Here is a 55,681-nt window from a genome sequence, read left to right as displayed (position 1 = left end):
GCCTGGATGCGCTGCTGCCATTTCAGGAACGCGTCCTCGAGTCCATCAGGGACTTTGAATGAGATGACGGCCGAGACCGCGCTGTCGCGCGGGACGCCGGTGTCGGGCAGGATATGGACGTCCTCCGAACCGACGAAGAAGCGCTGCACTTCCGCGATCAACTTCGCCCGCACCTCGCTCTGCAGCCAGGCACGTGCCGCAGCCGGGCTCGCGAAACGCAGGATCGTCACCCAGTCCACATGCGCCGGCGGTTGCGGCGGCACCACCTCAAGGCTGAGAAAGCCGGGCCAGGCCTTGAGCACCTCGCCGACCTCGCCGTTCCACCGGGCGAACGCAGCAAAACCGTCGTCGGCGATGCGGCGCTGGATGACGAGAGCGACCGGCTGGCCGGCTGTATCAGGAGATGCGCTCATTGGCAGCGGTCCGCCTCAGCCTTTCTTGTAGAGACGCTTGCCCATCACCCAGGTCTCGTCGACGCAGCGATCGTCGCCGACCATCATGATGGCGAACAGCATGCTCGCGGCCTCGTCCATCGTGCGCGGGCCGGCACCGTCGGCGATCAGCGATTGATGCCACGCTTGCGCGACCTGCCCGCCGTTCGGATCGAGCGCGACGAAATCGGCCTCCTTGCTGGGCTCGAAATTGCCGAGCTTGTCGTCGATGTAGAGGCCTTCGGCGCCGCCGAGCGTGATCGACCAGAAACCGCGATAGGGCGAGAGCTTGTTGCGCTCGGCTTCCGCGAGGTCCTTGCGCGCGGGATCGATGCTGCCGTCGAGCAGCGTGTTGTTGCACATGCCGACCTTGTAGGCGTCGTCGAGCACGGAGATCATCGAGAAGCGGTTGCCGCCGCCGACATCGGTGCCGAACGACATCTTGACGCGATGCTCGGGATCGGTGGCGCGGCCGAGGCGGAACAGGCCACTGCCGAGGAACAGATTCGAGCACGGGCAGAACACCACCGCCGCGCCCTTCTTCGACATGCGGCGGAACTCGTTGTTGGAGAGATAGACGCCGTGGCCGCCGGAGAATTTCGGACCGACCAGGTCGAACTTCTCGTAGACACCGAGATAATCCTGGCAGTCCGGATGCTCGACCAGCACGCCGCTGCATTCGGCCGGATTCTCGGAGATATGGGTGTTGACCCAGCAGTCCGGATGCTCGTGCTTGAGACGCTGACACGCTCTCAGCAATTCCGGCGAGGCACCAAAGGCGAAGCGCGGCGTGATGGCGTAGAGATTGCGGCCCTTGTTGTGGTACTGCGCGATCAGCCGCTTGCTGTCGCGATAGAAATTTTCCGGCGTATCGATGAAATCGGCCGGCGCGTTGCGATCGATCCCGGTGAGGCCCGCGATGACGCGCATGTTGCGCCTGCTCGCTTCCTCGAACAACTCCTCGGTCGAAACAGGCGAGGAGCTCGTGAAGGCCTGGCAGGTGGTGGTGCCTGAGGCGAGCAGCGCATCGAGGAAACGCTTCACGCCCTCGCGCGCGTAGTCGCGATCCCGGTATTTGAGCTCTTCCGGGTAGACCCATTTCTGCAGCCACGGCAGGAGCTGCTCACCATAGGCCCCTAACACGCGCGTCTGCGGCAGATGGATGTGGCCGTCGATGAAGCCGGGAACGATGATGCGGTCCTTGATGTGGGTGACCTCGACGCCCGGATGGGCGGCGGCAATCTTGTCATAAGGACCGAACGCCTTGATCACGCCGTCAGTGACGACCATGAGACCATCCTGGTGAAAGCGCGCGGCGGCCGGCTCGTTGCCGACGTGCTTCCAGGGATCGTCGACGAAATCGAAGAACGTGCCGCGAATTCCGACCGTGGCCATGATTTGGTTCCTTATTTAACTGTGTGTCGCTTGCCGCGCCGACGGCAGCGAGATCGCGAGCAGCGTCCCCGCAATGGCGCAGAGCCCGAGATAAAGCCATCCGATCGGCGCCTGTGTCGCTTCGGGCAACACCGCCGTGATCGCCATGGCACCGCTCACGGCGAGATAGCAGAGCGCGCTGATGAGGCCGCCAACCAGGCCATGGTCGCGTTCGAACAGGCCAAGCGCCATGCCGTACATCATCGGGCACAGCACGCCGCAGCCGCCGAGCACCAGCGCGCCGCCGATCGTGATCGACGTAAAATCCAGACCTAGGGTCATGCCCGTTACGCTCAGGACCGCAGAGCCGGCGAGGAACAGCGCGAAGGCGCCGAAGCCCAGCATGCGCGCCGGCATGAAGCGTGCGAAATGCGCGCAGCCGAGCTCGCCGGCGAGATTGACCCCGCCAAGCCCGAGTGCGACGAGGCCGTAGATGGCCGCCGAATAGCCGAGACCGGTCTGGTAGAAGAACGGCGCGACGACGCCGAACGCCAGCTGCGCGCTGGCCGCCGCGGCAAACACCAGCACGAAGGCGAGGAAGCCCGGGCGGACCAGCGCATCGCGCAAGATACCGGCAGTGCGGCGCGGATCGAACGGCGCGCGCCGCTCTGCCGGCAATGTTTCGGGCAGAAGAAATGCGACGATCGTGGCGACGATCGCCGCGGCGACGGCAATGACGACGAAGACGCCGCGCCACGAGGTCAGCTCGACGATGAAGCCACCGGCTGCCGGCGCCAGCACCGGCGCAAGGCCCCAGGCGGCACCCAACAAGCCGGAGATCGCGGTGAGCTCGCGGCCGCGGAAACAATCGGCTGCGACCGCATAGGCGACGACGAGACAAGTGCAGCCGCCGATGCCTTGCAGGAAGCGCAAGCCGAGCAGCAGCGAGGCGCTGGTGGCCATCGCACAGGCGATGCTCATCGCGATCAGGACCGACAGGCCTGCGAGCAGCACGTTGCGGCGGCCGAGAGTGTCCGAGGCGATACCGACCGGCACCAGCGCCAGAGACATGCCGAGCATGTAAGCGGTGACGGTGTTCTGCATCGACGCCGCGTCAGCTGCGAGATCCACCACCATCTGCGGCAGGCCCGGCGTATAGGCATCGAGCGGAATCTGGCTGAACGGCACGACGCACAACAGGATCGGCACGATCCCACTCCTGGCGCGACCGGCGTCCGAAGCAAGTGCAGTCATGGCTTACGCCCCCTCGATGCCCGCAGGCCCCATCTTTTCGTGCGCGCAATGAGACACGATGCAGGTTGCGGATATTCACGCACGGAACGTGCCAGAACTGTATGTAAAAACTCTTAGGGGTTCCCGTATCGATACGGTTTGCGGCGCTGGATGATCAGGCTCCGGGCACGCTCAAACAAAAATGCGAAAACAACCCCATGCACAGTACGAATCATTGAAGAATTTCGCGCCGCATGGTGCGGGTCCTGCCGGCGAAGGCCGTTTGACACGTCGGGCAGAACAGGCGCAAAGTTGCATGATCGCCGATCGTGAATCCGCAACTCGCGCCGACGCCGTTAACCGGTCGGAAGCCATGGCTGCTATGAAACGTGAGCCGGCCTCGACATCGGCACCACTGTCGATGGCGCGAGGCTGAACTCTATGCACGCGCCCGATCGCAGTTTGCACGAGGCCATGCTTGTCCGGCAGATGGATCGAGCCACGGCAGGCATCGGCAATCGAGGTTGGAAATGACTCTCCTCAGAAGTGACGGCGTGTGGTTGAACGAACCGAAACGATGGACGGCAGAGGACGATCGCCTCCAGGTCGTGACGGACAAAGGCACCGATTTCTGGCGCGAAACCTACTACGGCTTTAATCGTGACAGCGGGCATTTCCTGGGCTTTCCAACCCGCGAGGCATTCACCGCCAGCTTACGTGTACAGGGCGACTTCCAGACGCTCTACGATCAGGCGGGCATCATGGTGCGCATCGACGCGCGACATTGGGTCAAGGCCGGCATCGAACTGTCGGACGGCCGCGCCATGCTTGCAAGCGTGCTAACCGACGGGCGATCGGACTGGGCAACGGCACCCTATGAGCATGATGCCGGAGACTTCTGGGTCCGCGCAAGCGTCGCCGACGGCGTCCTTCGTCTACAAGTCTCGGCCGATGGCAAGACCTGGCCTCTCATGCGGCTAGCGCCGTTTCCGGCAGCAAGCTCCTATCTTGTGGGCCCGATGGCCTGCACGCCCGAGCGGGCGGGACTGGAAGTCGTGTTCTCGAACTTTCGTCTGACACCGCCGCTTGGAAAGGACCTTCACGACCTGAGCTAAGCGGCCTTGCGATCTATCGCGCTCCCGAGCGGGCAGATCGTCGTTCAGCGCAGCGCCCTGCCACTCGTCTCTATCGCCTCCGCCGACTGCGCCTCGACCGCCTGCACGGCGACATCAGCGACCTGCCGCAGCGCTTCACGATCGGCGCCTGAAGACGCCATCACGCCCATGCCGACCGCCACCGCCGAGACATAGCGCGCGAGCGCGGCCGGATCGGCGCTCTCCTTGAGATCGCCCTCCGCCTTGGCCCGGACGAAACGGTCGCGGAGCTGGTCCTCGTTCTGGGCGCGGCGGGCGGCGAGCTCGAAGGGGACGTTTTCTGAGCCGGTGCCGCAGGCGATGCCGCCCTGCACGAGCAGGCAGCCGGGCGGATTGGCGGGATCGGTCTGCTTGTCGGCGATGCCCATCAGCATTCGCTCGGCGACGGCTCGGGCGGTGGGCGCTGCGACCACCTCGTCCATCCAGATGTTGCGCAGCGTGGTGTAGCGGTCGAGCGCAGCCTTCAGCAGGCCTTCCTTGTTGCCGAAGCAGGCGTAGAGACTGGGCGGATTGATGCCCATGGCCTCCGTGAGCTGGGCTATGGTCGCGCCCTCATAGCCATGGCGCCAAAACACTTCCATCGCCTGGTCCAACGCCGTTTCGGCGTCGAATTCGCGGGGGCGTCCCATGCCCATGTGCCTGTCTCCTCGGATTCGGCGTGCTGTCTCAGCCTAACGCCGGATCCTATCTATTTGTTCTAGCTTTCTTTTTCTTGTATCTTCCAATCGTCGCGGTATCGGCGTACAATTTTCTTAGTGATTGGTACATAAGTATCTTGCACTGCGGTATCCAGCTCCACATCTGTAGTGAACACTACATATCTGGAGCGCGCAAATGCATCCCTCCCAAAATACCTCCCGCACTGGCCATTTCCGCCGCCTTCTGGGCGGCGTCGCCATCGTGGGCGCCCTCGCCGCGGCCGGCTCGATCGTGACCGGCCGCTATTTTCATGCGGCGCAAGCGACCGCACCGGCGGCCGCAGCTGAACAAGCCGTTTCCGTCACCGTCGCGATGATCGAGCCGCGGCAGACCGTGCTGTGGGACGATTTCTCCGGCCGGCTCGAGGCGATCAACCGTGTCGAGCTCCGCCCCCGCGTTGCGGGTGCGATCATGTCGGCGAACTTCACCGAGGGCGCGCTGGTGAAGGCCGGCGACGTGCTGTTCAAGATTGATCCCGCCCCCTATGCGGCCGAGGTCGACAAAGCTGCCGCCCAGCTCGAGGCCGCCAAAGCGCGCGTCGTCTTCACCCAAAGCGAGCTCGAGCGTGGCGCACAGCTCGTCGGCAACGCCGTGGTCACCCGGCGGGACTACGACCAGCGCGACAACGCCAATCGCGAAGCAATCGCCAACGTCAAGGCGGCCGAGGCGACGCTGCAGACCGCAAAGCTCAATCTCGACTACACCGAAGTGCGCGCCCCCGTGGATGGCCGCGTCGGCAAGATCGAGGTCACCGTCGGCAATCTCGTCGCCGCCGGCACCGCCTCGCCGGTGTTGACCTCGCTGGTCTCGGTCAATCCGATCTACGCCTCGTTCGATGCGGACGAAGAGGTGGTGCTGCGCGCGCTGAACTCGATCGCCGATGCTTCCGGCCAACGCGGCAAGCTCGACCAGATCCCGGTCGAGATGACGACCTCGGGCGGCTTGTCCGCGAAGGGCAACATCCAGCTGATCGACAACCAGGTCAACGGCCAGAGCGGCACCATCCGTGTCCGCGCGGTGTTCCGCAACGACGATGGGCGTCTCATCCCCGGCCAGTTCGCGCGCGTGCGCATGGGCCAGCCGAAGCAACAGGCGCTGGTGATGATCGACGAGCGCGCGATCGGCACCGACCAGGACAAGAAGTTCGTGATGGCAGTCGGCGACGACAGCCGCGCCGTCTACCGGCCGGTCACGCTCGGCGGCGCGGTCGATGGGCTTCGCATCGTCACCTCGGGCCTGAAGTCCGGCGACCGCATCGTCGTCAATGGTCTGCAACGCGTGCGTCCGGGAGCCCTCCTCAAGACGGAGGTGGCGGCGATGGGCGCACGGGGGCCGCAGCAGGCGTCGAACCACAGCAACCAGGACGTGGTGCAGCGTTAATGCACCCCGTCATCCCGGGGCGCGCATCGCGCGAACTACGGTGCGCAATTGCGCACCTGAGAATCTCGAGCGTACGAAACTCCGAACACATCACCTCTGGATTCCGGGTTCGCGCTTCGCGCACCCCGGAATGACGAGTGGAGGTCTCGGAGAACATCAGGATATTGCCCAGGGGCAAGGCCATGAATCTGTCAAAGTTCTTCATCGATCGTCCGATTTTCGCCGGCGTGCTGTCGGTCCTGATCTTCCTTGCCGGCCTGATCTCGCTGTTCGCGATGCCGATCTCGGAATATCCGGACGTCGTGCCGCCCTCCGTCGTGGTGCGCGCGACCTATCCCGGCGCCAACCCCAAGGTTATCGCGGAGACAGTGGCGACCCCGATCGAGGAGCAGATCAACGGCGTCGAGAACATGCTCTACATGTCGAGCCAGGCGACCACCGACGGCGCGATGACGCTGACGGTGACGTTCCGGCTCGGCACCGATCCCGACAAGGCGACGCAGCTGGTGCAGAACCGCGTGCAGCAGGCCGAGCCGCGTCTGCCGGCCGTCGTGCGCCAGCTCGGCATCATCACCAAGAAGTCCTCGCCCGACCTCACCATGGTGGTGCATCTGTTGTCGCCGAACGGCCGCTACGACATGACGTATTTGCGCAACTATGCCGTGCTCAACGTCAAGGACCGGCTGGCGCGGATCGACGGCGTCGGCGACGTCCAGCTCTATGGCGCCGGCGACTATTCGATGCGGGTCTGGGTCGATCCGCAGAAGGCGGCCGAGCACGGCCTGACCGCAAGCGACATCGTGCGCGCCATCCAGGCGCAGAACGTCGAGGCTGCCGCCGGCGTGGTCGGCTCCTCTCCGAACGTCAAAGGCATCGATCTCCAGCTCTCGGTCAATGCCGAAGGCCGGCTCGCCAACGAGGAGCAGTTCGGCGACATCGTGGTCAAGACCGGCACGCGCGGCGAGGTCGTTCGTCTGCGCGATGTCGCGCGCATCGAGCTCGGCGCGTCCGAATACGGCCTGCGCTCGCTGCTCGACAACAAGCATGCGGTGGCAATCCCGATCTCCCAGGCGCCCGGCTCCAACGCGCTGCAGATCTCCGACAACGTCCGCGCCACCATGGCGGAGATCAAGAAGAACATGCCGGAGGGCGTGTCCTACCAGATCGTCTACGACCCGACTCAGTTCGTTCGCTCCTCGATCGAAGCCGTCATCCACACGCTGTTGGAAGCCATCGCTCTCGTGGTGCTGGTGGTGATCCTGTTCCTCCAGACCTGGCGGGCTTCGATCATCCCCCTGCTGGCCGTGCCGGTGTCGATCGTCGGCACCTTCGCCGTGATGCACGTGTTCGGCTTCTCGATCAACGCGCTCACCTTGTTCGGCCTGGTGCTCGCTATCGGCATCGTTGTCGACGACGCCATCGTCGTGGTCGAGAACGTCGAGCGCAACATCGAGTCCGGGCTGTCGCCGCGCGATGCCACCTATCAGGCCATGCGCGAGGTCTCGGGCCCGATCATCGCGATCGCGCTGGTGCTGATCGCGGTGTTCGTGCCGCTCGCCTTCATCTCCGGCCTCACGGGACAGTTCTACAAGCAGTTCGCGCTAACGATCGCGATCTCGACGGTGATCTCGGCCATCAATTCCCTGACGCTATCTCCGGCGTTGTCGGCGCTGCTGCTCAAGGGCCACAACGAGCCGAAGGACTGGCTGACGCTGATCATGGAGAAGAGCCTCGGCTGGTTCTTCCGCGGGTTCAACAAGGCGTTCACGCGGTCCTCGGAGAACTACAGCGGCAGCGTCGGCAAGGTGATCTCGCGTAAGTCCGCGATGATGGGCCTTTATGTGGTCCTCGTCGGACTCACCGCATTTCTGTTCCAGCAGGTGCCGAGCGGCTTCGTGCCGGGCCAGGACAAGCAATATCTGGTCGGCTTCGCCCGCCTGCCCGACGGCGCCACGCTCGACCGCAGCGAAGAGGTGATCCGCAGGATGAGCGACATCGCGCTGACCCAGCCCGGTGTCGAGAGCTCGGTGGCCTTCCCGGGCCTGTCGATCTCCGGCTTCACCAACTCATCCAATGCCGGCATCGTATTCTCGACGCTGAAGCCGTTCGACGAGCGCAAGGATCCCTCGCTCAGCGGCCCTGCGATCGCGGCCGAGCTGAACAAGAAATATGCCGGCATCCAGGAAGCCTTCATCGCCATGTTCCCGCCGCCGCCGGTCAACGGCCTCGGCACCATCGGCGGCTTCAAGCTGCAGATCGAGGACCGCGCCGGTCTCGGCTATGACGCCCTGAACGAGGCAACCACCGCCTTCATGGCGGCGATGCAGAAGGCGCCGGAGATCGCGGGCGTGTTCTCCAGCTTCCAGGTCAACGTGCCCCAGCTGTTCGCCGACATCGACCGCACCAAAGCGCTGCAGCTGGGCGTGCCCGTTACCGAGGTGTTCAACACGCTGCAGATCTACCTCGGCTCCTACTACGTCAACGACTTCAACAAGTTCGGCCGCACCTATTCGGTCCGCGTCCAGGCCGATGCGCCGTTCCGCGCCCGCGCCGACGACATCAGGCAGTTGAAGGTGCGCTCGTCGTCCGGCGACATGGTGCCATTGTCGGCGCTGCTCAATATCCGCCAGAGCGCGGGGCCGGAGCGCGCGATACGCTACAACGGCTTCCTCTCGTCCGATATCAACGCGGCGGCTGCGCCGGGCTTTTCATCGGGCCAGGCGCAGGAAGCGGCGACGCGGATCGCGGCGGAGGTGCTGCCGCCGGGCTTTGCCTTCGAATGGACCGACCTGACCTATCAGGAGTTCATCGCCGGCAATTCCGGCATCTGGGTGTTTCCGCTGGCGATCCTGCTGGTGTTCCTGGTGCTGGCCGCGCTCTATGAGAGCCTGACCCTGCCGCTGTCGATCATCATGATCGTGCCGATGGGCTTGCTCGCCGCGATGTTCGGCGTCTGGATCTCCAAGGGCGACAACAACGTCTTCACCCAGATCGGCCTCATCGTGCTGGTCGGCCTCTCCGCCAAGAACGCGATCCTGATCGTCGAATTCGCGCGCGAGCTCGAATTCGCTGGGCGCACGCCGATCCGGGCTGCGATCGAAGCTAGCCGCTTGCGGCTACGCCCGATCCTGATGACGTCGATGGCGTTCATCATGGGCGTGCTGCCGCTGGTGCTCTCGACCGGCGCCGGCTCGGAGATGCGGCGCGCCATGGGCGTTGCCGTGTTCTCGGGCATGATCGGCGTCACCGTGTTCGGCCTGTTCCTGACGCCGGTGTTCTATGTGCTGCTCAGAACCGTCACGGGCATGAAGCCGCTGGTTCATCACGGCAGTGACATCAGCGCAGCGCCGGTCCAGGGGCCTGCCGAGTGAACAGCGTCCCGCCGCGGCACGCCCCCGGCGGGACCATCATTTCCGGTTCTCCTCGCAGAATTTCAGCGCCGCCAGCGCCTCGCCGGCCCGCGGGATCTGCATCTCGATGCTGTCATCGTCGTCGTCCTCGAAGTCCAGCGTGAGGCGCTTGGCCTTCGCGAGGCGGTCCATGATCGACTGGTCGTATGCGAAGATGCCGCGCACCGTCGTCTTGTCCATGACCTCCCACTTGGCCTTCTTCATGATGTCGGCATCGTCGGTGCCGACATCGGCCCGGAGGATCTCACCGGCCTTGTCCCATTCCCAACCGTCGTAGATCATCACGATCACGATCGCCTGCTCGGAATAGGTGATCACGATGACGTAGTCGCGGTTCTCGTCATCCTTGTCCTTGTAGCCGCGGCTGGCATTGCAATGGGTGTCCTGCGCCCGCTTCTCGATGGTCCAGTCGCCGACTTTGGATTGTTGCGCAAGCGCGGGCCTCGAGCTCGAGGCGGTTGCGCTCAAGACGCAAGCGAGAATTCCGGCGGCAAGAAGAGATCGTTTCATGTCGGCCTCCAGCGCGTTCCCCGCGCCGAGATGACCACCTCTCCCGGCGGCTCGCAAGAGGGCGAGGCGAACGGCCGGCGGCCGTCCTATCCCCGCCGCGGCACGATCGCGATCGGAGTGAAGGTGTAAACCTCCTCGCCGTTCTGGTTGAACATGGTCCATTTCACCAGCGCGATGCCTTGCGGCTTCGATTTCGACGGCGTCAGGCTCATGACCTCGCCGACCAGATGCAGGCGGTCGTTGGGCCGCACCGGCATGGTCCAGCGCAGGCCGTCCACACCGGCGCCGATCAGCGGATGCGGGCCGAACGGACGGGTCTGGATCGCAAGGTTCATGGCGATCGCGGCGGTGTGCCATCCCGAGGCGGCAAGCCCCTTGAACAGGGTCTGCTTCGCCGCCTCGTGGTCGAGATGCATCGGCTGCGGATCGAACTCGGCGGCAAAGCGCTTGATGTCGGCCTCGGTGACCACGACTTCGGGGGATTTGAACTGCATTCCGATGGTGAGATCGTCGAACCACTCGACCTGCGCCATGATTTTGCCTCGCAAAATGACGTGCCGCTCCCGAAGAGACGGCTCAAAATCGACTGAGCCATGAGGGATATAGCGGGCCCGCAGCGCACAAACCAGCGCAAGGTTCCTGACGAAACCCCTTTCCCGATGCGACGAAACACGCCTGAAACAGATGGCCGCTTAAGTAGTTGTCAAAATAAATACAGGGACGGCCACCATGCAGTTCATCCTCGACCTGATCTACGAATATTCGTGCTGCCAGAATCTCGTTGCCCAGCCGCTGCGGGAGGACGAGCTATGATCGAGCTGATCTCAGCCCTGCTCGCGCTGTGCAGCATCGGCGTCTTCGCGGCGCATGCGTTCGACGCTTACCGCACTACGCATTCCTGACCGTTCTGACGCTAAAGCGCGATGCGATTAGGATGAATCGTCATCGCGCTTTAGGTTGTTGTTTGAGCATGATCTTTTTGGAAAACCGCTCCGCACTTTTCCTCCGGATCATGCTCTAGAAAGGTCGCCGGTAGAAGTGCTCGGAATGCGTCGCCGGCGGAAACCGGTTGGCGAGCGCAAGCGCCCCCCTCTCGTCCGTCTCGAGCGCGATCTTCTGCGCCAACATCACATCGCCCGGTACCAGGAAGCCTGACGGGACGAAGCACCACCCCATCGTCGCGCGCCCCTCACTATCGACCTCGTGGACGTTGGCGGCTGTGCCGTAGTGGATGCGATAGGTCCGGCCGGTGTCGCAACCGACGACGTCGAAATACCGAAACTGCTCGAATTGAGCGCGCTGCGCCGGTGACAGCCATTCGGCCAGAAGCCGGCGGCCACGCGCATCCGGCGTGTTCTCGCCGAAGAAGCGGCGATAGAGTTCACGCAGCGCATGCAAGCGCGCACGCGCCGGCGCGCGGAGCCAAACTGCCGCGATCATGAGCAGCTCAGATCAACCGCCGACCAGGCGGGGATAGAACAGCGTTTCCTGCGCGGTCGGATCGAACGATCGGATCCGGGTCACTTCGCCGGGTCCGGTTCGAAGCGCGGCGGTGAAGCCCGCTCCGGTCAGCTCACGAAAGCGCCGTTCGGCTCGCGCCAGCGCCTCGGCGTTGCCAGGATCAAACTCGTGGCGCGTATCGCCAGTTTGGTCCATCACGATCTGGGTAGCCATGTTGAGTCTCCTCATGCCCAGCCCTGAACTTGATCAAAGCAAACCTCGTGCCGTCGGTTCCAGAAGGCAACAACTTTCTCTCGCCGTCGCATCACACGTCGCTGAGCAAGAGCTCAGCGTGAGGCCGCAGCACTCCCGCCCTCGTCGATCTGCCGGCCCATCAGCGCGATCGCCTTCTGATAGACACCAGCGGCATTCCAAGCCTCGATGGCAGCGAAATTGGGCTCGCCCGGCTGGTATCCGGCTCCCGCACGCCAACCATGGGCTTTGAGGAAATTCGCGGTCGAGTTCAGCGCATTGGCCGCAACTTCGAGATTGCCGGTGCCGTAGGCCAGAATGCTCTTGGGCATGAACTGGGTCTGGCCGACCTCGCCATGCATGGAGCCGCGGGTCGATCCCGACAGCGTACCGCGGTCGATCAGCTTCAGGGCGGCATAGAGCTGGTCGGTGAAGAATTCGGGACGGCGGCAGTCATAGGCGAGGGTCGCAATCGACGACAGCATGTTCTGGTTGCCGCGCTGGCTGCCGAAGCCGGTCTCCATGCCCCAGATCGCGATCAGCGGCCCGGGCGGGACGCCATAGCGCTGCTCGATCGAGGCGAACAAGGCGGCCTGCGACTGCTTGAGCTGCCGGCCCTTGGCGACGATGGTGGTGGCGCCGCGCTTGGCCAGGAACTGGTCCAGCGTCAGCGAGAAGCTGCGCTGGCCGCGGTCGGCCGCGATCGTGGCGCTGGCATAGTTCGTTTGCATCAGCGCCGACAGTGCGGTGGGGCCGATGCCCTTGCCCTGAGCCTCCGCGCTGAACTCGCGCTTCCAGGCCTCGAAGCCGGCCGGCGAGCTGCCGCATTGCGCGGCCTCGGCGGAGGATGCCAGGCAACCGAGCAGCGTCATTGCGCCAAGAACCGCTCCCGCAACAGCCCTGCCCCTGATCATGCCCGACCTCTCCTGTCCTGTACCGCTCGGCGGCGCAATCTTACCCGCTGGAATGCGCCGACTCCATGGCCCGATCATAGGACAATTCGAGGCCTTCCAGGTTGCCCTCTTTGCGCCATTTGTCGAGCAGCCGCAGGAATGCCACCGGCCCGCGCCAATATTGGCTGTTTCTTGCCGCGATCGGATCGAACACGCCTTCGTTATTGTAGTAGCCCGGCGTGCATTCGGCGAGATAGGTCTGCCGACCGAGCGCGGCCTTGACGACCTCCTCGACCCAGGCGTTCTCGGCCGCAAGCGTCGGCTCCAGGGTGCGTGCGTTGCGCTCGCGCGCCTGCTTGATGACATAGGCGATGTGCTGCGACTGCTCGTCGATGATGTGCGGAAAATTGGCGCTCTGGCCGGCCTGCACGGTGACGATCAGGAAGCAGTTCGGAAAGCCGCGGCTGTAGAAGCCGTGCAGCGTCTTGACGCCGTCCTGCCAGCGCTCGGACAGGCTCATGCCGTCGCGGCCATAGACCTCGAAGCCCATTCGGCGCGCGTAATCGGTGCCGACCTCGAAGCCGCTGGCATAGATCAGGCAGTCGAGCTCGTAGGCCTTGCCGCCGGCGACGACGGCATTCTCGGTGATGCGTTCGACGCCCTTTCCCCCGGTATCGACGAGATGCACGTTGGGACGGTTGAAGGTGTCCAGATATTCGTCGTGGAAGCAGGGCCGCTTGCAGAACGCCTTGTACCAGGGCTTGAGCGCAGCCGCGGTCGCCTCGTCCTTGACCACGGTGTCGACGCGCGCGCGGATCTCCTCCATCTTGCGGTAGTCGGCCTGCTCGATGACCTTCAGCGCTTCCTCAATCGAAGTCACCGGCTGCTTTTGCCGGCGCGGTGCCAGCAGGATTTCGCCGAGCAGGCCGGTCCAGCCGTCCTGCACCAGGTCCTGCTCGAACGGCTCGCCTGAAATCACGGCCGTAAAATTGTCCATGCGCTCGCGCTGCCAGCCTGGCTTGAGGCTCTGCGCCCAGGCCGGGTCCGTCGGACGATCGTCGCGAACGCCGATTGCGGACGGCGTGCGCTGGAACACATAGAGCTCCTTGGCGGAGCGGCCGAGATGCGGCACGCATTGCACGGCGGTGGCGCCGGTGCCGATGATGCCGACGCGCTTGCCGGCAAGACCGGTCAGGCCACCATCCGCGTTGCCGCCGGTGTAGCCGTAATCCCAGCGGCTGGTATGAAAGCTGTGACCTCTGAACGTCTCGATGCCGGCAATCCCCGGCAGCTTCGGACGGCTCAGCGGACCGCCGGCGAGGATGACGAAGCGCGCGCGGATCTGGTCGCCCCTGTTGGTCTCGACCAGCCACCGCGCCTCATGCTCCTGCCAGGTCATCCGCGAGATGACGGTCTGAAACAGCGCGCGCTCGTACAGGTCGAAATGACGGCCGATGCGGCGCGAGTGCTCGTAGATCTCCGGCGCCCGGGCATATTTGCGCACGGGCATGTAACCGGTCTCTTCCAGCAACGGCAGGTAGATATAGCTCTCGGTATCGCAGGCGGCGCCGGGATAACGATTCCAGTACCAGGTGCCGCCGAAGTCGGCGGCCTTTTCCACGATACGAAAATCCGCGATGCCGGCCTCGCGCAATCGCGCGCCACACAGCAGGCCGCCGAAGCCACCGCCGACGATGAGCACTTCGGTCGCTTCGTTGATGGCCGCGCGCGCAAATCCGGGATCGGCCCAGGGGTCGTCGAGATAACGGCCGAACTCGCCCGCAACCTCGACATACTGCGCCTTGCCCTCGGCGCGCAGACGGCGGTCGCGCTCGTCGCGATAACGGGCACGGAGGGCGGAAATATCGACCGTAGAAGCGCCGCTTGCATCGGTCTTGTGTCTTTCCGCTGACATTCGATTCCTCCCGCGCATGCTGCTTCGCCGGCAGCTCACCGCACGTTAGCGCCGAAAAAGCGCGGCATGCAATCACGCTGATTGTTTTTTGCGTGAACGCTGCGTGACGTTCCGCTAACCTCGAGCGCAAATCACGAGCCACGCAACGACGTGACCATCCGGAGGGAGACCATGCAGGGATTGATGATGGACATGCCGCTGCTGATCAGCGGCCTGATCCAGTATGCGGCCGATTATCATGGCGAAGCCGAGATCGTCGCACGCGAGATCGAGGGCGACATTCATCGCTACACCTACGCCGACGCCCATCCGCGCATCAAGCGCATGGCGCTGGCGCTGAAGCGGCTAGGCATGAAGCAAGGCGACCGCGTCGGAACGCTGGCCTGGAATACACACCGGCATTTCGAGATGTTCTACGCCGCGCCGGGCATGGGCTACGTGCTTCACACGGTCAATCCCAGGCTGTTTCCCGAGCAGCTCGTCTACATCATCAACCATGCCGAGGACCGCCTGCTCTACATCGACCGCGCCACGCTGCCGATCGTGGAGGCGATTGCGCCGCAGCTGAAGACGGTCGAGGCCTATGTCGTGATGTCCTCGCGCGAGCGGATGCCGGAGACGAAGCTCGCGAACGTGCATTGTTACGAAGAGCTTCTGGAACGCGAGAACGACGCCGGCTTCGCCTGGCCGGAGTTCGACGAGAAGGCCGCCTCGACGATCTGCTACACCTCGGGCACGACGGGCAATCCAAAGGGCGTAATCTACTCGCACCGCGCCGCGATCCTGCAGACCATGACCTGCTGCAATTTCGACTTCCTGCCGGGACATGTCGAAGGTGTGCGCGAGGTGATGATGCCGATGGCGCCGCTGTTCCACGGCAATGGCTGGAACATGCCGTTCACAGCGCCCTATACGGGATCGAAGCTCGTGCTGCCCGGCCGCAACTACGAGCCGGACAAGCTCTATGAATTGCTGGAAGGCGAGAAGGTAACGCTGTCGGCGGGCGTGCCGAGCTTTTGGCTGATCCTGCTCGATTGGCTCGGGCGGACCGGCAACAGATTCTCGACCTTGCGCGCGACGTTGTCGTCGGGCTCGGCCCCGCCGCGCGCGATGGTGGAGAAGCTCAAGCGCGAGTACAATGTCGATTACATCCAGGCCTGGGGCATGACCGAGGCGCTGGGCTGCTCGATGCCAGGGCTGCGGCCGGGCTCGGAGCATCTCAGCGAGAAGGAGAAATTCGACCGTCGCCAGGTCTCCGGCCGCGCCTGCTTCGGCACGCATTTGCGCATCGTCGACGACGCCGGCATTGAGCTGCCGCGCGACGGCAAGACGGTCGGCCATTTGCGCGCCCGCGGGCCCTGGGTTGCCTCCGGCTACATGAAGCTGGACGAAGGCCTCGACCGCGACGGCTGGCTGATCACCGGCGACATGGCCGTGATCGACCCACAAGGCCACGTCACGCTGACCGACCGTTCCAAGGACGTGATCAAGTCCGGCGGCGAGTGGATCTCCTCGATCCAGCTCGAGGACATCGCCCTGTCCCACCCCGACGTGCTGCAAGCGGCCGTCGTCGCGATCAGCCACGAGAAATGGCAGGAGCGCCCCCTGCTCCTCGTCGTCCGCAAGAAGGGCGCGACCGTCGACGGCAAGGCGCTGCTCGAGCACATGCGTCCGAAGATCGCGAGCTGGTGGCTGCCGGACGCCGTCGAATTCCTCGACGAATTCCCGATGACCGGCACCGGCAAGGTGCTGAAATCCGCTCTGCGCGATAGGTTCAAAGAGTACCGGGTCGCGTGACCCGCTCGCCGTCGATCAAGGAGACCAGAAAATGCTCTATCCGATGTCGCCGAAAGTCGTCGAGCTCAAGCGCAGGCTCGAAAGCTTCATGGACCGGCACATCTATCCAAACGAGGAGCGCTTCTACCGCGAGGCTGAAGAGCTCGGGCCGTGGAAGGTCTATCCGGTCGTCGAGGAGCTTAAGCCGCTGGCGCGCGCGGAGGGGCTGTGGAATCTGTTTCTGCCCGAGAGCGATCACGGCGCGGGCCTCTCCAATCTCGAATACGCGCCACTGTGCGAGGTGATGGGCCGTTCGCACCTTGCTCCTGAAGTCTTCAACTGCTCGGCGCCCGACACCGGCAACATGGAGGTGCTGGAGCGTTACGGCAGCGAGCAGGACAAGGAGCGCTGGCTGAAGCCGCTGCTCGCGGGCGAAATCCGCTCCTGCTTCGCCATGACCGAGCCGGCGGTCGCATCATCCGATGCGACCAACATCGAGAGCTCGATCGTACGCGACGGGGACCATTACGTCATCAACGGGCGCAAATGGTACACCACCAACGCGACCGACCCGCGCTGCAAGATCTGCATCTTCATGGGCAAGACCGACCCCGACAATCCCGACCGTCACAAGCAGCAATCCATGATCCTGGTGCCGATGGACACGCCGGGCATCGAGGTCAAGCGTCCCCTGCCCGTGTTCGGCTTCTACGGAGTGCCCGACCGCGCCTCCGAAGTGGTGTTCACCAATGTGCGCGTGCCCAAGGAGAACATGCTGCTCGGCGAGGGCCGCGGCTTCGAGATTGCGCAGGGCCGTCTCGGGCCCGGCCGCATCCATCATTGCATGCGGCTGATCGGCCTTTCCGAACGCACGCTGGAGAAGATGTGCCGCCGCGTGCGGAGCCGGGTCGCCTTCGGCAAGCCGGTCTCGGAGCAGACGGTGACGCAGGAGCGCATTGCGGAGGCGCGCATCATGATCGAGCAGGCGCGGCTACTGACGCTGAACGCGGCCCATGCGATGGACACGGTCGGCAACAAGGTGGCGAAGGCAGAGATCGCAATGATCAAGGTCGCCGTGCCCAACATGGCCTGTCAGATCATCGACTGGGCCATCCAGGCCCATGGCGGCGGCGGCACCTCGAACGATTTCGGCCTGACGCAGGCCTACGCCACCGCGCGCTTGCTGCGACTTGCCGATGGACCCGATGAGGTCCATCGCAACCAGATCGCGCGGCTCGAGCTGAAGAAATACTCGAACGCGTAAGAAAGGCGCTCTTCCTTCGCTTCAGTTCACCACATAGACGTCAGGATCGGCGCTCGAGCTCGGTTTCTTGAAGGCGTTGCGCAAGGCCGATGACATTGGGACGTTGTAGTTGAGGCCGTTCGGCGGCGTCGGCGATTGCAGCCACTTCTTGTAGAGCACCTCGATCTCGGGGCTGGCATAAAGCTCCGCGGTGGCGCGATCGACGAGCGCCTTGAACGGCGCATCCTGCCGCCGCAGCATGATGCCGTAGGGCTCAGGCTTGGAGACCGCTTCTTCGCTGATCATGTAAGCTTGCGGCTCCTTCGACCGCGCGATCGCGACCGCGAGCTGGACGTCGTCGAGCGCATAGGCCTGGGCGCGGTCGGTCTCCAGCAGCAGGAACGCCTCGGCCTGGTCCTTGGCCGGCATGATGTTGATGCCGAGATTGCGCTCGGTGTTGACCTTGGCGAGCTGCGTCAGGTTCACAGATCCCGCGACCGCCGTGACCGCCTTGCCCTTGAGATCGTCGATGGTCTTGATGCTCGCCGCCTTCCTGGCCGCGAACCGCGTCGCGCTGAGGAAGTGAGTGTTGGTGAAGGCGACCTGCTTCTGGCGGTCGGCATTGTTGGTGGTCGCCGAGCAATGCAGGTCGAGCGTGCCGTTGACCATCAAAGGAATCCGGTTCGAGGACGTCACCGCGACAGTCTCGACCGAAATGTCTGATATGCCGAGCTGCTTCTTCACGGCTTCGACGATACGGAGGCAGATGTCCATGGCAAAGCCGACCGGCTTCTGGTTGCCGTCGAGATAGCTGAATGGGACGGAGGCCTCCTGATAGCCCAGCGTGATCTTCTTGGTCTCCTTGATCTTCTGGAGCGTGCCCGCGAGGTCTTCGGCTGACGCCGCGCCGGCAAGACATGTCAGGGCCAGGAGAATGGTCGGTAGGCGCATCAGGGGCTCCTCGAAGGGGATGGGTGTCGAGCTATCGAGGAGCTGATAGCCGACGGGCCGGTCAAGCGCCAGACGAGGCTGCGTCTACCTGCTATCGCTCTTTGATATGCGTTCCGTCGCGGCGCCCACCGGCACGTCACTCGCAGGTCAGCTGCTGCTCGAACCAGCCGCTCAACCGATCCGACAGGGACGGCCACATCCGCCGGAAGCTGTCGAGCTTGCCGACATTGGCGCGGTACATCGCCCGCAATTCCCGCTCGACGGCCGCCAGGTCGACGCTCGTGCAGCCCCCTTCCCTCACGATGGTCTTGCCGGCGACGACGACCTCCTTCACCAGCGACGCATTGCCGCGCGCGAACAGCAGCGCCATGGGATCGACCGGCATGATCTGGTCTCGATCGAGCCGGTCAAGATCGATCACGACGTAGTCGGCGGGATTGCCCGCCGCGAGCTCACCATTCCCGGGCGCCCCGGTCGCATGGCGTCCGTTGCGGATGGCGAGCGCAAACATCTCGGCGGGCGTCCATGTCGCCTTGAAGCCGAGCCCGCCGTGAACCATCTGCACCAGCCGCATCTCGCGCAGGATGTCGTCATCCTCGTCCAGCGCCAGACCGTCGACGCCCACAGTGATGGCGCAGCCGCATCTGTGCGCAGCGGCGATCGCGGCGAGGCCCGAGCGCAAATGCATGTTCGAGCTGAAATTGGTGACGATGCGCGCGCCGGAGGCGGCGATCATCTCCAGCTCATCCGGACGGGCGTGAATGCAATGCGCCAGCGTCAGCCGCCCGGAGAGAAAGCCGACATCGCGAAGCCAGCGCACCATTTCCGGAAAGTGCTGGTCGGCCCAGGCACGCTGGTACACAGTTTCCAGCAGATGCATGTGAATGCGGCGACCGGAGCGCGCGGAGTTCTCCGCGACGGCCTCCAGCAGCGGCTTCGAGCACCATTGCACACCGGCCGGCCCGAGCTGCACGTCGACCATCGGTCCGGCGATGGCTGCGGCAATTGCGTCGGTCAGCTCGATATAGGCCTTCGGCGACATCGGCGCGCGAACGAAGAGATCCTCGATGGTCTTGCGATCGTCCCCGGCAAGCCCCGACAGCAACGGCTCGGCATCACCGTAGACGATGGGATTCTGGTCGCGCACCGCCATTGCAAACGCCATGCGAATCCCGACGTCGGATGCGGCTTTCGCGATGGCCTTGGCCTCGTCCAGCAGCGGCATCGTCCCGCTCGGACGCGTGTAATGGACCATCATCGCCGCGCAGCCTGCCTTGGCGGAACGGGCCAATGCCGAGGCGGCGGTCAGATAGGGATCGACCGGCGAGCCCAGTGCGGTGCGCAGAATCCAGCTTTCCAGGGGCATGCCGACCGCACCGAAGGACGACGGCGTGGCACGGGCATGATCATGGGCGTTGACGAAGGCTGGGATGACGAAGGAGCGAGGCGCCGGCCCCGCTCCTTCCGAGATTTCGGTGATGACGCCGTCGTCGTGCCGCAGCACGACGTTCTCGCTTACGCCACGGTCAGGGCCACGGAACAGGCTGGTTGCCGAGACCTCCGTGGCCATGGCTGTTCCTCCAAGTTCAGTTGGCAGTGTACACCAGCTCCCGCTCCGCGCGCGGCGGCAGGAATTCGCGCGAGAACACCTCCGCCGGCGTCGGCGCACGGGCGAGCTGATAGCCCTCGACCACGATGCCGATCGCGCGCGTCATCCGGTCGTCCTTGATGTCGCCGATGCCGATCTCCTTCATCTCGGACGAGACGATCAGCTTCTCGAAGGAATATTGCAGCCGGCGCTTCTCCACCTCGGCGTTGATGAGGTTGTCGTAGTTCAGTGCCGCCTTCATGCCGGCATTCTGGTCCTTGGCGATCGCGATCGCACCCTTGTTGATGGCGCGCACCAGGCCCGCCACGGCCTTCGGATTCGAGGTGATCAGCTTGCGGGAGACCATCACGCCGTTGGAGTAGAGATCGAGGCCATATTCACCGAAGGAGAACCATTTAAAGTCCTTGTCCGGATCCTGGCGGTTGAGCACCAGATTGAAATAGCTGGTGATGTTGAAGACGAGGGCCGCATCGATGTCGCCCTTGATCAGCATCGGCTCCTGCAGGTTCGGCGCCATGTTGGAGATCTTGATCTTCTCGCCGTCGAGCCCGTTCTTGCGGGTGAACACCGGCAACAAGCGCGTGGTTGGCGTGCCCTGCGCACCGCCGAGCGTGCGGCCTTCGAAATCCTTGATAGTGTTGATGCCGCTGCTCTTCTTGGCGACGATGGCGAACGGCGGCTGATTCCACATCATGTAGACCATGACGGGCGCCTCCTGCGGCTTGGTCGAGGCGTTCTGGATGATGGCGTTGACGTCGCCGAAGCCGGCGTCATAGGCGCCCGACATCACGCGCGTGACGGTGGCGCCGGAGCCCTCGCCCTGATCGATGACGACGTTGAGGCCTTCCTCTTTGAAGAAGCCGTTGTCCTTGGCATAGAAGAAGGCAGCGTCGCTGCCCTGGGTTTTCCAGCCTAGCGTGAACTTGATCGTGGTCTCCTGCGCGGTGGCGGCGCCTGCGGACAGCGCCAATCCAAGCAGCGCGGCGGTTAACTTCCTCAACATCGAGACCTCCTCAGCTTCGTTGCGTGACGGTTCAAGAAATCAGGTGGCGATCACGTCGTTCTTGCGCGTGGCCCAGCCGGTGACCTGTCCTTCGATCAGCGAGAACACGACGTAGAGCGCGACACCGAGCCCGGCGAGCACGAACAAGCCCGCGAACACCAGCGGCACGTTGAAATTGGAGGACGCGGTCATCATGACGTTGCCGATGCCGCGGTTGGAGGCGACCGTCTCCGACAGCACCGCGCCGACGAAGGCGTAGGAGATCGCGACCTTCAGCGAAGCAAAGAAGAACGGCATGGTGCGCGGCAGACCGACATTCCAGAGGATATCGAGCTTGCTGGCGCCGAGCGCCTTCAAGACGTCCTCGAGCTCGGGCTCCGTGGTGGCAAGTCCCGTCGCGATATTGACCACGATCGGGAAGAAGCAGATCGACAGCGCAGTCAGCACCGCCGGCACCGTGCCAGAGCCGAACCACAGCACAAAGATCGGCACCACCGCGACCTTGGGGATGGAGGAGAAGCCGATCAGCAGCGGATAGCAGGTGTCGTAGGCCGTCTTCGACACGCCGATGATCGCGCCGAGGGCGACGCCGAGCGCGACGCCAAGCACGAAGCCGAGCATGGTGGTGGCGAGCGTCTGCACGATGTGCGGCCACAGCACCGGGAAGCGCTGGACCAGCGTCACGAAGACCTGCGAGGGCCGCGGCAGCACCAGGTCGGACATGCCGGTCATCAGGCAGAACAGCTCCCAGGCGACGAAGAACAGCACGATCAGCCCCGCCGACCACGCTTTCTGCCTGACATCGATCCCGAACATCAGCCTGCCCCCTGCTCAGCGGCGCTGCGCGCATCCTCGATGAAGGCGCGCAGCTTCTGGTTCAGCGCGACGAAATCCGGCTCGAACGTCATCGCGACCGTGCGCGGCCGCGCGAATTCGACGCGGCTGTCGTCGAGGATGCGGCCGGGGCGCGCGCTCATCACGCAGATGCGGCTGGCAAGGAAGCCCGCCTCGCGCAGATCGTGCGTGACCAGCAGCACGGTCGGCTTGTGCGTCATCCAGAGATTCTGGAGGATCGCCCATAGCTCCTCGCGGGTGAACTGGTCGAGGGCGCCAAAGGGCTCGTCGAGCAGCAGCATGCGCGGCTCGTGGATCAGCGCACGGCAGAGATTGGCGCGCTGGAGCATGCCGCCGGAGAGCTGCCAGGGATAGCGGTTGCCGAACCCTTTGAGGCCGACCTGCTCCAGCAGCGCATTGGCCTTGTCGCGGAATTCGGTCTTGCGCAGCTTGCGGAACTTCGAGCGGAACGGCTCGACGATCTTCAACGGCAGCATGATATTCCGCTCGATCGTCATCCACGGCAGCATGGTCGGGTTCTGGAAGGCCATGCCGACCCGCATCGCCCGGGCCGCCACCTCGCGGCCGCCGACGATGACGACGCCGCTGGTCGGCTGCACCAGGCCGCTGACGAGACGCAATATGGTCGATTTGCCGCATCCGGACGGGCCGACCAATGCGACAAACTCGCCGTCGGCGATCTTGAGCGTGGTCTTCGACAAAGCAGGCACGGCGCGGTCGCCGCGCCCGAAGGTCACCGAGGCCTCCGACAGCTCGATGGCGATCGTCGCAGAGCCTTCGGGAACGGGCTGGCCGTCGAACTGGGCGTTGGGTTGCATGCGCATCACGGAAAAAAGTGCATGCAAGCTGGATGCCAGCGATCGAGCCCCGCGAAATCAAAGGCCTAGCCGAAATCCGAGCCAAACCGCCGGATTCGATTTAGGCAGTCCGGAGGCCAAACTGCATGCAATTGGAGCGCTGAATCGGCGCGAGCCTGTGCTAAAGAGAGATGTCACTCCCATGGGATTCGCCGATGGCGGCGCGCGCCAGCAGCAAGACTTCTGAATCGTCGGACAAGGTCAGCGTGATCTGCCGCGCGCTCCGGCGCGCCATCATCGAGCAGGCGCTGGAGCCCGGCGCCAAGCTGCCGGAAGATGCGCTCGGCGAACGTTTCGGCGTCAGCCGCACCATTGCCCGCCATGCGCTAGGTCAACTCGCCGCCGAAGGCCTGGTCGAGCTCCGCCGCAACCGGATCGCCGTGGTGGCGACGCCGAGCTGGCAGGAGGCGCGCGATGCCTTCGACATCCGCATCGAGCTCGAACGCCTCGTCGTGCGCCAGCTCGCGGGCAAGCTGACCAAGGCGCAGATCGCCGAGCTGAACGCCCATGTCGATGCCGAGGATCGCGCCCGCGGCGGCACGGATGCGGTGTCGATCCGACTCGCGACCGAATTCCACATTCTGCTCGCCCATATGACGAACAGCCCGATTCTGGTGCGCTATGTCAGCGAGGTCGCCTATCGCTGCTGCCTGACGCTGTCGCTGTACAGCCGGCCGCATTCCACCGAATGCGCCATCAACGAGCACCGCGCCATCATCGCGGCGCTTGCCAAGGGCGATGCGGCCAAGGTGATGGAACTGATGCATCATCACCTAGATTCGGTGGCTAATCGTGCGCTGGTCGCCCCCACTCCGCAGCGCGGCCGCGATCTACTCGACATCCTCGCACCCTATGCGGACGAGGTGACGAGCGATCGGGTGATCAAGCTGCCGAAGCTGGCTCGACGGAGTTAGGCCTCGATGCCGCGCTGAACGAGAATGCGCTCGGCGCTATCGTTCCAGACGTCCATCTTCACGATCTGCCTGTCCCTCACGACGAAGCGATCGACGTAGCGGTTGCCCTCGAACGGCGTGCCGTCCATCCACTCGCCATAGAGCGTACCGACGCTGTAGACGACGGTCTCGTCCGCGCCCGGGCAGACGTCGAACCGATCCATCTTCTTCTTGACCCAGCGATAGCGCTTCGCGTTGAAGCCGGTCGGCCCGCGCGGATGGTCGAACGCGCGCCCGCCGGTGAACGTGATCACCGTGCCCGGCTTCATATAGGCCGCAGCGGCGTCGGGATCCGGTATCATCGAAGCGGTGAGATAGGCTTCGACAATCTCGGCGTCGGTCATCGGGCTTTCGGATTTTGCGGGAGTAGACATCGCGGGATTCTCTCCGGATGCCGCTATTTTACCATCCGGGCCTCAAAGTGCATGCACAATTTTTGGACAATCCAGCCCCAGCATTGCACACAATCTGGAGCTGCCCGCCCCCACGGCTTCCGCTAGGCTGCCACGGCTGATCCAACGCCATGACCACCCAAGCCACCTTCGACCTGATCTTCCGCAACGCATTGTTGCGCTCTTCCGCCGCACCGGTCGATATCGGGGTGAAGGACGGCCGCATCGCCGCGATCGCGCCAAAGCTGGCCTGCGAGGCCGCCGACGTCGATCTCGGCGGCCTCCTCGCCCTGCCCGGCTTCGTCGACACCCACATCCATCTCGACAAGGCCTGCCTGCTCGGCCGCTGCGGCCACGATCACGGCAGCGTCTCGGAGGCGATCCGCGCCGTCGCCGGCATGAAGAAGGATTTCACAATCGAGGACGTCTACGCGCGCGGCGCCAGAGTACTCGAACGCGCCATCGTCAACGGCACGACGCGCATGCGGACGCATGTCGAGATCGACCCCCGCATCGGCCTCCGCGGCTACGAGGCGGTCAAGGCGCTGAAGCGCGATTACGCCTGGGCGATCGATCTCGAGCTCTGCGTCTTCCCGCAGGAAGGCCTCACCAACGATCCCGGAGCCGAGGAGCTGCTGGTCCAGGCGCTGGGCGAAGGCGGCGAGGTCATTGGCGGTTGTCCCTACATGGACACCGACCCGAACGCGCACCTTGCGCGCATCTTCGACCTTGCCGGGGAATTCGACATCGACGTCGACCTCCATCTCGACTTCGACCTCGATCCCTCCTGGTGGCATCTCGACGAGGTCTGTCGCCAGACCGAGCAGCGCAATTATGGCGGACGCGTCGCGATCGGCCATGCCACGAAACTGTCGGCCTTGCCCCGCGAACGGATGAAGGCGGCCACTGCGCAACTGGCAAGGTCAGGCGTTGCGGTCACCGTCCTGCCCGCGACCGATCTCTATCTGATGGGGCGCGAGGCCACGCACAACGCGCCGCGCGGGCTGACCCTCGCCCACAAGCTTGCCGGCGACGGCGTGCTCTGCTCGGTCGCGACCAACAACGTGCTCAATCCCTTCACGCCGTTCGGCGATGCCTCGCTGCTGCGGATGGCGAACTTCTACGCCAACGTCGCGCACGCCTCTGTCAGCGACTTCGACACCTGCCTGGACCTCGTGACCGAGCTGCCGGCCCGGCTGATGAACCTCGCCGACTACGGCATCGAGGTCGGCAATCCCGCCGATCTGATCGTGCTCGATACCAAGGACAGCCGATTCGCCATCGCCGAGCTGCCTGACGTCCTGATGGGCTTCAAGCGCGGCCGGCAGACATTTGCACGGCCGCGGCCGACCCTGTTCAAGAGCTGACAGCGGTTCTGGGTCCGATATCCCGGGAATCGCGCGCAGAACTTGTTGGCGGCGGAGCCACTGCAGTTCGATTTTACCGCCGGTCCGCGCCGACCCGAGTTCGGTAGAATCCCGGACCGTAGCTCAACGCATTGCGAGGCAGGCCGCGTCGCCATAACTAGGACGTGCACTGACAATCTGCGTTCAGTGGGGAAGTATGAGTCTGTTCAGCGCATTCAGCAGCATCGATGATTCCGTCCAGGCCCGAACGCCGACCGATACGGCGGTGAAGCGGCTGGACGGCATCGGCCACGTTCTCTCGGGTCTCGATATCTCGGCCATCCAGACGCAGGCCGACGTGAACCGTACGCTCTGGACGCTCGATGCCGCCAGCAAGTGCGTTCGCGCCGTGCTGGCGGAGTTCCGCACCCAGCCGGCCACCGAGCAGCTCGTCCGTAAATCCCGCAATCTGATCGACCTCATCGAACGCGCGCGTGACCAGGTCGGGAGCTTCGAATCCCGCGACCCGGTCCTGAGCTGACTATTTCGTCCGATTGATCTTCGCCAGGATCCGGTCCGCCTCGGTGCGCCAGTCCGCACTGCGGGCGAATTCGCTGCTGCCCCTCAACCCGAACAGCCCCTCATCGGCGAGATCAGCCATCCAGGCCTGCCGCTCGGCCGTGCCTTGCGCCGACCATGGCGTCAGCCCCGCCTCGCGCACGGTCTCGGCAACCTCCCGCACCTCTTCGGCCCGGCGGCGGCCGTGCTCGATCACGCGCTGGAAGCAATAGGCGCCCAGCTCCTCCCAATCGATCCCGGGGAACGTCTCCGCAAGCGAAGGCAACACCGCATCCTCGACACCATAGGCGCGCGCTGTCGTGAAGCTCTCGATGACCATGGCCTCCAGGCCCTTGATCATGATGCTGCGGCACATTTTGACGGCCGAGGACACGCCGAGCTTGTCACTGGCAACCTTGGCCGCGAAACCGATCGCGTTCAGCAGCGGCTCGAGCTCTCTCGCGCCGGGTCCGCCGAGCAGCAAGGGCACCTTGATGCGATAAGGCGGCACCGAGGTCATCACCGCGCCCTCGACATAGCGCCCGGCGGCACCGTCGATCAGCGCCGCCGCGCGCTGCTTGGCGCCGGGAGAGGCCGAGTTGAAATCGAGAAACCAGGTGCCCTGGTTGATCGCCGTCGCACAGGCCTCTGCGACCGGCACGGCCTGGCTCGCCGTGACGGCGGAGATGATGAAGTCGGATTTCGCGGTCAGCTCGGCGTGAGAGGTCGCAAGAGCGACAGCGAATTTCGCCGCATGCTCCTGCAGCGGCACACCCTGCTCGCCTCCGAGCTTGATATCGTAGGCTGAGACTTTGATGTCCTGCTGGCGCAAATCCTCAGCCAGTATCCTGCCGACCTCGCCATAGCCGACCAACCCGATCTGCCAGCGCCTGGGATCACCTGCCATCAGTTCAGTCCTCGTGTCGTCTCGTCAAAGAGCTCATCGACCGCATAGCGGCGCGGGATCAGCGCCTGCTGGAATGCGTAGTCGATGATCAGCTCGAGCGGTTTTCTGTTGGCCTCGATCCCGTACGGAACGAGGTCCGGCGTTGCCGTCGCTCCCGTCTGCGCCTTGTTGCGCTTGAGCAGATCATAGACGCCGGCGACCACGTCGGGGCGCGATTTCGCCAGGCTCTCGGTCACGACCACGAGATGGTTGATCGGGACCACGCCGCGCCGCGCATACCATCGGGCGGCCTCTGCGGCCGGATCGGGAAACAACGGCTTCAGCTTGGGATCATCGGAGGTCTCGCCGAGGACGGCATCGAGCTCGCCGTCGCGCAGCATCTGCAGGATCTTCTTGTCCTTCGGCGCGCGCTCGGTGGTGTCGACATATTCGACGACATGCGGATCCTCGAAGGTTATCCAGCGAATCCTGTCGAGATCGACGCCGCAATCGTTGGCGAGGATGCCCCTGATCCAGGCGCCCGTCGTGGTCGTGAAGGAGCGGATACCGACGCGCTTGCCTTCGAGATCAGTGGGCCCGAGCGTCCCATGCGCGGGATTATAGAGAGCGTAGGAATGCTGGAAGCGGCCGAGCATGGTCGCCGGCAGCAGCACCAGCGGCTTGGCGTGCGCTTTCGCCATCAGATAGGTGACGATCGCCATCTCGCAGACGTCGAAGGCCTGCTCGCGCACCATCGGCTTGAACGCCGTGTTGGTCGGCGTGTATTCGATGAAATCGAGATCGAACAGGTCGGAACGGAGCGCCCCGCTCTTCACCGCCTGCACATGGTGGTGACTGCCGAGCACGGCCTTCAGCTTGATGTTGCGGACCGGCGTCATGCCAGCTCGTCCGCAACCGTCGGAAACAGGCGCTGATAGGCCTCGCCATAGGTCATGGGCACGCCGGTGTTGCGGCTGCCCTGGATGCCGCGGTTGAGCGCGACGCGCTCGTAATAGCCCCAGAGATGTTTTTGCGCGGCGAGAATCTGGAACGCCTCGTATTTCTCCTTCCAGACCTCGTCGATTTTGAGGATCGTGTCCGGCTTGTAGTTGCACTGCTCGGGCTGGTGCGGCTCGAACAGGAACACCGGCGGGGCCGAGTATTTGTACTGCGCGCCGGGCTTGTGGCCCATGGCCTGCGCGACCACGCGCGTCTCCTGCGCGAAATGCGCCGCGTTCGGATGGTCGAAATTATAGGGGTCTTCCAGCGCATGCGTCAGGACGAAGCTCGGATTGAGCTCGCGGTAGATGTCCACCATGCGGTCGAAATGCGCCTCGGTGAGCTTCAGCGGATAGTCACCGCAATCGAAGAACTCGATTTCGGCGCCCAGCAGCCTGGCTGCCCGCTCCGCTTCGTCCTTGCGGCCGGCCTTGACCGATTCCAGCGTCGCGCCCTGCTCCTTCCAGGCGAACTGGCTCTCGCCGCGCTCCCCGAAGGACAGGCACACGATCTTCATCCGATAGCCCTTCTTCGCATGCAGCGCGATGGCGCCGCCGGCGCGCCAGACGAAATCGCCGGGATGGGCGGTGACGATGAGGCCTGTTTTCATGGGCTACTCCTTTTCGTTCGTATGCATCCGCCAGCGTCCGCAACGCATGTCGCGCAACGTCTCGTCACGCCTCGAACCCGAACAGGCGCGCGGGATTGTCGACCAAAATCTTCGTCTGCACCGCCGGCTCCGGCGCGAACAGCGGAATCAGATCGACGAGATCGCCGTCATTCGGCATCACCTTGACGTTGGGATGCGGCCAGTCCGTACCCCAGATGACGCGATCCGGCGCGGTCTCGACGATCTTTCGCGCGAACGGCACCGCATCGGTGAACGGCGGACCGATAGAGGACACCCGCTCCGAGCCGCAGATCTTCACCCAGCACTTGTCATCGCGCTGCATCAGCTCGATCAGGATCTTGAACGGCAACTGGTCGAGCCCGTCTGCCGCCTTCACCCGGCCCATATGGTCGATGGTGTAGGTCAGGGGCAGCCTTGTCAGCATGTCGGCATATTCGGGCAGATCGATCGCATCGAAATGCAGATCGATGTGCCAGCCGAGCGGCGTGACCATCGCGACGATGCGGTCGAACACGCGCTTGTCGGGGACGCCGCCGAGATGGCGGACGAAATTGAAACGGCAGCCGCGAAAACCGCCCTCATGCAGCACGCGCAGGTCGCGCTCGGTGACGGCGCCATCGATGTTGGCGACGGCACGGTAGGCGCCATTGCTCTCAGCGATCGCATCGAGCGCCACCCTGTTGTCGGTGCCGTGCACGCTGGCATTGACGATGACGGCGCGCTCCACGCCGAGCTTGGCATGCAGGATGCGAAAATCCTCCAGCGGTGCATCCGGCGGCGTGTAGGAACGCTCCGACGCGTAAGGATATTTCGCGCCGGGCCCGAAGATGTGGCAATGCGCGTCACACGACAACTTCGGCAGCCTGAACTTCGGCGTGCGCGTGTTCGGGTCGGGCGGTGGAATGGTCGGCGTGTACATCATCGTCATGAGGTGAACCGCCGAAGCGAGATTTCTTGCTTCACGCCTTGCCGGCGACGACCGGCCGCCGCCGCGCCGGCGCGGCCTCATCCAGCGCCGGCGCCTGGAAAGCCACGACGGTGGCCTGCACCAATTGTTCGATGGCGCAAGCGGCATCGCTGCCGTCGGCCTCGCCGCGCGACAGGCGCGACACGCGTTCCGGCGTCACCAGTGAATAATAGAGTGCGCCGAGCAGGAAATGGCTGCGCCAGACGATGTCCGTGCGCGGAATGTGCGGCAGGCTCTCGTGGACCGCGTCGATGAAGGCGTGGCTGGTGTCGTCGAAGGTCTGCGCGATGATCTTTCGCGCGACCTCGTTACCTTCCGCCGACATCACCGCGCGCAGCCGCGTGAAACGCGCCCCGCCGCCGGCGAGATCGCTGCCCGAGGTGAAGGCCGGCACCACATAGGCCCGAACGATCGCCTCCAGCCGGTCCTGGAGATCGCGCACGCGCTTTGCGGCCGCGAGCAGCTCGGAACGGCGCAGATTCATCGGCCCGCAATGACGCCGGTAGATTTCCAGCAGCAAACCGTCCTTGGTCTTGAAATGATAGGTCACGCTGCCCGGATTTGCCCCGGCAGCTTGCGCAATGTCGCGCACCGATACGGCATTGAAGCCGTTGGTGGCGAACAGCTCCTCCGCGGCGGCGAGGATCGCCTCGCGCATGTTCGGCTTGCGGGCCGCTTCCTTGCTGGTGGGCTTGCGTACCATGAGATTTGTACTATCGTACAAAAGATCAGGTCTCGTCAACAAGAACGTGGCAATGGCGGGACGCAGGCGCGTAAGCGCCGTTCAGTGACTGGCGCTCGCCCGCATCTTCTCCGGCGGTGCGGGACGCAGTCCGAGATCGCCCTCTCCGTCTCCCGACGGGATCAGGATGGCGCGGTCGCGCGGCAGCGCCTCCGGCATCTCGTCGCGGATGAAGGCGATGAGCTTCTCCCTGATCTCGCAGCGCAGGTCCCACGACTGCGGTGCGTTCCTGGCACTGACCAGCGCCCGAAGCTCGATGGTGCGCGAATCGGCATCGATCACCTGGAGATTCACCACCTCCCCGTCCCACAGCTTCGACTGCTTCACCGCCTCCTCCAGCCAGCGTCGGATGCGCGGGACGTCGGCGCGATAGTCGACATGCAGCGCGACGACGCCGATGAGGGATGCGGTGTCGCGCGTCCAGTTCTGGAACGGCTTTTCGATGAAGTAGGACAGCGGCACCACCATGCGGCGCCAATCCCACAGCCGGATCACGACATAGGTCGAGGCGATATCCTCGATCCAGCCCCATTCGTTCTCGATGATCACGGCATCCTCGATGCGGATCGGCTGGGTGATCGCGATCTGCAGGCCGGCGATCAAATTGCTCAGCAGCGGGCGCGCGGCAAGGCCGACGATGATACCGGCAGCACCTGCGGAGGCGAACAGGCTGACTCCGTATTGCTTCACGGAGTCGAACGTCATCAGCGCGGCGGAGACCGTGATGATGACGATGATGGTGTCGGTGACGCGCTTGAACACGCGCACCTGCGTGACGTGCTTGCGCGCGACGAAATTCTCGGTGACATCGCGAAAGTTCTGCAAGTAGCGCGCCGCGCTCATGTCGACGATCCGGATCGAGATCCAGCCGATCAGCGCGATGAAGGCCACGACGAACAGGCGCGTCAGGGGGGTGCGAATCGTATCGTCGAGCGGCGCCAGCGGCAGCACCATTGCGACGGCGGCAAGGCAAAGCGCCATTTGCGCGGGGCCCGCCGTGCGCTCGATGAACACGCTCAAGAGCGGAAGCCGCGTTCCGAAAGCGCGGTTGAGCAGCCATGTGGCGACCCGATAGGCGAGCAGGGCAAGAAGGATCGCGCCGGCAACCAGGGTGAGGCCGATGAACCATGACGGTATCCAGCCGAACATCCTGTCGATATCGGCCGTCAGAGCCTGCCAATCCATGGATCGTCCCCATCATTGCATTCACGCAACCCGCACAACGCATCCCGGCCGGCTTCGCTCCCCCGCCCCGTGCAATGCAGCATCCCGCAGGTGCAACCGTCGCTGAGCTGCGCTAGGCTTGTCGCCATGACTCGACGAACCGGCAGCGCCGATCTTCCTCTTCACACCGGGCGGGTTCCGCCCTGGCTGGCAAGTCGCATGTCCTCGCTCGGGGCGATCGTCACCCAGGCGATCGTGCATCATTACGGCCGCGACGCATTTCTACAGCGCCTGTCGCATCCATTCTGGTTCCAGTCGTTTGGCGCCGTGATGGGAATGGACTGGCACTCCTCCGGCATCACCACCTCCGTGATCGGCGCGCTGAAGCGCGGGCTCGGACCGCTCCAGGACGAGCTCGGGATTTACGTCTGTGGCGGTCGCGGTCAGCATTCGCGCAAGACGCCGGACGAGCTGTTGCAGCTCGGCGACCGCGTCGGATTCGACGGCGTCAAGCTGACCCGGGCCAGCCGTCTGGTCGCCAAGGTCGACAGCGCCGCGGTCCAGGACGGCTTTGACCTTTATCTGCACGGCTTCTTCGTCACCACTGAGGGCAAATGGACGGTGGTGCAGCAGGGCATGAACGGCGACAAGCGGCAGGCGCGGCGCTATCACTGGCACTCCGAGGCACTGAAGAGCTTTGTCGATACGCCGCACAGCGCAATCGACGGGCCGCAGCAGGGGGAGATCGTCAATCTCACCGATCATCGCGCCGATCTATCTCGGACGGCACAGCTCGAGCTGCTCTCCGACCTCGGTCCGGATCGCATCGTCTCCGAATTCGAGCGGCTCACGGGGACCCCGTCCACGCCGGCGCAAGGCATGCTGCCGCATCTGATCATGCCTGCGCATCATGATGTGCGGCCGAAGGACGTGTTCGCGCGCCGCCTGCACGGCACACTCGCCGCTGCAGCCGAACGCGGCCCGGCGGATTTTCCGGAGCTGCTGCTGACGCCGGGCGTCGGCGCGCGCACGGTGCGCTCGCTCGCGATGGTTGCCGAGGTCGTGCACGGCGCGCCCTATCGCTTCACCGACCCCGCCCGTTTCTCGCTCGCCCATGGCGGCAAGGACCGGCATCCCTACCCCGTTCCGATCAAGGTCTATGACGAGACCATCCGGGTGCTGAAGGGCGCGATCCGAAACGCGAAGCTCGGACGCGACGAGGAGATGCAGGCGATCAAACGCCTCGACGACCAGGCGCGGCGGTTGGAGCGGACCGCGCGCGGGCCTTCGGTCGAGGCTTTCATCGCCGGTGAACGAGCGGCCTCACCGGATCTCGACGGCCGCTCGGTGTTCGGCTGGGAGCGCGACCTTGCGCCCACAAAAAAGCGGACCGGCTGAACACCGGTCCGCAAGTTGGCGGAAGGAACGTCCTCTCAGGTCTCGTCGGCCTCCGGCTTCTCATCGAGCCGGTTTGCTGCGTGGTCCTGATATTGTTCGGTCTGGATGGACTTGCCGTCCATGCCACGAATGTCCGAATGCTGTTTCTTGTCGCGGTTGGACAGGACCATGTTGTCGCCGATCATCTCCTTCGGCACGTCGGTCAATGCGCCGGTGCCGTCGCCCTTGCCATGCATGCCCGATCTGAAGTGCGTCTTGCTGCCATGCCCACCAGGCATCAGTCTCTCCTCTCTTCGGATGATTTAGTGCTTCTGTTGTGCCGTCGTCGGTTTGGGCGGCTTGTGGCCGCTCTGGCCGGGATCGTTGTGCTTGTTGTGATCGCTCTCCTGGTTGAGACCGCCGCGGCTCACTGGAAACTCGCTGTGACGAGCTTCGGGGTTCGCACGATGGACGCGCGTGTCTTGCGGGTTATGACCGGCGGCCTGCTCGAGTTCTCGCGCATCCGGAACATCTGGCTTCCGCTCGAGGATGCGCACTTGCTGTTCGTGAGTCTTCTTGCCCTGCATTGTGGGCCTCCAATCTTACCGGCCTCTTCGGGGCGAACCGCTCCGGGCGACATCCTTGTCGATACCGCCACCGGCGTTCACGTCGTTTTCGACGTCGCCTTCGATCGTGTTCTCGCCCAAGACGTCCTCGAGGTCGTCAGGCGAAACGCCTGCCCTGTTCGCGCCCTTGGATCCGCCGATCAGGGGGTTGTCATGCAGGTCCTTCTCGGTCGGCGCGTACAGCTTGGGTTGCTTGTTGGTCATGTCACCTGCCTCCGCCCTTTCCGGCCTCGTCGTGCGTGTGATGGGAGTCGCGCTCGCCACCGCCGCCGGAAACCCGGCTGTGGCTGCGCTGCGGATCGTCCGCCGGCGGCTTCTTCACCTGAAGCGGTGCCTTCGCGTTCTCATGCGAGGCGCCGGGCCCGCCCTGTCGAATGCTGTTCGGTGTCTTCGTGGATGTCGACATGAATGTCGTCCTCCTCAGCGATCTTGCTGATAGCCTTGGTTGGTCGTGTTCTGCTTGATGTTGCCCTGCTGTCCCTGCTGATCCGGATTCTGTACACGCTCCTGACCGTGCGGCATCTGATCGGCGGACATCTGCTTGCGATTGCCGGTTCCCTTGCGGCTCTGATTGTCCGGTGGAACAGGTGGCATCTTGCTGGCCATGATCTTGTCTCCCGTTAAGACGTCGATCTGCGACATTGGCCCCAAGGAACTCTCCTGCGCGCCATGTCGGGATGACAACAGCACGAACGGCACACCGTTCCTGGCCGATCACAACAGGCAAAGATTTTCCGAAAGGGCGCCGCCGACGTCAGTTCGCCGCGGTGAGGGAACGATCGTGCCTCGTTCCGCTGCGTGCAGTCGTCTCTGTTCCGCGGCCCTCTGCCGTGACGGGAAGCTTCGCGATCGCGCGCAAGCCCGGCCGCCTGCGCCAGCGGATTTCAGCGGCATCGACGGCAAGACTCAATTTCGGCCAACGCACGAACAGCGCCTCCAGCGCACAGGCCGCCTCGATGCGCGCGAGCTGATGGCCGAGACAGAAGTGGATTCCCGTGCCGAACGAGATATGGCGGTTCGGCTTGCGTTCGAGATCGAGGGTCTCGGGACGATCATGTACCGCGGGATCCATGTTCGCAGCGGCGAGCATCACCATGACGCGATCGCCCTTCTTCAGGCGCACGCCCTCGACCTCGACATCGCGCCGCACGTAGCGCGGCTTGGAGAATTGCACGGGCGAGACGAAGCGCAGAAACTCCTCGACCGCGAGCCCCACACGGCTCCAATCCTGTTCCAGCCAGTCGCGCAGCTCGGGATTCCTGAGCAGTTCGTAGATGGAACCGCTGATGAGATGGGTGGTGGTTTCCGATCCCGCCCCGAGCAACAGAAACACCATCGAGACCATTTCATCCGGCGTGATCTGGCCGCCTTCGCGCTCGACCTGAATCAGCTCGGCAATCAGGCCCTCGCCGCCCTGGACACGCGCGATCTGCAACTGCTGCTCGAGGTAGGCGCGCATCTTGCGCACCGCGAACAGCAGGCGGAAGAAGCTGACGACATTCGTCAGCGAGGATATCGCGTTGGCCCAGGCGATGAACTTTGGACGATCTGCGAGCGGCAGGCCGAGCAGCTCCGAGATCACCGCGAGCGGCAGGATGCGCGCATAGCGCTGGACCAGATCGGCCGGGGATCCTTGCGCGAACAGCTCGTCGGCCAGACCGTCAGCGATGGCCCGGATGCGCGGCTCCATCGCAACGATCGCGCGGCGGCGAAACGCTTCGTCGACGATGCTGCGCAGCCGCGTGTGATCCGGCTCGTCCATCGTCAGCATGTTGTTGGCGATGGTCCTGACGAACCTCGGCATCCACCAGCGCAAGCCCGCGATATCGCCATCCTCCTTGCGCAAGGTGAAGGTCGCGCCGTCCTTCAGGACCTGCGCGGTGGCGTCATGGGTCGTGGTGATCCAGACATTGCCGATGATGGGAAACCGCGTCGCGACCACGGGTGCGGACATGCGCAATTTCGCGATCGCCTTGGGCGGATCGCGAAAGAAGGCCTCGCTGGTGAAATCGAGGCGCACTGTCATGGGATCACCGGAACGATTGGTGGCGTATCACCGAGATGGTGCGCGGCGCGGCCGGCGCAAGGGCGCGTCTGCTCGTCGGCCGCGGGCGTGGCGAGCCGCGGCTATCCGCGCCCGGAGGAGCGCTGGCCGCTCTTGCGCTGCTGTTGGGTGTAGGCGTCCCAATGGCTCCAGCTGCCATTGCTGAGGCTCTGCAGGTCGGTTGCGAGTGGACGGCGCGTCCGTTTGTCGTGATCGGCGATGGCGCGCTCCGACTGTGCGATCTTGCGCTTGAGTTCCGCGATCGTCTTCTGCGTCTGGCCGTTGCGCTTCGAGGTGGCGATCTCGCCCATCGTGAAGCGCGCGGTCTCCAGCGCCTTCAGCTCGGCGCGGTTCTTCTTCAACTGAACCCGGTGCCAGGCGATGTTGCTGTCGCTGTCCGCAACCATGTGGGAACTCCGCTGATTCGGTCCCACATAGTATCGTGCGCCGAATCGGCGCCGCAACGCCCCGGCGGTGGCGAAAATGCGATCTTCTCGCGCAGAAATTCCGGATCTGGAGCCCCGCAACGGGGCTTAGATTCTTATTTTGGCGCGTCTTCTTGACGCGAACCGGTATTCACTTCGCTCGAAAACGCTTCAGCGCTCGGCGAAGGCCTTCTCGACCACGAACTGGGCAGGCTCGCCGTGATTGCCCTCGACGAAGCCGCGCTCGCCCAGGAGGACGCGGGTGTCCGCCACAAGGGCCGGGCTGCCGCAGATCATGACGCGGTCATGGGCGGCTTCCAGCACCGGCAGGCCGATATCGGCGAACAGCTTGCCTGAGGTGATGAGATCGGTGATGCGGCCGCGATTGCGGAAGGGATCGCGCGTCACGGTCGGATAGTAGATCAGCTGGTTCTGGATGTACTCGCCGAGCAATTCGTCCTTCGGCAAATGCTCGGTGATCATCTCGCCATAGGCGAGTTCCTTGACGTGCCGGCAGCCGTGCAGCAGCACCACCTTCTCGAACCGCTCATAGGTCTCGGGATCCTTGATCACGCTCAGGAACGGCGCAAGGCCCGTGCCGGTGCCGACGAGGTAGAGGTTGCGGCCCTCTTCCAGATTGTCGATCACCAGCGTGCCGGTGGCCTTGCGGCTGACGATGATCTCGTCGCCTTCTTTCAAATGCTGGAGGCGCGAAGTCAGCGGGCCGTCCGGCACCTTGATCGAGAAGAACTCCAGCGTGTCCTCGTAATTGGCGCTGGCGACGCTGTAGGCCCGCAGCAGCGGCTTCTCGCCGACCTTGAGCCCGATCATGGTGAATTCGCCGTTGCGGAAGCGGAAGGTCGGGCTGCGGGTGGTCTTGAAGGAGAACAGCGTATCGGTCCAGTGGTGGACGCTCAAAACGCTTTCCTGATTGAAATTGCTCATTTCACCTTCCCTGTCGCGTCAATTGCGGTTCCGAGGCCGGCAGCTATGCGTCGTTTGTACACGATCATTCGTATACTAATGAATAATCCGGCTTGATCCCGCGGTCAAGGCTGCCCAAGATCGCAAGCGTTGCAGCTAGGAATAAGGAGCCCCTTCCATGGCGCATGACGCACCCCAGGCCACCGGACCCTCGAAGCTGGTGATCCGCAATATCGGCCTGATCCTGTCCGGCGCTTTGGAAAAGCCGATCCTGGACGGCGACACCATCGTCGCCGAGAACGGCAAGATCAGCGCAATCGGCCGCTTCAAGGACGTCAATACCGAAGGCGCCACCACCGTCGTCGACGCCAACGGCACCACGGTGGCGCCGGGCCTGATCGACAGCCACGTCCACCCTGTCGCCGGCGACTGGACGCCGCGGCAGAACCAGATCAACTGGATCGACAGCTATCTCCACGGCGGCGTCACCACCATGATCTCCGCCGGCGAGGTGCACATGCCTGGCCGCCCCCGCGACGTCGTCGGCCTCAAGGCCATGGCCGTGTTCGCCCAGCGCGCATTCTGGACCTTGCGTCCTGGCGGGGTGAAGGTTCACGCCGGCGCGCCGGTGATCGAATGCGAGATGGTGGAAGAGGACTTCAAGGAGATGGCCGCCAACGGCGTCAAGCTGCTCGGCGAGGTCGGCCTCGGCGGCGTCAAGGACGGCCCGACCGCGCGGAAGATGGTCGGCTGGGCGCGCAAATACGGCATCCAGAGCACCATCCACACCGGCGGCCCGTCGATCCCCGGCTCCGGCCTGATCGACAAGGACGTGGTGCTTGAGGCCGACACCGACGTGGTCGGCCACATCAACGGCGGCCACACTGCCCTGCCCGACGACCAGATCCGCTGCATCTGCGAGGGCTGCAAGCGCGGCCTCGAGCTCGTGCACAACGGCAATGAGCGCTCGGCCCTGTTCACGCTGCGCACCGCCCGCGAGATGGGCGACCTGCATCGCGTCATCCTTGGTACCGACGCGCCCGCCGGCTCCGGCGTGCAGCCGCTCGGCATTCTGCGCATGGTCTCGATGCTGTCCTCGCTCGGCGACCTCCCGGCCGAGATCGCATTCTGCCTTGCCACCGGCAACACCGCCCGGATGCGCCAGCTCGACTGCGGCCTGATCGAGGTCGGCCGCTCCGCCGACTTCGTCATCATGGACAAGGCCCAGCACTCGCCGGGCAAGAACATCCTTGAGAGCGTCCAGCTCGGCGACCTCCCCGGCATCGGAATGACCATCATCGACGGCATCGTCCGCACCCAGCGCAGCCGCAACACGCCGCCGGCCGGCAAGGTGCCGGAGGTGGTGTCGAAGTGATGCAGCCGGAGCGGCCCGCCGCTCCGCATTGTCCCCTCGAAGGCATTGAACAAGTCGCAAGCCTGTTGCGTCTAACGCAGGCAGCCCTCGGCGGCGGCAGTTCATTGTTCGACCATCGAGGCAGACATGAAGGACCCATCACGGATAGCCGTGGGCGTCGCTGGCGCGGTGGCGGGCTATATCGCGATCTTTGTGCTGTTTTCTCTGCTCGATGTCGGCAACCGTGCGGACCCGATCACATCGGGTCTGCTGGGACTGTTCGTCTACTCGCCCATGGGCGCGATCGCCGGCGCGGTCCTCGCCAACTGGCTCGTGACGCGTCCAGGCAAAGAGTCAGGGCAGGACGCAGGCATCGGCGGCGTCGCGCGGAACAGCTTGAAGTCGCTCGGCATCGTCGCCCTGCTCTGCACTGCCGGCCTCGGCGCCTACATTGCGTACGCATACGCGACCGCAACGCCCTGGCTCAACCGCAACGGCGCCAATCCCCTGCTCGTGTTCGAGGTGCGCTTTCCGGCAGGGGTTACAGTGCCGACATCAGCGCAGGGCATCACCATCGAACTGCAAACCGACATCAACACCATGCCGGGCGAAGTCAGTCCGGCCGCGTTCTATCGCGATGGTGACCAGGCGGTTATCGCCGGCGAAGTCGAGCTGGCGTTTCGAACCTCGCACCGGCAGCTCGCCATCACCATCCAGGGCCAGCCGAGCCGGATCTATCCGATCGATTTGACGGCCCGGGCGCCGCATACGCCGGAATTCGGAACGTGGCGGCGGCTTGGTGACGGCAGCGAAATCCGCTACCGCGCCAAATGGCCGGGAAAGACGTAAGAGATCAGCGCTTCTTCGCAATCTCACAGCGCACATAGGTCTGGCGCTTGGCCCGCCCAACCGGACCGTTGTCCATCACCAGCCTGCCATCCGCAGCGACAGAGACGCGAGGATTGGAGTGAAATTTTTCGCCCTCGCCTTCGCAGGCCAGCTTCATTTTCCAGCCGAGCCTTCCGTCGGCCGTGATCTGGCTGGCGCGGCACCGCGTCTCATACCAGTACAGGCGATTGCCGCCCTCGATGCTCATGCGGTTGGGACTGTCGTCGTCGCGACAGTCCTTTTTGGTCGAGGCCCAGAAGCCTTCGTAAGGCTGCGCCGCCAAGGCGGGAGCGCTTTCGCCGGCGAGCACGGCACCAAGACTCAAGACAACCGCAAAGCGCGTCGCAACTCTCATGACCAAAAACCTCGATAAACCCTTCATCAAGGTTAGTCGCCAGTTCCGGCACCTTGTTCAACTGCCGTAGGGTGGTCAAACGGCGCGAAGTGCCGTGCCCACGATTTTTGCGACTCGAGAAAGGATGGCGGGCACGCTTCGCTTTGCCCGCCCTACGAAACCTTCACCTGAGCTTGTTCAGCAGCATCATCAGCGTCTCGCGCTCTTTCGCCTCGAGCGGCGCCAGCGTCTCGCGGGTGATCGCCAGCGCGTTCGGCGCCAGCTTTTCGGCAAGCTGCTGTCCGGCGCGGGTCAGGCTCACCAGCAGGCGGCGGCCGTCCTCGGGATCCTGGCTCGTCTCGGTGAGGCCGCGCGCGGTGAGACGATCGATCACGCCCTTGATGGTCGCGACGTCCATCGCCGTCAGGCGCCCGAGCTGGTTCTGCGAGCACGGCCCGGTCTCGGCCAGTTTCGACAGCGCCGCCCATTGCGTCGGCGTCAGATTGGTGCCGATGTCGCGGGCGAAGATCGAGCTGTGGCGCTGCCAGACCTGGCGCAGGATGAAGCCGACCTGTTCGTCGAGCACGTAAGGCGGTTTCGCCGGTTTGACACTTTTCTTTGCCGCAACGCTTCTCGCCATCCGTTCGCAGCCCTTCCCCTTGCCTCACAACGACAGATGCGCGTCGCGGATATCCGGGCGCGCGTCGAGCTCGGCCATGGTGCCGCCGAAGCAGATGCGGCCGCGCTCGATGATGTAGGCGCGATCCGAAATCAGCCGCGCGAAATGCAGATTTTGCTCGGAGACGACGATGCTGACGCCTTCCTTCTTCATGGTCAGGATGGCGTCGACCATCTGCTCCACGATCTTCGGCGACAGGCCCTCCGACGGCTCGTCCAGCAGCACCAGCGAGGGATTGCCCATCAGCGTGCGCGCGATGGTGAGCATCTGCTGCTCGCCGCCGCTCATGCGTCCGCCCGGGCGGTTCTTCATCTCGCCGAGGTTAGGAAACAGCGCGAACAGCTTTTCGCGCGTCCAGTGCGGCGCGTTCGGACGCTTCGGCTGGCGGCCGACTTCGAGGTTTTCCTCGACGGTCAGGTCCGTGAAGATGCGACGCTCCTCCGGCACGTAGCCGAGGCCATCGCGCACGATCTCGTGTGTCGGCTTCGACGAGACGTCCTTGCCCTCGAACGTGATGCGGCCGGAGCGCTGCGCGACGAGGCCGACGATCGACCGGAACGTCGTCGACTTGCCGGCGCCGTTGCGTCCCAGCAGTGCCACCACCTCGCCCTCGCCGACCTCGAAGTCGATGTCGAAGAGGATATGCGCCGGACCATAATGGCTGTTGAGGTCCTGCACCGTGAGCTTCATGTGGAGGCTCCCTCGCGGTGGCGGGAATCGTAGACCAGGCCCTCGCCGAGATAGACCGCCTGCACCTGGGGATTGCCGCGCACTTCCGCCGGCGAGCCCTCCGCGATCAACGTCCCGCGGTTGAGCACGAGGATGCGATCGGCATGCTCGAACACCACGTCCATGTCGTGCTCGGTGAAGAGCACGCCGATGGATTTTTCCCGGGCTATGCGCGCGGTCAGCCGCATCAATTCGACGCGCTCGCGCGGTGCCATTCCGGCCGTCGGCTCGTCCATCAGCAGCAGTTTGGGCTGGTTGGCGAGCGCAACCGCAAGCTCGAGCCGCTTGAGATCGCCATAGGCAAGCTCGCCGCAGGGCCGGTCCGCATAGCCGCCCATGCCGACCAGCTCGAGCAGGCGGCCGGCCTCGTCGCGATCGAACTTCGGCGCCGAGCCGAACAGATTGAACAGCTGCTTGCCGTGCGAGATCAGCGCGACCTGCACGTTCTCGCGCACGGTCATGGTGGCGAAGGTCGCGGTGATCTGGAATGTGCGGCCGACGCCGAGCCGCCAGACCTCACGCGGCTTCCGGCCGGTGATCTCTTCGCCGAGCAGGCGGACGTGGCCGCTATCAGGCATGTTCTGGCCGTTGAGCATGTCGAAGCAGGTGCTCTTTCCCGCGCCGTTCGGCCCGATCAGCGCCAGGATCTCGCCGGCCCGCAGCGAGAACGAGACGCCTCGCACGGCATGGATGCCGCCATAGGATTTGGTCAGGCCTTCGACCGCGAGAAGTGGAGGTGCGACGCTCATTCGGCAGACTCAATCGGCTTGGCGAGCAAAGGTGATCCCGGCGGCGATGCTTTCTTGCGGCGCTGCGCCAGCATCTCCAGCGTGCCGACGATGCCCTTGGGGAAGACGACGACGATCAGCATGATGAAGCCGCCGAGCACGAGCTTCGACAGATCGGTCTGGCTCACCAGCCAGATGTTCAAAGCCTTGTAGACGATGGCGCCGATCACCGCGCCCGAGACCGTCTCCACGCCGCCGAGCAGCACCATGACGAGCGCGTCGACCGACAGCGAAATGCCGAGATTGTCGGGGAACACGCTACCCTTGAGGTAGGCGAACAAGGCGCCGCCGATGCCGGCGGTCGTGCCGGCGATCACGAAGGCGGTCCACTGGATGCGCTTGGCATCGATGCCGATGGCTTCGCTGCGCAGAACCGAGTCGCGCGTGGCACGAAGCGCGTAGCCGAACGGCGAGAACACCATGGCCCGCAGCGCGACGGTCACCAGCGCCGCGACGCCGAGCGAAAGCCAGTAGAAGCGCGACGGGCTTGCCGCCCAGCTCGACGGCCAGAGGCCGAGAATGCCGTTGTCGCCGCCGGTCACGTCCACCCACTGGAACGCGATCGACCAGACGATCTGCGCGAAGGCAAGCGTCAGCATCGCGAAATAGACACCGGAGAGCTGCACCGCGAAGAAGCCGAACACGGCCGCGCCCATGCAGCCGAGCAGCGGCCCGAGCAGCAGGCAGACGATCATCGGCAGTCCCGCCATCTTGGCGAGGAAGGCGATGCCATAGGCGCCCAGGCCAAAATAGGCGGCGTGCCCGAACGATGCGAGGCCGCCGACCGACATCAGGAAGTGCAGGCTGACGGCGAAGATCACGAAGATCGCGATCTCCGAGCCCACGGTCAGCAGATAGTTGCCGGCGAACAGCGGCAGCATCGCTGCGACGATCAGCGCCGCAAGCGCCATCAGCCGCTCGTTCGACGTCAGCGGCCGCCAGGGATTGACGGTGAGACCCGGCGTCTTGCGCGCGGCCGCCTCCGGCTTGCCGAACAGGCCCCAGGGGCGAACGATCAGCACCACCGCCATGACCAGGAAGACGAGAATGATCGAGATCTTCGGGAAGATCAGGATGCCGAAGGCATTCAGCTCGGAGACCAGCACCGCCGCGACGAAGGCGCCGACGATGCTGCCGAGGCCGCCGATCACGACCACGACGAAGACCTCGACGATGATCCGCAGGTCCATGGCGTGGTGCACGGCATCGCGCGGGATCTGAAGCGCGCCGCCGAGCGCTGCGAGGAAGACACCGACGGCGAACACGCTCGTGAACAGCCACTTTTGGTTGACGCCGAGCGCAGCCACCATGTCGCGGTCCTGCGTCGCCGCGCGCACCAGCACGCCCCAGCGCGTGCGCTGGAACAGCAGCCAGAGAATGCCGAGCACGACCGGTCCGAGCACGATCAGGAACAGATCGTAGCTCGGAATGTTCTGGCCGAAAAAGTCGATCGCGCCCCTGAAGCCCGGTGCGCGGCGGCCGACGAGATCGTCGGGCCCCCAGATCAGCACGACGAGATCCTCGACCATCAAGGTCAGGCCGAAGGTCGCGAGCAGCTGAAACAGCTCGGGCGCATGATAGATGCGCCGGAGCAGCACCATCTCGACGATGACGCCGATCAGCGCCACCGCGAACGCGGCCAGCACGATGCCGCCCCAGAAGCCGAACGCGCCGGACAAGCGCTCGGTCAGCGTGAAGGCGATGTAGGCGCCGATCATGTAGAAGGCGCCATGCGCGAAATTCACGATCCGGGTCACGCCGAAGATGATCGACAGGCCCGAGGCCACCAGAAACAGCGACGCTGCGCTGGCGAGACCGGTCAGAAACTGTACGACGTAAAAGGCCATCGGCGGTCCGGGTTGGGTTTGAAGTCACCTCTCCCCGCTCTTGCGGGGAGAGGTCGAATTGCGGAGCAATTCGGGTGAGGGGCTCTCTCCACCAGCGCGGGGCGTGGAGAGAGCCCCTCACCCCAACCCTCTCCCCGCGAAGAGCGGGGCGAGGGAGAAAGAACTCAATCCTTCGGGCGCAGCTTGGCGACTTCGGCGTCGCTCGGCAGATAGTCCGCGCCCTTCTTGTAAGACGAGTCCACCATCACGCCCTTGCCGTCCTTCAGCGCGGTCTTGCCGACGAAGGCCCCGAGCGTCGACTGGTGGTCGATCTTGCGGAAGGTGATCTCGCCGAACGGCGATGGCATCGTCAGCCCCTCCGCCGCGGCAATCAGCTTCTCCGGATCGGTCGAGCCTGCCTTCGTCAGGATCGCGGCGGCCGACTTGATGGTCTGGTAGCCGACGATCGAGCCGAGACGCGGATAATCGTTGTACTTGGCCTGGTACGCCTTGAGGAACGCGTCATGCTCGGGCGTCTTGATCGAGTACCAGGGATAGCCGGTGACGATCCAGCCCTCCGGCGTCTCGTCCTTGAGCGGGTCGAGATATTCGGGCTCGCCGGTGAGGAAGGAGACGACCTCGCGCCCCTTGAACAGGCCGCGGGTGTTGCCTTCGCGCACGAGCTTGACGAGATCCGCGCCGAACGTGACGTTGAGGATCGCTTCCGGGTTGGCGGCGGCAACCGCCTGCACCACCGGGCCGGCGTCGATCTTGCCCTGCGGCGGCCATTGCTCGTCGACCCACTGGATGTCGGGCCGCTTCTCCGACATCAGCTTCTTGAACACCGCGACCGCCGACTGGCCGTATTCGTAGTTCGGCGCGATCGTGGCCCAGCGCTTGGCGGGCAGCTTGCTGGCGGCTTCCACCAGCATCGCCGCCTGCATGTAGTTGGAGGGACGCAGGCGGAACGTGTATTTGTTGCCCTTGGACCAGGTGATGGCGTCCGTGAGCGGCTCGGCGGCCAGGAAGAACACCTTCTTCTGGTTGGCGAAGTCAGAGACCGCAAGACCGATGTTCGAGAGGAACGTGCCGGCGAGCATCGCAACGCCCTCGCTCGAGACGAGCTCGTTGGCCGCGGTCTGCGCATCCGCCGGCTTGCCACCGTCGTCCTTGGAGATGACGACGAGCTTCTTGCCGTTGATGCCGCCGGCCGCGTTGACTTCCTCGACCGCAAGCTGCCAGCCCTTGCGATAGGGCTCGGTGAATGCCGGCAACAGCGAATAGCTGTTGATCTCGCCGATCTTGATGTCCTGCGCCAGGGCCGAATGGGCCATGCCGCCCGCCAGAAGCGCGAAGGCCGCGCCGACGATAGTATTTCTTGCTCGCATCCCAACCTCCAATTTGAACTCGCTTACGACTTCTATCTATCTCAGACCGTCTTCGCCCTTGATCTCCGCGACCGTGAGCCCGCCGACACGCGGCAGCGGACGGCCGCTGTCGGTGACGGCGACCGCGACCATGATCTCGTTGGCGCGCGGCGCATCGTTGATCTGTACCTCCATCCCGTCGAAATGGCTGCGGACGAAGGCTGCGTCCTTGTGCCCCAGCGGAATGTCCAGGGTCGTGCCGGGGCCGCTGCGCTTCTTCGAGGACGGGATCAGCGCCGCGCCCTTGCCCAGAACTTTACGCACCGGCGCGCCCATCTTGGGGTGGAGGATGGCGGCGGCGTGCTCCAGCTCGCCGTTCTCGCCGACGGCCGCGGCCTTGCCGTAGCTGTGCGCCTTGGCGCCATCGATGCCCAGCGCCGCCACGGCGCGCTTCGATAAGAGCTCGCCCAGCTCCTCGCCGATCGCGATCAGCGGCGAAAGATCCTCGACATATTTTCCGGCGAAAGGATTTTCGATCACGGCGATCGCGGCGGCACGCCGGGTCGGCGGCGACACCTGGCGTCCCATCTCCATCTGCGTCTCTTCGACGACGGTGACGATCTTGCGGATGATCGCGCTCATGTTTCGCTTCCCTGTTCAGGCATGGACCGCGTTCTCCAGCACACGCGGGCGCGATCGTTGCTCTTCTATATCCTTTGTTCCGATGACAAGCATATCACCACGAAGCCGCAGCACGGCACCTTCGATCAGTCCGCGATCGAACAATTGCCGTGCACATTCCGCGCCAGATTCAAGCGCGGCGGCGATCTCATCGTGAGACAGCTCGCCGACACCGCGCGTCACGAGGCGCGCGCCCAGATCGCTGTCGGGCTGAAGCTCGTTCGCAGGCTGTCGGATGACGGCGGGATGCCCGGGCAGATCGACGGCATTGGCGATCACGGTCGCGGCCGCATCGGCCTGCGAAGCGGTTGCGGCCAGCACGGTCACGGCATCGGCGATCCCGAGCGAAAAGCTGCGGCCGTGCCGACCGCTGGTCGCGACGCCCCGCACCGGATCGTTCGCATCGATCCGCATCCTCCGCATCACGCCGTCGTGGTCGGGACGATCCATCAGGCCGACCAAAAAATGCTCGCCCACACCGAGATGCAGCGCGATGTCGCCCCCATTGTTGACGTAAATCCGATCGAGCGGTGCAGCGCGCAGCATCGCGGCCAGAATCTCCTCCGCGACGCTGCCGGCAACGGCCGCCATCGGCGTGATGAAGCAATCGGCGGCATAAGGCGCGACGGCAGCGTGCATGCGGCGGGCGACAACGCCCTTCAGCGAGGTCTTCTCCTCGACCGCCGTACGCAGCCCTGGCAATTCCGCGCAAAGCTCGTCGAGCAATCCAGTGAACCGCAGCGCCGCAGCCTCATAGGCGACCCGCACCGCATCCGTACGTCCCCTCGCCTCCACGATCAGATCGATCGGTCCATCCTGCAAATGCAGCCGCCGGCCATCAGACAGCAATGCGATTTGCGGGCGCCTGGTCATGTGCGAGGCCCCGGAATCGGGTTCTGCCAGGGCAATTGGCGGACATCGTCGCCGCTCTGCACCTCGGAGAGCGGCTTCACATAATCCATGTGGCCACCGAGCGCGGCATAGTCGGACAGCTTCATGGTGAATTCGATCGGCGCGACCAGGGCCGGTGTCGGCACATAGCCGAACGCGCCTGACGGCATCTGCGTCACGTCGACCATGTAGGTGATGCCGCCGCCGGGCCAGACATAGACCGGCGCGCCGCCGCTGGTGACGCGCGTCAGCGCATCCTTCACCGAGCGCGTCAGCCGCACCGGGTTGTCGGTGACGCCAGCGCGCAAGGAGCCGCCCGCGCCCGCCATGAACAACACCGTGCACAACGCGGGCTCGCAATTTTCCTGGATGCGCTCGACCGAGAACTTCAAGTCGTCAGGCATCTCGGTCTCGACCGGCTTCAAGGCCTGGTCGAGCACGTAATAGGACGAATGCTCTCCGGTGGTGGAGACCATCAGCATGGTCAGACCGGGCTTTGCTTCCTTGGCATCGAACGGGCCAAGGATCGACAGGGGATCTGAGATGTTGGTGCCGCCCCAGCCCGTGCCTGGATCGGCCACCTGGAAATAGCGGCCGGGCGTCGAGCGACGGCCCTTCATCTTGATGCCGGTGTCGGCGATGTCGAGCAGCTTGCCCGCTTGATGCTCGCTGAGCACGCCGGTGATGTGGTCATCGACCACGACGACTTCGTCCACCTTGCCGTGCCATTGCTTGGCGAACATGCCGATCGTCGCCGAGCCGCAGCCGACGCGCATGCGCTCTTCCTTCACGCCGTTGACGATCGGCGGCTGCCCGGCCTGCACCACCACGGTGGCGCCGCCATCGATGGTGAGCTCGACCGCCTTGCAATTGGCGAGGTCCATCAGCGTGTCGCAGGTGACGCGGCCCTCCTTCTTGGAGCCGCCGGTGAGATGATGCACGCCGCCTAGCGAGAGCATCTGCGAGCCGTATTCGCTGGTGGTGACATGGCCGACCGCCTCGCCCTGCGCGCGCACGGTCGCGGTCTCCGGGCCGAGATAGCGATCGGTGTCGATCTTCACCTTGATGCCGCAATAGGAGAAGATGCCCTCGGTGACGACCGTCACCATGTCGACGCCGTCGACCTCCGCAGAGACGATGAACGGCGCCGGCTTGTAGTCGGGATAGGTCGTGCCTGCCCCGATCGCCGTCACGAAAGTCGAGGGCTCGTGGACGATCTTGCCGTCCCAGTCCTCGGTGCGGCTGAACGGGACGAGCTTGCCGCCGTGAGAGACGGTGCGCTCCAGGATGACATGCGGATCGACGCGGACCAGCTTGCCGTCGTGATTGGCATAGCGATCGCAGGCCCCCGCCGCGCCGGGCTTGATGTAGCACATCACCGGACAAGCATCGCAGCGGATCTTGTCGATGACGGCGCTCGTCGTTTCTGTCACCATGTCGGAGCCGGCGGACACCGCTGTTATCATTCGTATACGAACGATGTTGCGCGCGCTGCCCCGGGGCTGTCAAGCGGCGGTGCAGCGCAAAAGATGCCACTGCCGCATAAAACCTCATTTGCCTATCCGCCCTGTCCACAAAGAAGGCAACCGCGCTGCAGTGCGGCATGCATGGCTTGCACGTTTGTGTACAAACGGTATCGTCGCAGCGCCGAATTTTCGCGATTGCATGATCTTGTATATCGTCTTGGGCTTGGGAACGAGGATGACGCAGACACCGATCCGCCTCACCGTGAACGGCAGGATCCACGAGGTCACGGCAGCGCCGGACACGCCGCTGCTTTATGTGCTGCGCAACGACCTCGCGCTGAACGGCCCGAAATACGGCTGCGGCCTCGGCGAATGCGGCACCTGTACTGTCCTGATCGACGGACTGGCGGCACGCTCCTGCGCGATTCCGGTGAGCGGCTGCGCCGGGCGCGACATCGTGACGCTCGAAGGCCTCGGCACAAGCGACAAGCCCGACGTCGTGCAGCAGGCCTTCATCGACGAGCAGGCCGCACAATGCGGCTATTGTCTCAACGGCATGATCATGACCACCAAGGCGTTGCTCGCGATCAACCCGCGGCCGACCGAACAGGAGGCCTTGGCGGCGCTGCGCTACAATCTCTGCCGTTGCGGGACGCATGTCGAGATCCTTCGCGCAGTGATGCGCGCATCGGGCCAGATCACCGAGGCCGCAGATTGATGGCGTCCTTTGTTACGAACGGAGCTGAGCGCACGGGTTCGCTCGTCGTCGCGCGCAGCGTGGACGAGGTCACGTCGGAGACCTTCGTCCGCATCACCGCGGACGGTTCGGTCACGGCCTATAACGGCCATGTCGATCTCGGCACCGGCATCCGCACTGCGCTGGGCCAGATCGTCGCCGAAGAGCTCGACGTCTCCTTTGCGCGCGTCGTCGTCGTGCTCGGCGACACGGCATTGGTGCCGAACCAGGGCGCGACGATCGCGAGCGAAACCATCCAGATCACGGCCGTGCCGCTGCGGAAGGCCGCGGCGCAAGCGCGGCACTTTCTGATCGCGCGCGCCGCGGAACGCCTGGATTTGCCCGAAGCCGAGCTCAAGATCGAGGACGGACTCGTTCGCGGCCACGACAACCGCAGCATCAGCTATGGCGAGCTCATCGGCGACGAGGCGATCCGCCTCGAGCTGGCCGATGACGTCGAGCTCAAGCCGGTCGGCGATTACGCCATCGTCGGCCAGTCGGTGCCGCGCGTCGATCTACCTGCTAAAGCCACGGGCGAGCTGACTTTCGTGCACGACGTCCGAGTATCAGGAATGGTGCATGGCCGCGTGGTGCGGCCGCCCTATGCTGGCGTCGATGCCGGACCGTTCGTCGGCACCAGCCTCATTGCGGTCGACGAATCCTCCGTGCGCGACATTCCCGGCCTTGTCGCCGTCGTGCGGATCGGCGATTTCGTCGGCGTCGTCGCCGAGCGCGAGGAGAATGCGATCCGTGCGGCAGAGCAGCTCAAGGTGAGCTGGAAGCCGACGCCGACGCTGACCGATCTTGGCGATGTCGAGACCGCCCTGCGTGCCAATCCATCGACGCCGCGCACGCTGATCGACAAGGGCGAGGTCGAAAAGGCGATATCGGGCGCGGCCAAGCCGATGCAGCGCACTTACGTCTGGCCGTATCAGATGCACGCCTCGATCGGCCCTTCCTGCGCCGTCGCCGACTTCCAGGACGGCAACATCCGCGTCTGGTCGGGCACGCAGAACCCGCACGTGCTGCGCGGCGACCTGGCGCTGCTGATCGAGCGCCCCGAGAGCGAGATCGAGGTGATCCGGCTGGAGGCCGCCGGCTGCTACGGTCGCAACTGCGCCGACGACGTCTCCGCCGATGCGCTCCTGCTGTCGCGCGCCGTCGGCCGTCCCGTCCGCGTGCAATTGACGCGCGAGCAGGAGCACGCCTGGGAGCCCAAGGGCACCGCGCAGCTCATCGACGTCAATGGCGGCCTCGACGCTGACGGCAGCATCGCCGCTTACGATCTCGCCACGCGCTACCCCTCGAACGCCGCTCCGACGCTGGCGCTGCTGCTGACCGGTCGCATCTCCCCCGAGCCCACCGTGCTCCAGATGGGCGACCGCACCGCGATCCCTCCTTACGATTACGAGCACATGCGCGTCGTCGCCCACGACACGCCGCCGATCGTGCGGGCCTCCTGGTTCCGCGGCGTCTCGGCATTGCCGAACACCTTTGCGCATGAATCCTATATCGACGAGGCTGCAACCGAAGCCGGCGTCGATCCGATCGAATATCGTCTGCGCTACCTGAAGGATCAGCGCGCTGTCGATCTCGTCAATGCTGTGGCCGAGCGCGCGGGCTGGACGCCCCGCCCCGTTCGCGAGGAGAAGGACGGCGACGTCGTGCACGGCCGCGGCTTTGCCTACGCGCTCTACGTCCACAGCAAGTTTCCGGGCTATGGCGCGGCGTGGTCGGCCTGGGTTGCCGACGTCGCGGTGAACAAGACGACCGGCGACGTCAGCGTGACGCGCGTCGTCGCGGGGCAGGATTCCGGGTTGATGATCAACCCGGACGGCGTGCGCCACCAGATCCAGGGCAACGTCATCCAATCCACCAGCCGCGCGCTGATGGAAGAGGTGTCGTTCGAGCGCGGCACGGTGGCCGCGCGCGAATGGGGCGCCTATCCCATCATCCCCTTCCCCGACGTACCCAAGATCGACGTCTTGATGCTGCCGCGGCAGGACCAGCCGCCGCTCGGCGTCGGCGAGTCTGCTTCGGTGCCGAGCGCAGCGGCGATCGCGAACGCCATCTTCGATGCCACCGGCGTGCGCTTCCGCGCGCCGCCGTTCACGCCTGAGCGAATCCTCAAGGGTCTGCGCGGCGATGCGGCGGTGACGCCGCAGGCTCTGCCCGCACCGGCGGCATCGCGGCCCTCCCGGGTCTGGGCGAATCCGTTCGCCAGGCGCGCCGGTATCGCTGCAGCGATCGCAGCCGTCTGCACCGCTGCCATCGGCATCGGTGCGGCGCTCCTTCCAGGTCGCGCGATTGCGCCGATCGCACGGCCCGACGCGTCGGTCTATTCCGCGGCGACCATCGCCCGCGGCGAGCAGCTTGCAGCGCTTGGCAATTGCGCGGAGTGCCATACCAGCATTGGCGACGCGCTCAACGCCGGCGGCCGCGCATTGGAGACGCCATTCGGCACGATCTATTCGACCAACATCACGCCCGACGTCGAGACCGGTATCGGTGCCTGGTCCTATCCGGCCTTCGAGCGCGCCATGCGCGATGGCTTGCATCGCGACGGACGGCAGCTCTATCCCGCTTTTCCCTACACGCATTTTGCAAAGACCAGCGACGCCGATCTGCAGGCGCTCTATGCGTATCTGATGGCGCAGCCTTCAGTGCGTGCGACGGCACCGCCGAACGAACTCGCCTTCCCTTACAATCTCCGCTCGTTGCTCGCGGGCTGGAATGCGCTGTTCCACGACACGAAGGAGTTCAAGCCTGATCCCGCCAAGTCCGATCAATGGAATCGCGGCGCCTATCTGGTCGAAGGTCTCGGCCATTGCAGCGGCTGTCATTCGCCGCGCAACGCGCTCGGCGCCGAGCAACGCAACGCTTATCTCGCCGGCGGCTTTGCCGAGGGCTGGGAAGCGCCGGCGCTGACCTCGCTCTCGCACGCGCCGATTCCGTGGAGCGAGGAGGAGCTCTACGCCTATTTGCGCACCGGCCATTCGCGTTACCACGGTGTCGCGGCCGGCCCGATGGCGCCTGTCGTCAGGGATCTCAAAGCCCTGCCCGACCAGGACATCCGCGCGATGGCGGTCTATCTGAACTCCTTCAACGACACGGCCGATACACCAGCGCCGGATGCGCTCGCCGCCAAGCTCGAGAGCGCAACGCAAGTGACCGTCGCCTCCTCCGCGGGCGCCCGCCTCTATCAAGGCGCCTGCGCCGTGTGCCACGAGGTCGGCGGCCTGCCGCTGTTCGGCACGCGGCCCTCGCTCGCGCTCAACAGCAACGTTCACAGCACGAAGGCGGATAATCTCGTGCAGGTGATCCTGCACGGCATTGCAGACCCAGTCTCCAGCGATCTCGGCTACATGCCCGCGTTCAGGAATAGCATGAGCGATGCACAGGTCGAGGAGCTCGTGACGTTTTTGCGCAAGCAGTTCGCGCCGGACAAGCCGGCCTGGACCGGCGTGCGCGAGACGATCTCGCGGGTGCGAAGTTCGACCCACTAACGTCATTCCGGGGCCCGAGCATAGCGAGGGAGCCCGGAATCCATAACCACCAGCCGGGGTTATGGATTCCGGGCTCGCCGCTTCGCATCGCCCCGGAATGACACTGCGTGAATACGCTAGTCGTGCTTCACCTCCACCGGCGGCGTGCCGTGGGTGTGGAAGGACTCGATCGTCTTCAAACCCCACGCCTGGCCCTTCTTGCGCTCCTCCTCGGTCCACACGATCGGCTTCCAGTCGGGCGCGAGAATGAGACGCGCGCCGGCATTGGCGACTTCGACGCGGTTGCCGCCGGGCTCATAGACATAGAGGAAGAAGGTCTGCTGGATCGCGTGCTTGTGCGGCCCGGTCTCGATGTGCACGCCGTTCTCTAGAAAAATGTCGGCGGCGCGCAGAATCTCCTCACGGCTGTCGAGCGCGTAGGTAACGTGATGGAAGCGGCCCGGCACGCCCGAGTGATCGAGCGAATAGGCGAAGTCGTAGCTCTTGTTCGACATCGTCAGCCACATCGCGGCCTCACGGCCGTCGTTGAGTACGATCTGCTCGGTGAGGCGGCAGCCGAGGTAATTCTCGAAGAACTCGCGGTTGGCCTTGATGTCGACGGCGAGGCAATTGAGATGATCGAGCCGGCGGACGTTGACGCCACGCGCCGGAAAGCGCTGCGCCTGGTTCTTTAGTGCGGGCTTGAGCTCCGGCGGCGCCTGATACCATTCGGTCTCGTAATAGAGCTCGACGATGTGGCCATCGGGGTCGCGGCAGCGGAAGGTCGGCCCCTGCCCCATGTCGCCGTCGATCCAGCCGATGTCGAAGCCGGATCCCTTCAGCGCGGCGACGCGCCGCTCCAGCGCCTGCTGGCTGCGCGCACGGAGCGCCATGTGGCCCATGCCCGAGGTCTTCGACGCCGTGAGCTTGAGCGAATAGCGCTCGTAATCGTCCCAGCCGCGCAAGTAGACCGACTCGCCCTTCTGTCCGCTGACGGTCATGCCCATGACATCGACGAAGAACTTCAGGCTCTCGTCGGGCTTCGGCGTCAGCAGCTCCATGTGGCCGAGGTGGGCAAGGTCGAGGATCGGTTCGGGCTGCATGTTTTCCTCCTGGAGCAGCGCCGGGCTTTCTGCGCGGCACCTCATTTGTACTAATGTACAAATCATTAGGTCCAGTCAACAAAGCAACCGATGTCCCTGCTGCGATCAGCGCCTGACCGCCATCCTCCGGACGAAGCGGGCAGCCTGCCCGAATGGTAAACTCTTCCTTAAGGACCCATCTCACCTGAAGGGCCCGGAATGCAGCATTTTCCGGGTGATTTTGCCCTTAAGCCGGCGTTGGAGACAGGGCTCCGGACCGAATTACCGCGGATTTAACGGAGCCGGCGCGTCCGGCGTTTAACCGTTTGTGCAGCGACGGCCGCGCATAGTCCGGGCAACTCCCCTTGCTCTTGCCAGGTTCATTCATCGTGACATCCTTTGGACGCGTGATTTCGGTTCGCGGATCGCTCGCCCGGGTTGGGCTTCTGGCGGAAAGCCGGATGCCGATCTCGGAGGTGCGGGCCACCGTCGGCCGGTTCGTCAGCATTCGCTGCGCCAGCTCGGTCATCGTTGCGATGATCACGGAGGTCTCCTGCGAAAATCTGTCGGGCTCGGACAATTACATTGCCATCGCCTCGGTCGACCTGCTCGGCGAGATCCTCAATGCCGCGGACAAGGCCAAGTTTCAGCGCGGCGTCACCAACTATCCGACCATCGGCGATGCAGTCGACCTGATCACGAGCCAGGAGCTGCGCACGATCTACGCGCCGACCGGCTCGGACCAGATCAATGTCGGCTTCCTGCAGCAGGACCGCTCGGTCATCGCCTATGTCGACGTCGAGGAAATGCTGTCCAAGCATTTTGCCGTGCTGGGATCGACCGGCGTCGGTAAATCGACCGGCGTCTCGCTGCTGCTCAACGAGATCCTGAAGGCGCGGCCGAACCTGCGCATCTTCCTGCTCGACGTGCACAATGAATATGGCCGCTGCTTCGGCGACCGCGCGCTGGTGCTCAACCCGCGGAACCTGAAGCTGCCGTTCTGGCTGTTCAACTTCGAGGAAATCGTCGACGTGCTGTTCGGCGGCCGCGCCGGCGTGCCGGAAGAGCTCGACATCCTCGCCGAGGTGATCCCGCTCGCCAAAGGCGTCTACACCCAGTACCAGAACGCCGACCGCATCGGCCTCAAGCGCATCGATCCCAAGCAGATCGGCTATACCGTCGATACGCCTGTGCCCTATCGCCTGGTCGACCTGTTGTCGCTGATCGACGAGCGGATGGGCAAGCTCGAGAACCGCTCCTCGCGCATCATCTATCACAAGCTGATCTCGCGCATCGAGGCCGTGCGCAACGACCCGCGCTACGCCTTCATGTTCGACAACGCCAATGTCGGCGGCGACACCATGGCCGAGGTGATCAGCCATCTGTTCCGCCTGCCCGCCAACGGCAAGCCGATGACGGTGATGCAGCTCGCCGGCTTCCCGGCCGAGGTGATCGATTCCGTCGTCTCCGTGCTCTGCCGCATGGCCTTCGATTTCGGCCTGTGGAGCGACGGCGTCTCGCCGCTGCTGTTCGTCTGCGAAGAGGCGCACCGCTACGCCTCCGCCGACCGCAACATCGGCTTCGGCCCGACCCGCAAGGCGGTATCGCGCATCGCCAAGGAAGGCCGCAAATACGGCGTCTATCTCGGCCTCATCACCCAGCGCCCCGCCGAGCTCGACGCCACCATCATCTCCCAGTGCAACACGCTGTTCACGATGCGCCTCGCCAACGACCGCGACCAGGCGCTGCTGCGCGCCGCCGTGTCGGACGCCGCCGCGAACCTGCTCTCCTTCGTGCCGTCGCTCGGCACCCGCGAGGTGCTGGCGTTCGGCGAAGGCGTGGCGCTGCCGACCCGCTTGCGCTTCAAGGAGGTGCCGCCGCACCAATTGCCGCGCGGCGAGGCCACCATCTCGAGCGTGCCCTCCGTCACCTCCGGCCACGACATGCATTTCGTCAGCGCCGTGCTCGAACGCTGGCGCGGCGCCACCTCGCAGCGCGACGTGCCGAACGACCCCGTGTTCTCGGCACCGCCCGCGAGGACGATGTCCAGCGTCGAAGCCCCGATGCTGCAGCCCTCGATGGGCCTCGATCCGGACCGCTTCTCGCTGCTGAAGAAGCCGCTGCGGTAAGGCTTCGCTCCATCCACATCGTCATTGCGAGCGCAGCGAAGCAATCCAGAGTCTTTCCGCCGGGGGGACTCTGGATTGCTTCGCTGCGCTCGCAATGACGGAGGATGGAACGTCGTTCTCACCTGACACCTTCGTCGCGGCCGCTTCGGACCGGCAGATTGAGCCCGCCCCACGCATCGACTATGGTTCCCGCCCCAAGCTGGAACCATGCCCATGACAAAGACCGC

The 55,681-nt window shown here is 64.6% G+C and carries 54 protein-coding genes (1 of these 54 cut by a window edge); 14 read left to right on the top strand and 40 right to left on the bottom strand.

Translation table 11 applies throughout. The annotated features are described in order from the left end of the window. The 3 genes in view from I6F31_RS17990 to I6F31_RS17980 are tightly spaced (at most 15 nt apart) and all read right to left on the bottom strand, a layout consistent with a single transcriptional unit that may run on beyond the window. On the bottom strand, positions 1–413 hold the 5' portion of the coding sequence (locus I6F31_RS17990; RefSeq protein ID WP_225185869.1) for an antibiotic biosynthesis monooxygenase. Its footprint begins 571 nt before the window's first position; the window shows 413 of its 984 coding nt (coding positions 1–413); its start codon is at positions 411–413; the stop codon falls past the left edge of the window. Between the two features lie 15 nt (positions 414–428). After that, positions 429–1,826 carry a guanine deaminase gene (guaD, locus tag I6F31_RS17985; RefSeq protein WP_225185868.1) on the bottom strand — a complete coding sequence of 466 codons (1,398 nt, stop codon included), beginning with the start codon at positions 1,824–1,826 and terminating at the stop codon, positions 429–431. 15 nt (positions 1,827–1,841) lie between these two features. After that, positions 1,842–3,059 (bottom strand): multidrug effflux MFS transporter, encoded by a 1,218-nt coding sequence (locus tag I6F31_RS17980; RefSeq protein ID WP_225185867.1) that lies wholly within the window; start codon positions 3,057–3,059, stop codon positions 1,842–1,844. A 509-nt stretch (positions 3,060–3,568) separates the two neighbouring features. Here I6F31_RS17980 and I6F31_RS17975 point away from each other — a divergent pair. Next, the gene (locus tag I6F31_RS17975) at positions 3,569–4,153 is read left to right on the top strand and encodes a DUF1349 domain-containing protein (protein WP_225185866.1); all 585 of its coding nucleotides are present in this window, start codon (positions 3,569–3,571) and stop codon (positions 4,151–4,153) included. 44 nt (positions 4,154–4,197) lie between these two features. Here I6F31_RS17975 and I6F31_RS17970 read toward each other — a convergent pair whose 3' ends face one another. Then, positions 4,198–4,827, bottom strand: coding sequence for a TetR/AcrR family transcriptional regulator (locus I6F31_RS17970; protein WP_225185865.1), 630 nt, complete (start codon positions 4,825–4,827; stop codon positions 4,198–4,200). Between the two features lie 199 nt (positions 4,828–5,026). Here I6F31_RS17970 and I6F31_RS17965 point away from each other — a divergent pair, with 199 nt between their 5' ends. Further along, on the top strand, positions 5,027–6,271 hold the full coding sequence (locus tag I6F31_RS17965) for an efflux RND transporter periplasmic adaptor subunit (protein WP_036001246.1): 1,245 nt from the start codon (positions 5,027–5,029) through the stop codon (positions 6,269–6,271). Between the two features lie 182 nt (positions 6,272–6,453). Continuing rightward, on the top strand, positions 6,454–9,642 hold the full coding sequence (locus tag I6F31_RS17960; RefSeq protein WP_036001401.1) for a multidrug efflux RND transporter permease subunit: 3,189 nt from the start codon (positions 6,454–6,456) through the stop codon (positions 9,640–9,642). A 36-nt stretch (positions 9,643–9,678) separates the two neighbouring features. On the opposite strand, the gene I6F31_RS17955 is transcribed toward I6F31_RS17960, so the two are convergent. The 6 genes from I6F31_RS17955 to I6F31_RS17930 form a co-directional block, all read right to left on the bottom strand. Further along, on the bottom strand, positions 9,679–10,191 hold the full coding sequence (locus I6F31_RS17955; protein WP_036001249.1) for a hypothetical protein: 513 nt from the start codon (positions 10,189–10,191) through the stop codon (positions 9,679–9,681). Positions 10,192–10,277: 86 nt separating this feature from the next. Continuing rightward, positions 10,278–10,724: a MaoC family dehydratase gene (locus I6F31_RS17950; protein ID WP_036001252.1), complete on the bottom strand. Its 447-nt coding sequence runs from the start codon at positions 10,722–10,724 to the stop codon at positions 10,278–10,280. A gap of 484 nt (positions 10,725–11,208) precedes the next feature. Further along, complete coding sequence (locus I6F31_RS17945) at positions 11,209–11,631, bottom strand: hypothetical protein (protein ID WP_036001255.1); 423 nt, start codon at positions 11,629–11,631, stop codon at positions 11,209–11,211. A 12-nt stretch (positions 11,632–11,643) separates the two neighbouring features. Further along, the gene (locus tag I6F31_RS17940) at positions 11,644–11,865 is read right to left on the bottom strand and encodes a hypothetical protein (RefSeq protein ID WP_007592399.1); all 222 of its coding nucleotides are present in this window, start codon (positions 11,863–11,865) and stop codon (positions 11,644–11,646) included. A 113-nt stretch (positions 11,866–11,978) separates the two neighbouring features. Next, the gene (locus tag I6F31_RS17935; RefSeq protein WP_036001257.1) at positions 11,979–12,797 is read right to left on the bottom strand and encodes a lytic murein transglycosylase; all 819 of its coding nucleotides are present in this window, start codon (positions 12,795–12,797) and stop codon (positions 11,979–11,981) included. A gap of 40 nt (positions 12,798–12,837) precedes the next feature. Beyond that, on the bottom strand, positions 12,838–14,691 hold the full coding sequence (locus I6F31_RS17930) for an NAD(P)/FAD-dependent oxidoreductase (RefSeq protein ID WP_225185864.1): 1,854 nt from the start codon (positions 14,689–14,691) through the stop codon (positions 12,838–12,840). A gap of 171 nt (positions 14,692–14,862) precedes the next feature. On the opposite strand from I6F31_RS17930, the gene I6F31_RS17925 reads away from it, so the two are divergent. Together I6F31_RS17925 and I6F31_RS17920 are read left to right on the top strand one after the other, a co-directional pair. After that, positions 14,863–16,488: a long-chain fatty acid--CoA ligase gene (locus I6F31_RS17925; RefSeq protein WP_225185863.1), complete on the top strand. Its 1,626-nt coding sequence runs from the start codon at positions 14,863–14,865 to the stop codon at positions 16,486–16,488. A gap of 31 nt (positions 16,489–16,519) precedes the next feature. Next, positions 16,520–17,731, top strand: coding sequence for an acyl-CoA dehydrogenase family protein (locus I6F31_RS17920; protein ID WP_036022388.1), 1,212 nt, complete (start codon positions 16,520–16,522; stop codon positions 17,729–17,731). A gap of 21 nt (positions 17,732–17,752) precedes the next feature. Here the strand turns inward: I6F31_RS17920 and I6F31_RS17915 are convergent, their stop codons facing one another. The 5 genes from I6F31_RS17915 to I6F31_RS17895 form a co-directional block, all read right to left on the bottom strand. After that, entirely contained in the window at positions 17,753–18,661 is a 909-nt protein-coding gene (locus I6F31_RS17915) for an amino acid ABC transporter substrate-binding protein (protein ID WP_225185862.1), read from the bottom strand. 136 nt (positions 18,662–18,797) lie between these two features. After that, on the bottom strand, positions 18,798–20,231 hold the full coding sequence (locus I6F31_RS17910) for an amidohydrolase family protein (RefSeq protein ID WP_225185861.1): 1,434 nt from the start codon (positions 20,229–20,231) through the stop codon (positions 18,798–18,800). A gap of 16 nt (positions 20,232–20,247) precedes the next feature. Beyond that, positions 20,248–21,273, bottom strand: a complete 1,026-nt coding sequence (locus I6F31_RS17905) for an ABC transporter substrate-binding protein (RefSeq protein WP_225185860.1) — start codon at positions 21,271–21,273, stop codon at positions 20,248–20,250. 39 nt (positions 21,274–21,312) lie between these two features. Continuing rightward, positions 21,313–22,089, bottom strand: a complete 777-nt coding sequence (locus I6F31_RS17900; protein ID WP_036001283.1) for an ABC transporter permease — start codon at positions 22,087–22,089, stop codon at positions 21,313–21,315. Next, positions 22,089–22,946: an ABC transporter ATP-binding protein gene (locus tag I6F31_RS17895; RefSeq protein WP_036001404.1), complete on the bottom strand. Its 858-nt coding sequence runs from the start codon at positions 22,944–22,946 to the stop codon at positions 22,089–22,091. Before I6F31_RS17895 ends, I6F31_RS17900 begins: the two co-directional genes overlap by 1 nt. A 194-nt stretch (positions 22,947–23,140) precedes the next feature. Here I6F31_RS17895 and I6F31_RS17890 point away from each other — a divergent pair, with 194 nt between their 5' ends. Further along, the gene (locus I6F31_RS17890) at positions 23,141–23,899 is read left to right on the top strand and encodes a GntR family transcriptional regulator (RefSeq protein WP_225185859.1); all 759 of its coding nucleotides are present in this window, start codon (positions 23,141–23,143) and stop codon (positions 23,897–23,899) included. Here I6F31_RS17890 and I6F31_RS17885 read toward each other — a convergent pair. Beyond that, positions 23,896–24,312, bottom strand: coding sequence for a nuclear transport factor 2 family protein (locus I6F31_RS17885; protein ID WP_225185858.1), 417 nt, complete (start codon positions 24,310–24,312; stop codon positions 23,896–23,898). The genes I6F31_RS17890 and I6F31_RS17885 overlap by 4 nt on opposite strands. A 149-nt stretch (positions 24,313–24,461) precedes the next feature. On the opposite strand from I6F31_RS17885, the gene I6F31_RS17880 reads away from it, so the two are divergent. Both I6F31_RS17880 and I6F31_RS17875 read left to right on the top strand, forming a co-directional pair. Beyond that, positions 24,462–25,697 (top strand): amidohydrolase family protein, encoded by a 1,236-nt coding sequence (locus tag I6F31_RS17880; protein WP_225185857.1) that lies wholly within the window; start codon positions 24,462–24,464, stop codon positions 25,695–25,697. 196 nt (positions 25,698–25,893) lie between these two features. Further along, positions 25,894–26,217, top strand: coding sequence for a hypothetical protein (locus tag I6F31_RS17875; RefSeq protein ID WP_128262247.1), 324 nt, complete (start codon positions 25,894–25,896; stop codon positions 26,215–26,217). Here I6F31_RS17875 and I6F31_RS17870 read toward each other — a convergent pair whose 3' ends face one another. The 6 genes from I6F31_RS17870 to I6F31_RS17845 all read right to left on the bottom strand — a co-directional run bounded on the left by I6F31_RS17870 (position 26,218) and on the right by I6F31_RS17845 (position 31,644). Beyond that, a complete protein-coding gene (locus tag I6F31_RS17870; RefSeq protein ID WP_225140170.1) occupies positions 26,218–27,141 on the bottom strand; it encodes an NAD(P)-dependent oxidoreductase in 924 nt (307 codons plus the stop codon). Continuing rightward, complete coding sequence (locus tag I6F31_RS17865) at positions 27,141–28,019, bottom strand: hypothetical protein (protein WP_225185856.1); 879 nt, start codon at positions 28,017–28,019, stop codon at positions 27,141–27,143. Before I6F31_RS17865 ends, I6F31_RS17870 begins: the two co-directional genes overlap by 1 nt. After that, positions 28,016–28,729, bottom strand: a complete 714-nt coding sequence (locus tag I6F31_RS17860) for a PIG-L deacetylase family protein (RefSeq protein ID WP_225185855.1) — start codon at positions 28,727–28,729, stop codon at positions 28,016–28,018. Before I6F31_RS17860 ends, I6F31_RS17865 begins: the two co-directional genes overlap by 4 nt. A gap of 64 nt (positions 28,730–28,793) precedes the next feature. Beyond that, the gene (locus I6F31_RS17855; protein WP_225185854.1) at positions 28,794–29,678 is read right to left on the bottom strand and encodes an amidohydrolase family protein; all 885 of its coding nucleotides are present in this window, start codon (positions 29,676–29,678) and stop codon (positions 28,794–28,796) included. Between the two features lie 31 nt (positions 29,679–29,709). Further along, positions 29,710–30,420: a TetR family transcriptional regulator gene (locus I6F31_RS17850; protein ID WP_225185853.1), complete on the bottom strand. Its 711-nt coding sequence runs from the start codon at positions 30,418–30,420 to the stop codon at positions 29,710–29,712. Positions 30,421–30,501: 81 nt separating this feature from the next. Beyond that, a complete protein-coding gene (locus tag I6F31_RS17845; protein WP_109144111.1) occupies positions 30,502–31,644 on the bottom strand; it encodes a mechanosensitive ion channel family protein in 1,143 nt (380 codons plus the stop codon). Between the two features lie 126 nt (positions 31,645–31,770). Between I6F31_RS17845 and I6F31_RS17840 the strand changes: the two genes are divergently transcribed. After that, positions 31,771–33,021 (top strand): DUF763 domain-containing protein, encoded by a 1,251-nt coding sequence (locus I6F31_RS17840; RefSeq protein ID WP_225185852.1) that lies wholly within the window; start codon positions 31,771–31,773, stop codon positions 33,019–33,021. 35 nt (positions 33,022–33,056) lie between these two features. Here I6F31_RS17840 and I6F31_RS17835 read toward each other — a convergent pair whose 3' ends face one another. The 8 genes from I6F31_RS17835 to I6F31_RS17800 form a co-directional block, all read right to left on the bottom strand. Further along, entirely contained in the window at positions 33,057–33,299 is a 243-nt protein-coding gene (locus tag I6F31_RS17835) for a hypothetical protein (RefSeq protein WP_036001316.1), read from the bottom strand. A 24-nt stretch (positions 33,300–33,323) separates the two neighbouring features. Beyond that, positions 33,324–33,587, bottom strand: a complete 264-nt coding sequence (locus I6F31_RS17830) for a hypothetical protein (protein ID WP_036001319.1) — start codon at positions 33,585–33,587, stop codon at positions 33,324–33,326. Between the two features lie 15 nt (positions 33,588–33,602). Beyond that, on the bottom strand, positions 33,603–33,830 hold the full coding sequence (locus tag I6F31_RS17825) for a hypothetical protein (RefSeq protein ID WP_057028858.1): 228 nt from the start codon (positions 33,828–33,830) through the stop codon (positions 33,603–33,605). A gap of 1 nt (position 33,831) precedes the next feature. After that, on the bottom strand, positions 33,832–34,032 hold the full coding sequence (locus I6F31_RS17820; RefSeq protein ID WP_036001325.1) for a hypothetical protein: 201 nt from the start codon (positions 34,030–34,032) through the stop codon (positions 33,832–33,834). Positions 34,033–34,046: 14 nt separating this feature from the next. Beyond that, on the bottom strand, positions 34,047–34,232 hold the full coding sequence (locus tag I6F31_RS17815; protein WP_225186010.1) for a hypothetical protein: 186 nt from the start codon (positions 34,230–34,232) through the stop codon (positions 34,047–34,049). Between the two features lie 148 nt (positions 34,233–34,380). Then, positions 34,381–35,652, bottom strand: a complete 1,272-nt coding sequence (locus I6F31_RS17810; protein WP_225185851.1) for a cytochrome P450 — start codon at positions 35,650–35,652, stop codon at positions 34,381–34,383. A gap of 101 nt (positions 35,653–35,753) precedes the next feature. After that, the gene (locus tag I6F31_RS17805) at positions 35,754–36,077 is read right to left on the bottom strand and encodes a hypothetical protein (RefSeq protein WP_036001330.1); all 324 of its coding nucleotides are present in this window, start codon (positions 36,075–36,077) and stop codon (positions 35,754–35,756) included. A 189-nt stretch (positions 36,078–36,266) separates the two neighbouring features. Further along, positions 36,267–37,040 carry a ferredoxin--NADP reductase gene (locus I6F31_RS17800; RefSeq protein ID WP_225141455.1) on the bottom strand — a complete coding sequence of 258 codons (774 nt, stop codon included), beginning with the start codon at positions 37,038–37,040 and terminating at the stop codon, positions 36,267–36,269. A 157-nt stretch (positions 37,041–37,197) separates the two neighbouring features. Here I6F31_RS17800 and I6F31_RS17795 point away from each other — a divergent pair, with 157 nt between their 5' ends. Together I6F31_RS17795 and I6F31_RS17790 are read left to right on the top strand one after the other, a co-directional pair. Continuing rightward, entirely contained in the window at positions 37,198–38,394 is a 1,197-nt protein-coding gene (locus I6F31_RS17795; RefSeq protein ID WP_225185850.1) for an amidohydrolase family protein, read from the top strand. Positions 38,395–38,520: 126 nt separating this feature from the next. Beyond that, positions 38,521–39,222, top strand: coding sequence for a hypothetical protein (locus I6F31_RS17790; protein WP_249788192.1), 702 nt, complete (start codon positions 38,521–38,523; stop codon positions 39,220–39,222). A 4-nt stretch (positions 39,223–39,226) separates the two neighbouring features. Here I6F31_RS17790 and I6F31_RS17785 read toward each other — a convergent pair whose 3' ends face one another. The 9 genes from I6F31_RS17785 to I6F31_RS17745 all read right to left on the bottom strand — a co-directional run bounded on the left by I6F31_RS17785 (position 39,227) and on the right by I6F31_RS17745 (position 47,992). After that, complete coding sequence (locus I6F31_RS17785; protein WP_225185848.1) at positions 39,227–39,616, bottom strand: hypothetical protein; 390 nt, start codon at positions 39,614–39,616, stop codon at positions 39,227–39,229. A gap of 163 nt (positions 39,617–39,779) precedes the next feature. Then, positions 39,780–40,235: a MarR family transcriptional regulator gene (locus tag I6F31_RS17780; protein ID WP_036001344.1), complete on the bottom strand. Its 456-nt coding sequence runs from the start codon at positions 40,233–40,235 to the stop codon at positions 39,780–39,782. Between the two features lie 24 nt (positions 40,236–40,259). Beyond that, positions 40,260–40,964 carry an ABC transporter ATP-binding protein gene (locus I6F31_RS17775; RefSeq protein ID WP_225185847.1) on the bottom strand — a complete coding sequence of 235 codons (705 nt, stop codon included), beginning with the start codon at positions 40,962–40,964 and terminating at the stop codon, positions 40,260–40,262. Beyond that, complete coding sequence (locus I6F31_RS17770; protein WP_109144118.1) at positions 40,961–41,752, bottom strand: ABC transporter ATP-binding protein; 792 nt, start codon at positions 41,750–41,752, stop codon at positions 40,961–40,963. Before I6F31_RS17770 ends, I6F31_RS17775 begins: the two co-directional genes overlap by 4 nt. Continuing rightward, positions 41,749–43,638: an ABC transporter permease gene (locus I6F31_RS17765; protein WP_057028848.1), complete on the bottom strand. Its 1,890-nt coding sequence runs from the start codon at positions 43,636–43,638 to the stop codon at positions 41,749–41,751. Before I6F31_RS17765 ends, I6F31_RS17770 begins: the two co-directional genes overlap by 4 nt. Before the next feature lie 164 nt (positions 43,639–43,802). Then, positions 43,803–45,005: an ABC transporter substrate-binding protein gene (locus I6F31_RS17760; RefSeq protein ID WP_036001355.1), complete on the bottom strand. Its 1,203-nt coding sequence runs from the start codon at positions 45,003–45,005 to the stop codon at positions 43,803–43,805. 36 nt (positions 45,006–45,041) lie between these two features. After that, on the bottom strand, positions 45,042–45,626 hold the full coding sequence (locus I6F31_RS17755; protein WP_025035619.1) for an amino acid synthesis family protein: 585 nt from the start codon (positions 45,624–45,626) through the stop codon (positions 45,042–45,044). A 15-nt stretch (positions 45,627–45,641) separates the two neighbouring features. After that, positions 45,642–46,538, bottom strand: coding sequence for a UPF0280 family protein (locus tag I6F31_RS17750; RefSeq protein ID WP_225185846.1), 897 nt, complete (start codon positions 46,536–46,538; stop codon positions 45,642–45,644). Further along, on the bottom strand, positions 46,535–47,992 hold the full coding sequence (locus I6F31_RS17745; protein ID WP_057029297.1) for a hypothetical protein: 1,458 nt from the start codon (positions 47,990–47,992) through the stop codon (positions 46,535–46,537). Before I6F31_RS17745 ends, I6F31_RS17750 begins: the two co-directional genes overlap by 4 nt. 265 nt (positions 47,993–48,257) lie before the next feature. On the opposite strand from I6F31_RS17745, the gene I6F31_RS17740 reads away from it, so the two are divergent. Next, positions 48,258–48,740, top strand: a complete 483-nt coding sequence (locus I6F31_RS17740; protein WP_225185845.1) for a (2Fe-2S)-binding protein — start codon at positions 48,258–48,260, stop codon at positions 48,738–48,740. After that, complete coding sequence (locus tag I6F31_RS17735; protein WP_225185844.1) at positions 48,740–52,264, top strand: molybdopterin cofactor-binding domain-containing protein; 3,525 nt, start codon at positions 48,740–48,742, stop codon at positions 52,262–52,264. The genes I6F31_RS17740 and I6F31_RS17735 overlap by 1 nt, the downstream gene beginning before the upstream one ends. A gap of 116 nt (positions 52,265–52,380) precedes the next feature. Here the strand turns inward: I6F31_RS17735 and I6F31_RS17730 are convergent, their stop codons facing one another. Next, positions 52,381–53,346, bottom strand: coding sequence for a catechol 2,3-dioxygenase (locus tag I6F31_RS17730; RefSeq protein ID WP_036001365.1), 966 nt, complete (start codon positions 53,344–53,346; stop codon positions 52,381–52,383). Positions 53,347–53,714: 368 nt separating this feature from the next. On the opposite strand from I6F31_RS17730, the gene I6F31_RS17725 reads away from it, so the two are divergent. Beyond that, entirely contained in the window at positions 53,715–55,454 is a 1,740-nt protein-coding gene (locus I6F31_RS17725) for a DUF87 domain-containing protein (protein WP_225185843.1), read from the top strand. The last annotated feature ends 227 nt before the right edge of the window (positions 55,455–55,681 follow it).

The organism is Bradyrhizobium sp. NBAIM01 (genome assembly GCF_020194115.1).
GTDB lineage: Bacteria > Pseudomonadota > Alphaproteobacteria > Rhizobiales > Xanthobacteraceae > Bradyrhizobium > Bradyrhizobium yuanmingense.
This window is presented reverse-complemented; position numbering and strand designations above follow the sequence as displayed.

What these genes read in the sequence shown, in the direction of transcription:
- I6F31_RS17895 (WP_036001404.1), bottom strand. Translation starts at nt 22,946, where the DNA reads ATGCAACCCAACGCCCAGTTCGACGGCCAGCCCGTTCCCGAAGGCTCT.
- I6F31_RS17920 (WP_036022388.1), top strand. Translation starts at nt 16,520, where the DNA reads ATGCTCTATCCGATGTCGCCGAAAGTCGTCGAGCTCAAGCGCAGGCTC.
- I6F31_RS17940 (WP_007592399.1), bottom strand. Translation starts at nt 11,865, where the DNA reads ATGGCTACCCAGATCGTGATGGACCAAACTGGCGATACGCGCCACGAG.
- I6F31_RS17915 (WP_225185862.1), bottom strand. Translation starts at nt 18,661, where the DNA reads ATGCGCCTACCGACCATTCTCCTGGCCCTGACATGTCTTGCCGGCGCG.
- I6F31_RS17875 (WP_128262247.1), top strand. Translation starts at nt 25,894, where the DNA reads ATGAGTCTGTTCAGCGCATTCAGCAGCATCGATGATTCCGTCCAGGCC.
- I6F31_RS17835 (WP_036001316.1), bottom strand. Translation starts at nt 33,299, where the DNA reads ATGCCTGGTGGGCATGGCAGCAAGACGCACTTCAGATCGGGCATGCAT.
- I6F31_RS17805 (WP_036001330.1), bottom strand. Translation starts at nt 36,077, where the DNA reads ATGGTTGCGGACAGCGACAGCAACATCGCCTGGCACCGGGTTCAGTTG.
- I6F31_RS17905 (WP_225185860.1), bottom strand. Translation starts at nt 21,273, where the DNA reads ATGTTGAGGAAGTTAACCGCCGCGCTGCTTGGATTGGCGCTGTCCGCA.
- I6F31_RS17880 (WP_225185857.1), top strand. Translation starts at nt 24,462, where the DNA reads ATGACCACCCAAGCCACCTTCGACCTGATCTTCCGCAACGCATTGTTG.
- I6F31_RS17790 (WP_249788192.1), top strand. Translation starts at nt 38,521, where the DNA reads ATGAAGGACCCATCACGGATAGCCGTGGGCGTCGCTGGCGCGGTGGCG.
- I6F31_RS17775 (WP_225185847.1), bottom strand. Translation starts at nt 40,964, where the DNA reads ATGAAGCTCACGGTGCAGGACCTCAACAGCCATTATGGTCCGGCGCAT.
- I6F31_RS17795 (WP_225185850.1), top strand. Translation starts at nt 37,198, where the DNA reads ATGGCGCATGACGCACCCCAGGCCACCGGACCCTCGAAGCTGGTGATC.
- I6F31_RS17730 (WP_036001365.1), bottom strand. Translation starts at nt 53,346, where the DNA reads ATGCAGCCCGAACCGATCCTCGACCTTGCCCACCTCGGCCACATGGAG.
- I6F31_RS17910 (WP_225185861.1), bottom strand. Translation starts at nt 20,231, where the DNA reads ATGGCCACGGAGGTCTCGGCAACCAGCCTGTTCCGTGGCCCTGACCGT.
- I6F31_RS17925 (WP_225185863.1), top strand. Translation starts at nt 14,863, where the DNA reads ATGCAGGGATTGATGATGGACATGCCGCTGCTGATCAGCGGCCTGATC.
- I6F31_RS17860 (WP_225185855.1), bottom strand. Translation starts at nt 28,729, where the DNA reads ATGAAAACAGGCCTCATCGTCACCGCCCATCCCGGCGATTTCGTCTGG.
- I6F31_RS17845 (WP_109144111.1), bottom strand. Translation starts at nt 31,644, where the DNA reads ATGGATTGGCAGGCTCTGACGGCCGATATCGACAGGATGTTCGGCTGG.
- I6F31_RS17740 (WP_225185845.1), top strand. Translation starts at nt 48,258, where the DNA reads ATGACGCAGACACCGATCCGCCTCACCGTGAACGGCAGGATCCACGAG.
- I6F31_RS17975 (WP_225185866.1), top strand. Translation starts at nt 3,569, where the DNA reads ATGACTCTCCTCAGAAGTGACGGCGTGTGGTTGAACGAACCGAAACGA.
- I6F31_RS17900 (WP_036001283.1), bottom strand. Translation starts at nt 22,089, where the DNA reads ATGTTCGGGATCGATGTCAGGCAGAAAGCGTGGTCGGCGGGGCTGATC.
- I6F31_RS17755 (WP_025035619.1), bottom strand. Translation starts at nt 45,626, where the DNA reads ATGAGCGCGATCATCCGCAAGATCGTCACCGTCGTCGAAGAGACGCAG.
- I6F31_RS17890 (WP_225185859.1), top strand. Translation starts at nt 23,141, where the DNA reads ATGGCGGCGCGCGCCAGCAGCAAGACTTCTGAATCGTCGGACAAGGTC.
- I6F31_RS17770 (WP_109144118.1), bottom strand. Translation starts at nt 41,752, where the DNA reads ATGAGCGTCGCACCTCCACTTCTCGCGGTCGAAGGCCTGACCAAATCC.
- I6F31_RS17810 (WP_225185851.1), bottom strand. Translation starts at nt 35,652, where the DNA reads ATGACAGTGCGCCTCGATTTCACCAGCGAGGCCTTCTTTCGCGATCCG.
- I6F31_RS17965 (WP_036001246.1), top strand. Translation starts at nt 5,027, where the DNA reads ATGCATCCCTCCCAAAATACCTCCCGCACTGGCCATTTCCGCCGCCTT.
- guaD (WP_225185868.1), bottom strand. Translation starts at nt 1,826, where the DNA reads ATGGCCACGGTCGGAATTCGCGGCACGTTCTTCGATTTCGTCGACGAT.
- I6F31_RS17870 (WP_225140170.1), bottom strand. Translation starts at nt 27,141, where the DNA reads ATGGCAGGTGATCCCAGGCGCTGGCAGATCGGGTTGGTCGGCTATGGC.
- I6F31_RS17735 (WP_225185844.1), top strand. Translation starts at nt 48,740, where the DNA reads ATGGCGTCCTTTGTTACGAACGGAGCTGAGCGCACGGGTTCGCTCGTC.
- I6F31_RS17950 (WP_036001252.1), bottom strand. Translation starts at nt 10,724, where the DNA reads ATGGCGCAGGTCGAGTGGTTCGACGATCTCACCATCGGAATGCAGTTC.
- I6F31_RS17885 (WP_225185858.1), bottom strand. Translation starts at nt 24,312, where the DNA reads ATGTCTACTCCCGCAAAATCCGAAAGCCCGATGACCGACGCCGAGATT.
- I6F31_RS17855 (WP_225185854.1), bottom strand. Translation starts at nt 29,678, where the DNA reads ATGACGATGATGTACACGCCGACCATTCCACCGCCCGACCCGAACACG.
- I6F31_RS17840 (WP_225185852.1), top strand. Translation starts at nt 31,771, where the DNA reads ATGACTCGACGAACCGGCAGCGCCGATCTTCCTCTTCACACCGGGCGG.
- I6F31_RS17830 (WP_036001319.1), bottom strand. Translation starts at nt 33,587, where the DNA reads ATGCAGGGCAAGAAGACTCACGAACAGCAAGTGCGCATCCTCGAGCGG.
- I6F31_RS17745 (WP_057029297.1), bottom strand. Translation starts at nt 47,992, where the DNA reads ATGGTGACAGAAACGACGAGCGCCGTCATCGACAAGATCCGCTGCGAT.
- I6F31_RS17945 (WP_036001255.1), bottom strand. Translation starts at nt 11,631, where the DNA reads ATGATCGCGGCAGTTTGGCTCCGCGCGCCGGCGCGTGCGCGCTTGCAT.
- I6F31_RS17970 (WP_225185865.1), bottom strand. Translation starts at nt 4,827, where the DNA reads ATGGGCATGGGACGCCCCCGCGAATTCGACGCCGAAACGGCGTTGGAC.
- I6F31_RS17865 (WP_225185856.1), bottom strand. Translation starts at nt 28,019, where the DNA reads ATGACGCCGGTCCGCAACATCAAGCTGAAGGCCGTGCTCGGCAGTCAC.
- I6F31_RS17820 (WP_036001325.1), bottom strand. Translation starts at nt 34,032, where the DNA reads ATGTCGACATCCACGAAGACACCGAACAGCATTCGACAGGGCGGGCCC.
- I6F31_RS17930 (WP_225185864.1), bottom strand. Translation starts at nt 14,691, where the DNA reads ATGTCAGCGGAAAGACACAAGACCGATGCAAGCGGCGCTTCTACGGTC.
- I6F31_RS17800 (WP_225141455.1), bottom strand. Translation starts at nt 37,040, where the DNA reads ATGAGCAATTTCAATCAGGAAAGCGTTTTGAGCGTCCACCACTGGACC.
- I6F31_RS17935 (WP_036001257.1), bottom strand. Translation starts at nt 12,797, where the DNA reads ATGATCAGGGGCAGGGCTGTTGCGGGAGCGGTTCTTGGCGCAATGACG.
- I6F31_RS17780 (WP_036001344.1), bottom strand. Translation starts at nt 40,235, where the DNA reads ATGGCGAGAAGCGTTGCGGCAAAGAAAAGTGTCAAACCGGCGAAACCG.
- I6F31_RS17785 (WP_225185848.1), bottom strand. Translation starts at nt 39,616, where the DNA reads ATGAGAGTTGCGACGCGCTTTGCGGTTGTCTTGAGTCTTGGTGCCGTG.
- I6F31_RS17955 (WP_036001249.1), bottom strand. Translation starts at nt 10,191, where the DNA reads ATGAAACGATCTCTTCTTGCCGCCGGAATTCTCGCTTGCGTCTTGAGC.
- I6F31_RS17960 (WP_036001401.1), top strand. Translation starts at nt 6,454, where the DNA reads ATGAATCTGTCAAAGTTCTTCATCGATCGTCCGATTTTCGCCGGCGTG.
- I6F31_RS17765 (WP_057028848.1), bottom strand. Translation starts at nt 43,638, where the DNA reads ATGGCCTTTTACGTCGTACAGTTTCTGACCGGTCTCGCCAGCGCAGCG.
- I6F31_RS17850 (WP_225185853.1), bottom strand. Translation starts at nt 30,420, where the DNA reads ATGGTACGCAAGCCCACCAGCAAGGAAGCGGCCCGCAAGCCGAACATG.
- I6F31_RS17815 (WP_225186010.1), bottom strand. Translation starts at nt 34,232, where the DNA reads ATGGCCAGCAAGATGCCACCTGTTCCACCGGACAATCAGAGCCGCAAG.
- I6F31_RS17760 (WP_036001355.1), bottom strand. Translation starts at nt 45,005, where the DNA reads ATGCGAGCAAGAAATACTATCGTCGGCGCGGCCTTCGCGCTTCTGGCG.
- I6F31_RS17750 (WP_225185846.1), bottom strand. Translation starts at nt 46,538, where the DNA reads ATGACCAGGCGCCCGCAAATCGCATTGCTGTCTGATGGCCGGCGGCTG.
- I6F31_RS17980 (WP_225185867.1), bottom strand. Translation starts at nt 3,059, where the DNA reads ATGACTGCACTTGCTTCGGACGCCGGTCGCGCCAGGAGTGGGATCGTG.
- I6F31_RS17825 (WP_057028858.1), bottom strand. Translation starts at nt 33,830, where the DNA reads ATGACCAACAAGCAACCCAAGCTGTACGCGCCGACCGAGAAGGACCTG.